The organism is Devosia subaequoris, assembly GCF_014197055.1.
GTDB lineage: Bacteria > Pseudomonadota > Alphaproteobacteria > Rhizobiales > Devosiaceae > Devosia > Devosia subaequoris.
In genome coordinates this window covers 57,035-114,126 of record NZ_JACIEW010000009.1, presented here as the reverse complement: position 1 = coordinate 114,126, position 57,092 = coordinate 57,035, and the positions used below count along the sequence as shown (strand labels likewise).

At 60.9% G+C, this 57,092-nt stretch carries 55 protein-coding genes and 3 pseudogenes (1 of these 58 cut by a window edge); 24 read left to right on the top strand and 34 right to left on the bottom strand.

Going from position 1 to position 57,092, the window contains the following annotated elements; all coding sequences use genetic code 11:
• The 5 genes in view from GGR20_RS16180 to GGR20_RS16160 are tightly spaced (at most 22 nt apart) and all read left to right on the top strand, a layout consistent with a single transcriptional unit that may run on beyond the window.
• Positions 1-1,394, top strand: the 3' portion of a protein-coding gene (locus tag GGR20_RS16180; RefSeq protein WP_183312406.1) for a hypothetical protein. 79 nt of this gene lie to the left of the window's left edge; 1,394 of the gene's 1,473 nt are visible here — the last part of the coding sequence; the start codon falls outside the window, past its left edge; its stop codon occupies positions 1,392-1,394.
• The gene (locus GGR20_RS16175) at positions 1,394-2,323 is read left to right on the top strand and encodes an amidohydrolase family protein (RefSeq protein ID WP_183312405.1); all 930 of its coding nucleotides are present in this window, start codon (positions 1,394-1,396) and stop codon (positions 2,321-2,323) included. The genes GGR20_RS16180 and GGR20_RS16175 overlap by 1 nt, the downstream gene beginning before the upstream one ends.
• Positions 2,320-3,066: an SDR family NAD(P)-dependent oxidoreductase gene (locus GGR20_RS16170; protein ID WP_183312404.1), complete on the top strand. Its 747-nt coding sequence runs from the start codon at positions 2,320-2,322 to the stop codon at positions 3,064-3,066. The genes GGR20_RS16175 and GGR20_RS16170 overlap by 4 nt, the downstream gene beginning before the upstream one ends.
• A gap of 22 nt (positions 3,067-3,088) precedes the next feature.
• Positions 3,089-4,144, top strand: a complete 1,056-nt coding sequence (locus GGR20_RS16165; protein ID WP_183312403.1) for an ABC transporter ATP-binding protein — start codon at positions 3,089-3,091, stop codon at positions 4,142-4,144.
• Between the two features lie 7 nt (positions 4,145-4,151).
• Entirely contained in the window at positions 4,152-4,502 is a 351-nt protein-coding gene (locus GGR20_RS16160) for a RidA family protein (RefSeq protein ID WP_183312402.1), read from the top strand.
• Between the two features lie 568 nt (positions 4,503-5,070).
• Here GGR20_RS16160 and GGR20_RS16155 read toward each other — a convergent pair.
• The 6 genes from GGR20_RS16155 to GGR20_RS16130 are packed head-to-tail and all read right to left on the bottom strand — an operon-like array spanning position 5,071 to position 11,640.
• Positions 5,071-5,808: an ATP-binding cassette domain-containing protein gene (locus tag GGR20_RS16155; protein WP_183312401.1), complete on the bottom strand. Its 738-nt coding sequence runs from the start codon at positions 5,806-5,808 to the stop codon at positions 5,071-5,073.
• A gap of 11 nt (positions 5,809-5,819) precedes the next feature.
• A complete protein-coding gene (locus GGR20_RS16150; protein ID WP_183312400.1) occupies positions 5,820-7,019 on the bottom strand; it encodes an alanine racemase in 1,200 nt (399 codons plus the stop codon).
• 10 nt (positions 7,020-7,029) lie between these two features.
• The gene (locus GGR20_RS16145) at positions 7,030-8,022 is read right to left on the bottom strand and encodes an ABC transporter permease (RefSeq protein WP_183312399.1); all 993 of its coding nucleotides are present in this window, start codon (positions 8,020-8,022) and stop codon (positions 7,030-7,032) included.
• 60 nt (positions 8,023-8,082) lie between these two features.
• Positions 8,083-9,141 (bottom strand): substrate-binding domain-containing protein, encoded by a 1,059-nt coding sequence (locus GGR20_RS16140; protein WP_183312398.1) that lies wholly within the window; start codon positions 9,139-9,141, stop codon positions 8,083-8,085.
• A gap of 28 nt (positions 9,142-9,169) precedes the next feature.
• Entirely contained in the window at positions 9,170-10,429 is a 1,260-nt protein-coding gene (locus GGR20_RS16135) for a M20 family metallopeptidase (RefSeq protein ID WP_183312397.1), read from the bottom strand.
• A complete protein-coding gene (locus GGR20_RS16130) occupies positions 10,426-11,640 on the bottom strand; it encodes an ROK family protein (RefSeq protein WP_183312396.1) in 1,215 nt (404 codons plus the stop codon). The genes GGR20_RS16135 and GGR20_RS16130 overlap by 4 nt, the downstream gene beginning before the upstream one ends.
• A 559-nt stretch (positions 11,641-12,199) precedes the next feature.
• On the opposite strand from GGR20_RS16130, the pseudogene GGR20_RS19295 reads away from it, so the two are divergent.
• Positions 12,200-12,502 (top strand): annotated as a pseudogene (locus GGR20_RS19295) (transposase); the annotation flags it as partial.
• Between the two features lie 40 nt (positions 12,503-12,542).
• On the opposite strand, the gene GGR20_RS16120 reads toward GGR20_RS19295, so the two are convergent.
• From GGR20_RS16120 to GGR20_RS16060, 13 genes are all read right to left on the bottom strand, one after another.
• Complete coding sequence (locus tag GGR20_RS16120) at positions 12,543-14,246, bottom strand: ABC transporter permease subunit (RefSeq protein ID WP_183312395.1); 1,704 nt, start codon at positions 14,244-14,246, stop codon at positions 12,543-12,545.
• Complete coding sequence (locus tag GGR20_RS16115) at positions 14,243-15,379, bottom strand: ABC transporter ATP-binding protein (RefSeq protein WP_183312394.1); 1,137 nt, start codon at positions 15,377-15,379, stop codon at positions 14,243-14,245. Before GGR20_RS16115 ends, GGR20_RS16120 begins: the two co-directional genes overlap by 4 nt.
• Entirely contained in the window at positions 15,379-16,386 is a 1,008-nt protein-coding gene (locus GGR20_RS16110) for a hypothetical protein (protein WP_183312393.1), read from the bottom strand. Before GGR20_RS16110 ends, GGR20_RS16115 begins: the two co-directional genes overlap by 1 nt.
• A 63-nt stretch (positions 16,387-16,449) precedes the next feature.
• Complete coding sequence (locus GGR20_RS16105) at positions 16,450-17,415, bottom strand: extracellular solute-binding protein (RefSeq protein ID WP_183312392.1); 966 nt, start codon at positions 17,413-17,415, stop codon at positions 16,450-16,452.
• A gap of 382 nt (positions 17,416-17,797) precedes the next feature.
• Positions 17,798-18,859: an ABC transporter ATP-binding protein gene (locus tag GGR20_RS16100; RefSeq protein WP_183312391.1), complete on the bottom strand. Its 1,062-nt coding sequence runs from the start codon at positions 18,857-18,859 to the stop codon at positions 17,798-17,800.
• Positions 18,860-18,866: 7 nt separating this feature from the next.
• Positions 18,867-20,060 (bottom strand): hypothetical protein, encoded by a 1,194-nt coding sequence (locus GGR20_RS16095; RefSeq protein ID WP_183312390.1) that lies wholly within the window; start codon positions 20,058-20,060, stop codon positions 18,867-18,869.
• Positions 20,057-20,890, bottom strand: coding sequence for a carbohydrate ABC transporter permease (locus GGR20_RS16090; RefSeq protein WP_183312389.1), 834 nt, complete (start codon positions 20,888-20,890; stop codon positions 20,057-20,059). The genes GGR20_RS16095 and GGR20_RS16090 overlap by 4 nt, the downstream gene beginning before the upstream one ends.
• Positions 20,887-21,777, bottom strand: a complete 891-nt coding sequence (locus tag GGR20_RS16085; RefSeq protein WP_116590619.1) for a carbohydrate ABC transporter permease — start codon at positions 21,775-21,777, stop codon at positions 20,887-20,889. The genes GGR20_RS16090 and GGR20_RS16085 overlap by 4 nt, the downstream gene beginning before the upstream one ends.
• 98 nt (positions 21,778-21,875) lie before the next feature.
• A complete protein-coding gene (locus GGR20_RS16080) occupies positions 21,876-23,165 on the bottom strand; it encodes an ABC transporter substrate-binding protein (RefSeq protein ID WP_183312388.1) in 1,290 nt (429 codons plus the stop codon).
• Entirely contained in the window at positions 23,158-24,444 is a 1,287-nt protein-coding gene (locus GGR20_RS16075; protein ID WP_183312387.1) for an alkaline ceramidase, read from the bottom strand. Before GGR20_RS16075 ends, GGR20_RS16080 begins: the two co-directional genes overlap by 8 nt.
• Complete coding sequence (locus tag GGR20_RS16070; protein ID WP_183312386.1) at positions 24,441-25,607, bottom strand: N-acetylglucosamine-6-phosphate deacetylase; 1,167 nt, start codon at positions 25,605-25,607, stop codon at positions 24,441-24,443. The genes GGR20_RS16075 and GGR20_RS16070 overlap by 4 nt, the downstream gene beginning before the upstream one ends.
• Complete coding sequence (locus GGR20_RS16065; protein ID WP_253560343.1) at positions 25,604-26,347, bottom strand: sugar isomerase domain-containing protein; 744 nt, start codon at positions 26,345-26,347, stop codon at positions 25,604-25,606. Before GGR20_RS16065 ends, GGR20_RS16070 begins: the two co-directional genes overlap by 4 nt.
• 244 nt (positions 26,348-26,591) lie before the next feature.
• Complete coding sequence (locus GGR20_RS16060) at positions 26,592-27,608, bottom strand: substrate-binding domain-containing protein (RefSeq protein ID WP_253560345.1); 1,017 nt, start codon at positions 27,606-27,608, stop codon at positions 26,592-26,594.
• 189 nt (positions 27,609-27,797) lie between these two features.
• Here GGR20_RS16060 and GGR20_RS16055 point away from each other — a divergent pair, with 189 nt between their 5' ends.
• A complete protein-coding gene (locus GGR20_RS16055) occupies positions 27,798-28,547 on the top strand; it encodes a glucosamine-6-phosphate deaminase (RefSeq protein WP_338084935.1) in 750 nt (249 codons plus the stop codon).
• 704 nt (positions 28,548-29,251) lie between these two features.
• Here GGR20_RS16055 and GGR20_RS16050 read toward each other — a convergent pair.
• A complete protein-coding gene (locus GGR20_RS16050) occupies positions 29,252-30,661 on the bottom strand; it encodes a multicopper oxidase domain-containing protein (protein ID WP_183312385.1) in 1,410 nt (469 codons plus the stop codon).
• Positions 30,662-30,786: 125 nt separating this feature from the next.
• A complete protein-coding gene (locus GGR20_RS16045; protein ID WP_183312384.1) occupies positions 30,787-31,158 on the bottom strand; it encodes an SHOCT domain-containing protein in 372 nt (123 codons plus the stop codon).
• 241 nt (positions 31,159-31,399) lie between these two features.
• On the opposite strand from GGR20_RS16045, the gene GGR20_RS16040 reads away from it, so the two are divergent.
• From GGR20_RS16040 to GGR20_RS16020, 5 genes are all read left to right on the top strand, one after another.
• Positions 31,400-31,786, top strand: a complete 387-nt coding sequence (locus tag GGR20_RS16040) for a DUF302 domain-containing protein (protein WP_183312383.1) — start codon at positions 31,400-31,402, stop codon at positions 31,784-31,786.
• A 1-nt stretch (position 31,787) separates the two neighbouring features.
• On the top strand, positions 31,788-32,462 hold the full coding sequence (locus GGR20_RS16035) for a TVP38/TMEM64 family protein (protein WP_183312382.1): 675 nt from the start codon (positions 31,788-31,790) through the stop codon (positions 32,460-32,462).
• Positions 32,459-33,769 carry an APC family permease gene (locus GGR20_RS16030; RefSeq protein WP_183312381.1) on the top strand — a complete coding sequence of 437 codons (1,311 nt, stop codon included), beginning with the start codon at positions 32,459-32,461 and terminating at the stop codon, positions 33,767-33,769. The genes GGR20_RS16035 and GGR20_RS16030 overlap by 4 nt, the downstream gene beginning before the upstream one ends.
• Before the next feature lie 67 nt (positions 33,770-33,836).
• Positions 33,837-36,170, top strand: coding sequence for a heavy metal translocating P-type ATPase (locus GGR20_RS16025; protein ID WP_183312380.1), 2,334 nt, complete (start codon positions 33,837-33,839; stop codon positions 36,168-36,170).
• Between the two features lie 38 nt (positions 36,171-36,208).
• Complete coding sequence (locus GGR20_RS16020) at positions 36,209-36,688, top strand: DUF411 domain-containing protein (protein WP_183312379.1); 480 nt, start codon at positions 36,209-36,211, stop codon at positions 36,686-36,688.
• A gap of 195 nt (positions 36,689-36,883) precedes the next feature.
• Here GGR20_RS16020 and GGR20_RS16015 read toward each other — a convergent pair whose 3' ends face one another.
• Positions 36,884-37,030: a hypothetical protein gene (locus GGR20_RS16015; protein WP_183312445.1), complete on the bottom strand. Its 147-nt coding sequence runs from the start codon at positions 37,028-37,030 to the stop codon at positions 36,884-36,886.
• Positions 37,031-37,149: 119 nt separating this feature from the next.
• Between GGR20_RS16015 and GGR20_RS19290 the strand changes: the two are divergent.
• Positions 37,150-37,341 (top strand): annotated as a pseudogene (locus tag GGR20_RS19290) (type I restriction enzyme subunit R domain-containing protein); the annotation flags it as partial.
• Between the two features lie 126 nt (positions 37,342-37,467).
• On the opposite strand, the gene GGR20_RS18490 reads toward GGR20_RS19290, so the two are convergent.
• Complete coding sequence (locus GGR20_RS18490; RefSeq protein ID WP_210283224.1) at positions 37,468-37,617, bottom strand: hypothetical protein; 150 nt, start codon at positions 37,615-37,617, stop codon at positions 37,468-37,470.
• A gap of 44 nt (positions 37,618-37,661) precedes the next feature.
• On the opposite strand from GGR20_RS18490, the gene GGR20_RS19285 reads away from it, so the two are divergent.
• Entirely contained in the window at positions 37,662-37,967 is a 306-nt protein-coding gene (locus GGR20_RS19285) for a DUF4357 domain-containing protein (RefSeq protein WP_210283223.1), read from the top strand.
• Between the two features lie 270 nt (positions 37,968-38,237).
• On the opposite strand, the gene GGR20_RS16005 is transcribed toward GGR20_RS19285, so the two are convergent.
• Together GGR20_RS16005 and GGR20_RS16000 are read right to left on the bottom strand one after the other, a co-directional pair.
• Positions 38,238-39,824, bottom strand: a complete 1,587-nt coding sequence (locus GGR20_RS16005; protein ID WP_183312378.1) for a recombinase family protein — start codon at positions 39,822-39,824, stop codon at positions 38,238-38,240.
• Positions 39,821-40,429, bottom strand: coding sequence for a DUF2924 domain-containing protein (locus GGR20_RS16000; RefSeq protein WP_246349681.1), 609 nt, complete (start codon positions 40,427-40,429; stop codon positions 39,821-39,823). Before GGR20_RS16000 ends, GGR20_RS16005 begins: the two co-directional genes overlap by 4 nt.
• Before the next feature lie 760 nt (positions 40,430-41,189).
• Here GGR20_RS16000 and GGR20_RS15995 point away from each other — a divergent pair.
• Genes GGR20_RS15995 through terL form a run of 3 tightly spaced genes read left to right on the top strand, consistent with a single transcriptional unit; the run spans position 41,190 to position 44,456 of the window.
• Positions 41,190-42,539 (top strand): site-specific DNA-methyltransferase, encoded by a 1,350-nt coding sequence (locus GGR20_RS15995; RefSeq protein WP_183312377.1) that lies wholly within the window; start codon positions 41,190-41,192, stop codon positions 42,537-42,539.
• A gap of 11 nt (positions 42,540-42,550) precedes the next feature.
• The gene (locus GGR20_RS15990; RefSeq protein ID WP_183312376.1) at positions 42,551-42,982 is read left to right on the top strand and encodes a DUF5681 domain-containing protein; all 432 of its coding nucleotides are present in this window, start codon (positions 42,551-42,553) and stop codon (positions 42,980-42,982) included.
• Positions 42,975-44,456, top strand: a complete 1,482-nt coding sequence (gene terL / locus GGR20_RS15985; protein WP_183312375.1) for a phage terminase large subunit — start codon at positions 42,975-42,977, stop codon at positions 44,454-44,456. The genes GGR20_RS15990 and terL overlap by 8 nt, the downstream gene beginning before the upstream one ends.
• A 133-nt stretch (positions 44,457-44,589) precedes the next feature.
• Here the strand turns inward: terL and GGR20_RS15980 are convergent, their stop codons facing one another.
• The gene (locus GGR20_RS15980; RefSeq protein ID WP_183312374.1) at positions 44,590-44,892 is read right to left on the bottom strand and encodes a hypothetical protein; all 303 of its coding nucleotides are present in this window, start codon (positions 44,890-44,892) and stop codon (positions 44,590-44,592) included.
• Between the two features lie 559 nt (positions 44,893-45,451).
• Here GGR20_RS15980 and GGR20_RS19280 point away from each other — a divergent pair.
• The 3 genes and pseudogenes from GGR20_RS19280 to tnpC all read left to right on the top strand — a co-directional run.
• The gene (locus GGR20_RS19280) at positions 45,452-45,763 is read left to right on the top strand and encodes a transposase (RefSeq protein WP_420827455.1); all 312 of its coding nucleotides are present in this window, start codon (positions 45,452-45,454) and stop codon (positions 45,761-45,763) included.
• Positions 45,760-46,113, top strand: coding sequence for an IS66 family insertion sequence element accessory protein TnpB (tnpB, locus tag GGR20_RS15970; protein WP_183312373.1), 354 nt, complete (start codon positions 45,760-45,762; stop codon positions 46,111-46,113). The genes GGR20_RS19280 and tnpB overlap by 4 nt, the downstream gene beginning before the upstream one ends.
• Before the next feature lie 69 nt (positions 46,114-46,182).
• A pseudogene (gene tnpC / locus GGR20_RS15965) lies at positions 46,183-47,415 on the top strand (IS66 family transposase); the annotation flags it as partial.
• Between the two features lie 723 nt (positions 47,416-48,138).
• Here the strand turns inward: tnpC and GGR20_RS15960 are convergent.
• A complete protein-coding gene (locus GGR20_RS15960; RefSeq protein WP_183312372.1) occupies positions 48,139-48,582 on the bottom strand; it encodes a DUF305 domain-containing protein in 444 nt (147 codons plus the stop codon).
• A 142-nt stretch (positions 48,583-48,724) separates the two neighbouring features.
• Here GGR20_RS15960 and GGR20_RS15955 point away from each other — a divergent pair, with 142 nt between their 5' ends.
• Together GGR20_RS15955 and GGR20_RS15950 are read left to right on the top strand one after the other, a co-directional pair.
• Entirely contained in the window at positions 48,725-49,885 is a 1,161-nt protein-coding gene (locus GGR20_RS15955) for a hypothetical protein (protein ID WP_253560356.1), read from the top strand.
• A gap of 55 nt (positions 49,886-49,940) precedes the next feature.
• Complete coding sequence (locus GGR20_RS15950; RefSeq protein ID WP_183312371.1) at positions 49,941-50,546, top strand: RrF2 family transcriptional regulator; 606 nt, start codon at positions 49,941-49,943, stop codon at positions 50,544-50,546.
• Here the strand turns inward: GGR20_RS15950 and GGR20_RS15945 are convergent.
• The 7 genes from GGR20_RS15945 to rnk form a co-directional block, all read right to left on the bottom strand.
• The gene (locus GGR20_RS15945; RefSeq protein ID WP_183312370.1) at positions 50,484-51,176 is read right to left on the bottom strand and encodes an MgtC/SapB family protein; all 693 of its coding nucleotides are present in this window, start codon (positions 51,174-51,176) and stop codon (positions 50,484-50,486) included. The two genes, GGR20_RS15950 and GGR20_RS15945, sit on opposite strands and share 63 nt — an antisense overlap.
• 151 nt (positions 51,177-51,327) lie before the next feature.
• Entirely contained in the window at positions 51,328-51,654 is a 327-nt protein-coding gene (locus GGR20_RS18825) for a hypothetical protein (RefSeq protein WP_246349680.1), read from the bottom strand.
• Between the two features lie 148 nt (positions 51,655-51,802).
• Entirely contained in the window at positions 51,803-53,002 is a 1,200-nt protein-coding gene (locus GGR20_RS15935) for an MFS transporter (RefSeq protein ID WP_210283222.1), read from the bottom strand.
• A gap of 159 nt (positions 53,003-53,161) precedes the next feature.
• Positions 53,162-53,587 carry a GreA/GreB family elongation factor gene (locus tag GGR20_RS15930; RefSeq protein ID WP_183312368.1) on the bottom strand — a complete coding sequence of 142 codons (426 nt, stop codon included), beginning with the start codon at positions 53,585-53,587 and terminating at the stop codon, positions 53,162-53,164.
• A 122-nt stretch (positions 53,588-53,709) separates the two neighbouring features.
• Positions 53,710-54,087, bottom strand: coding sequence for a GreA/GreB family elongation factor (locus tag GGR20_RS15925; protein WP_183312367.1), 378 nt, complete (start codon positions 54,085-54,087; stop codon positions 53,710-53,712).
• A 65-nt stretch (positions 54,088-54,152) separates the two neighbouring features.
• The gene (locus GGR20_RS15920; protein ID WP_183312366.1) at positions 54,153-54,677 is read right to left on the bottom strand and encodes a GreA/GreB family elongation factor; all 525 of its coding nucleotides are present in this window, start codon (positions 54,675-54,677) and stop codon (positions 54,153-54,155) included.
• Between the two features lie 124 nt (positions 54,678-54,801).
• On the bottom strand, positions 54,802-55,218 hold the full coding sequence (gene rnk, locus GGR20_RS15915; RefSeq protein WP_183312365.1) for a nucleoside diphosphate kinase regulator: 417 nt from the start codon (positions 55,216-55,218) through the stop codon (positions 54,802-54,804).
• A gap of 859 nt (positions 55,219-56,077) precedes the next feature.
• Between rnk and GGR20_RS15910 the strand changes: the two genes are divergently transcribed.
• Together GGR20_RS15910 and GGR20_RS15905 are read left to right on the top strand one after the other, a co-directional pair.
• Positions 56,078-56,578, top strand: a complete 501-nt coding sequence (locus GGR20_RS15910) for a GreA/GreB family elongation factor (protein WP_183312364.1) — start codon at positions 56,078-56,080, stop codon at positions 56,576-56,578.
• Positions 56,579-56,587: 9 nt separating this feature from the next.
• The gene (locus GGR20_RS15905; protein WP_183312363.1) at positions 56,588-56,911 is read left to right on the top strand and encodes a hypothetical protein; all 324 of its coding nucleotides are present in this window, start codon (positions 56,588-56,590) and stop codon (positions 56,909-56,911) included.
• Positions 56,912-57,092 lie beyond the last annotated feature (181 nt).

The window sequence follows — 57,092 nt, the reverse complement described above, 5'->3', positions numbered from 1 at the left end:
TCGCTCACAGCGCTAGTGACCGCCTTCTGGCTCGCCTTGCAGATGCCCCGATCGCGGGTGCGCCAGGCATGAAATATCGGTCATTCTGGACCTGGGACCATTCCACCAATTGGGAGTTATCCCAGATAGGTCATCAGGAAATCGGCGTCTTCAATCCTTATCAGAAGCCGCCCGGCGGCTTTCTAGCCGACTATCAGCGCCTGATCGACTTCTGCTCCAGGAACCGCATTGGCGGCATTATCATCTATGGCTTTCTGCGCGACAGTCATGGCGGGGTTGAGGCTGCCCAGCAGCTTTGTCGCTATGCCAATGAGCGGGGTGTGCGCATCATTCCCGGCATTGCCATCGGCGCATATGGCGGCGTCTACTGGGAGGGCAAGCACCGCTACAATCTGTCGACCTGGTTGAAGGAAAATCCGCAGCATGCCGCCAAGATGAACCGAGATGTCGGATTCCAGATCGCCGATCTCGCCTTCCCGCTGAACTTCCCCCATTCGGACTACACCATGAGCGCATGCCCCAGCGCGCCCGAAACCATGGACTGGATGGAAGAGGCTGTCGCATGGCTGGCCGAGACGTTCGAAATTGGCGGCATCAATATTGAGAGCGGCGATTATGGCGTCTGTGATTGCGACCGCTGCCGAGCCCGCCGAGACAATGACGCCGAGGCGCAAAGGCGCGAAGATGTTCACGGCGACTCCTGGTCACACACCGACATGGCGATCAATTTTCCCCGCCTCTATGCGGCTGCAATAGCGAAGCGGCCCGACCTCTGGATCTATTGCGAAATGCAATGGGACAATCTGCTCGATCCGGTGGCAACGTCTGCGCAATCGGCGCTGCCTCAGGGAGCCATCTACCAGCACACTGCCAATCGCAGTTATTGGAAGCGGCTGCGCAACGAACTCGAACCGGGCTATGTGGCGTCGCTGCCTACCCAGCCAAACGTCCTTCGCTGCCAGTTTGCGAGCCAGTGGAATGGCGACAATCGGACCGAACGATATGCCTTCAATGGCGGCGATTTCGCCGACATGGCCAGACGCGGCGCGCAATTGGGCATGCAGGGGCTGACCGTCTGGGGAGAGGCTTCCGACTACAGCGCCACCGTGGAACTGAGCTATCTGGCTTTTGCCCGTTTCACCTGGAATCCGGCGCTGAAATGGTCTGAATTCGTCACGCGCGACTTGGCCCCCCGCCTGGGTGGTGAGGCGGCAGCGGAACGCTTTCTTGCCATAGCGTCTGAACTGGACGGGTCGGCCGGACTGCCTGTGGAGCGCCTCTCCCAGTTGCAGGCCGAGGCGCTTGCCACGGCCATGTCATGGAACGGCGCAGTGGCGCGCCGCTGGCTGACGCTAGCCGAGCAGATCGCCCGCCGCGTTCATATGGGGCGTTAATGAGCCCGTTGCGTGACAGTGCAGGGCTCTATTGCGGCCCGATCGTGGACGCCCACCACCATTTCTGGGATTTGGCGATTGACCGTCATCCGTGGTTGCGCGGACAACAGGACGCGGTCCTTACGCGCAATTGCCTACCGCAGGACTATCTGCGCGACACACGCGGATACGACGTCATTGCCAGCGTTCATGTGGAGGCCAATTGGGACGCGACCAATCCGTTGGGCGAAATCGCCTGGCTCGATAGCCTTGAGCGCCCCTCGGGCATTGCAGGGCGCTACGTCGGATTTGCCGATCTGCGCGCGCCCGATGTGGAAGACACCCTGGCCGCAATGGCCGCAAATGGCCGGGTAACCGGGATACGCCAGATTGTCAGCTGGCATCCCGACCCCGCGCGCTCTGCTGTGGCCGACAAGCATCTGGTGGCCGACCCGCAATGGCGTCGCGGCCTCGCCGCACTCGGCCGCTATGGCCTGTCTTTTGATCTTCTGATATCGCCCTGGCAGGTTGCGGAGGTGCTCGACCTGCTGGCGGCGTTTCCCGAGGTTGCTTTTGCCCTCAATCATTGTGGCTCCCCATTCGACCGGACGGTCGAGGGCATGGCCAACTGGGCATCGGGACTATCCAGCCTCGCCCGTGTGCCAAACCTGGTGCTCAAGATTTCCGACATGGTGGCCTACGATCCGGACTGGACCGAAGCGAGCCTGCGCGACGTGGCCATGACCTGCCTTGACGCCTTTGGGCCACATAGATGCCTTTTGGCCAGCGACCATCCGGTGGTTACCCAGCATGCCAGCTTTGCTCAGACCTATGAGAGCTTCCGGCGCATCTTCGCTGATCTGAGCGATGATGAGCTGCTGGCCATATTTGCCGGCAATGCAGCGCGCTTCTACAATTTCACCGACATCCAGTTGGACCGATATCCATGAATTCTTACGATCTTCACAACCAGACCGCCATTGTCACCGGCGGAGGACAGGGGATTGGCCTGGCCATCGCCTCTCGTCTCGTGGCCTCGGGTGCCCGCGTCAGCCTCTGGGATATTGACGCAGGTGTTCTGGCATCTGCTCAGGCCCGACTGGGTGAAGCCGCATCCACCGTGATCGTGGATATTGCCGATTGTGACGCCGTGGCGGCCGCAGCCGCATCGGTCGCTCAAGGCACTGGCGGCATAGACATCCTCGTTCACTCGGCTGGTATCGCTGGGAAGAATGCCCCGCTCGACGAGTACGATCCTATCGAATGGCGCCGGGTGGTCGATATCGACCTTAATGGAGCCTTCTACGTCAATCGCGCCGTTGTGCCCTACATGAAGGCCGCCAATTATGGGCGTATCGTCAACATCGCCTCGATCGCCGGCAAGGAAGGCAATCCGTTGGCCTCTGCCTATGCGGCGGCCAAGGGTGGCGTCATTGCGATGACCAAGGCGCTTGGCAAGGAATTGGCGCGGTATGACATTGCCGTCAATGCCATCACGCCAGCCACCGCCAAGACGCGCATCCTCGATGAGCTCAAGCCTGAATTCATCGAATACATGCTCAGCCGCATCCCCCGTGGCCGTTTCCTAGAAGTGGAAGAAGCCGCCAGCATGGTTGGCTGGCTCGTCAGCCGGGAAAACAGCTTCACAACGGCGTCCGTTTTCGATCTTTCCGGTGGCCGGGCCACATATTAGTCAATCCGCTGGAGGCACCATTATGGGTACAGTCACGATTCGCGACGTGCGCAAAATCTACAATAAGTTGGAAGTCCTCAAGGGTGTCTCGGTCGACATCCGGGACGGCGAATTCCTAGTTCTGGTCGGCCCGTCCGGCTGTGGCAAGTCCACCCTGCTGCGCATGATCGCGGGCCTTGAGGAGATCAGCAGCGGCGATATTTCGATTGGTGGACAGATCATCAACGACTTGGCACCCAAGGATCGCGACATTGCCATGGTGTTCCAGTCCTATGCGCTTTATCCTCATATGACCGTCGAGCAGAATATGACCTTTGCACTCCGCCTCAAGGGGATGTCCCCCGCCGAGCGCAAGGAGAGGGTTGCGAGAGCAGCCGGTATTCTCGGCCTGACGCCCTATCTCGAACGCTTACCCAAGGAATTGTCTGGTGGCCAACGCCAGCGTGTGGCCATGGGCCGCGCCATCGTGCGCAGTCCAGCTGTCTTCCTCTTCGACGAGCCCTTGTCCAACCTCGATGCCAAGCTGCGCGTGCAGATGCGCAGCGAGATCAAGCAAAACCATGCCCGTCTCAAGACCACGACCGTCTATGTCACCCACGACCAGATAGAAGCCATGACCATGGCCGACCGCATCGTCGTCATGCATGATGGTCTCATCGAGCAGATTGGCACTCCCCTGGAGCTCTACGATCGGCCTGCCAATGTCTTCGTTGCCGGCTTCATCGGCTCGCCGGCGATGAACATGCTGCCCGGCACGGTCCGCGCCGGGCGTTTCATTGCCGAGGACGGCACCGAAATCGCTTTGGACACCACTCCTGACAGAGTCGACGGTCAGGCAATTATGCTTGGCATCCGTCCCGAACATTTGGTCGTGTCCGATGGCGGCACGCCAGCCGAGATCGTCACCGTGGAGCCAACCGGCGCCGAAACCCAGGTCGTCAGCCGCCTCGCCGGCACCGAAGTTATGGTGGCGCTGCGCGAACGCCTGCAGATGGGTCCTGGAGATCATTTTAGCTTGGCCCCTATGCCCGGCACCGTTCACCTCTTCGACGCCGCTTCCGGCTTGCGCATCAATTGAGGACCTTATGACGATCAAGCGAATTGAGAATGGCCAGCGCTTTGCCGCGGCCGTGGTGCACAACCACACCGTCTATATTGCGGGCCAGATCGCCGACAGTATCGGTGCCCCGATTGAAGTACAGACGCGCGAAGTGCTCGCCAAGATAGATGACCTCTTGAAAAGGTCGGGAACTAGCCGCGCGAAGCTCCTGTCGGTCAATATCTACCTGCCCCATATCAGCGATTTCAACGCCATGAATGCGGTGTGGGACGAGTGGCTGGACAAGGCCAACTTGCCCGCACGCGCAACAGTCGAAGCCCGCCTTGCCATTCCCGGTCTGCGCGTCGAAATGACCGCCATCGCGGCTCTGGACTAGGTTGGAGAGCTGTCAGTCGCAAGTGTGGGGACGCCGCCGTTCTTGTCTTGGCGGGATGACGGGGATCGCTCCAGCATCAAGAAGGGTGTCGTGGAAGTGCTCGGCGTCAGAGGCGCGGTCAGCGATGACGTGGCGAGACTTAAGGCCGTCCAGTAGATCCTTGCCATGGATCAGGTAACCGCGATGGCACGGCGCAAGCACAACGCGCGCCGGCGCGCCGGGCGCACAACGACATGATCTTGGTGCCTAGCCCGCCGCGAGAGCGGCCAAGATCTTGGGTGTCCGTCCCCCTTTTGCCATGCACCGGCGGCTTGTGGCTGGACACGGATGGAAGTGGAATCGACGCCACCCAATCGAGGTTACCTTTCCTGGCCAGTGCCTCGAACAGCTTTTCGAGCACGCCCATCTCAATTCAGCGGTAATACCGGCGCTTGGCGGTTTGATGGTGGTCCGACTGCAACCTTAGCCGCTCAAAGGCCTAAACGATGCCGCTGAACATCCCGCGCAGCGGGCTTGTACTTGGGACGCGTTGCTGAGGGCCGTATATTGCAACGGCCCCTTGGACCTACTACGCGCTCAGACCCGTGATCATCGAGACGATCTCGTTCTTGTCGGTGTCAGCTGTGTTGCGAATGCCGATCTGCTTCCCGCGTCGCAGTACACAGATCCGGTCCGATAAACGGAACACCTGATCCAAGCTATGGCTGATGATCAGCACCCCGATATTGCGCGCCTTGAGCCCGGCCACGATCTTTTCCACCTTGGCCGTTTCCGCGACGCCCAGCGCTGCCGTGGGTTCATCGAGCAGGATCAGCTTCTTGGCCCAGCGCGTGGCGCGGGCAATGGCGATACCCTGCCTCTGCCCACCCGACAGATCGCGGATAGTGGCGTGCGGTGAGGGAATGCGCACATCCAATTCATCCACCAGGCGCTGGGTCTCGGCGATCATGGTCTTGCGATCAAGCTGTCCGAACGGTCCCTTGGTCACCTCGCGCCCGAGGAACAGATTCATATAGACCGATTGCTGATCGGCCAGCGCCAGATCCTGGTAAACGACCTCGATGCCGTGCTCCCGGGCCTTGGTCGCACTTGACATGGCGACGCTTTCTCCTTCGATGACGATGCTGCCGGCGGTTGGCGCATGCACGCCGGAGACGATCTTGATCAGCGTCGACTTGCCCGCGCCATTGTCACCGACCAGTGCGACGATCTCGCCCGGCTCGATGGTGAGGCTGAAATCCTCAATGGCAACGACGCCGCCAAAGCTCTTGCGGATATTGTTGAGGGCCAGAACAGGTTGGGTCATGTCGTGCGCTCCTATACCGGCCATGCCGCTGTGCGGCCAAAGCTGTCTTCAATGGTTTCGACCTTGGGGTTGCCCGTCGAAACGCCGGAAACCCCCACGACATAGGCGCGCGTGACAAAAGCCTGCCCGCGGAACCCGAACACCGCCGTATCGCCGGGTCGCGGTGCGGAGGCGCCATCGGCATCGATCATCGCGTAATAGTCGATGGCCGAAGGGGGCGGAATTTCCACATCGCGCAGCGCGCCTGCAGCCGTCGTCGGCTCGCGCGACACGATGGCCTTGACCGGATAATCAGGGAAGATCGGATCGATATAGAACCCGCCGCCCAGGCAATAGGCCTTGCCGCCCGACAGATGCGACACTTCGGTAAGGTAGAGTACCGCCGGCAATTCGGGCAGATCCTCCATCACATGCAGCGCCGTCGTGCCATGCAGCCCATTGCCCGGCTCGCACTGCGTTGCCCCGGCTTCGGCTAGTCCCTGCAACAACACTGACGATGTGGTTCCGGGTGCATTGATCTCGACATCCCGCCGGCCCGCCTTGCGCAGCGCTTCAGCCGCACGCGACAGGGTCGCCAGGTTCGGCGTCGGCCTCACCTTGCGCGTCTCGTGGTCGAACAGCAGCGCCGGGAAAGTCGTGATCCCGGCAAAGCGCCCACCTTCGACCCGGTCCAGCCCCTCGGCCACGCTCACGATGTCGGCTGCCTCGAACCCGCCTTCATGGCCACGATAGAACGTATCGCCCTCCGCCTTGATCCGCGCGAGCAGGTTCTGCTTGTAACCCGCCTTGTGCGCCGCCTGCCCCGCCTCATGTGCCTTTTCGGCGTTGAAAACGGTCCAGTAGTCCGGACGGAAAGTTGCTGCAGCCGCATCGGCCTCGGCCCGCGCCACTTGCTGCAAATGCCCCAGATGGCCCACCGGCATACCAGCATTGTGGGTCGCCCGCGCACAGGCCATATCGACGGCCACCGACTTTTCGATACCGCCACGCTGCACCGCCTGGCAGAAGCTGGACGAACGCCCCACCTGCTTGGTCATGGCAAAGATCTTGAGGCCGTACTTGTCCGCCTCGGACTTGAGCACTCGGGCGTTGGCTTCGACCGCATCGAGATCGAGCACGTAGGCATTGGCCGGTACCTGCCCTGATTGATGCAGCGCCATGGCGGCTTCGACAAAGGCAGGGTTGCGGCGGCGCAGAACGTCGAGAAACATGGTTGAACTCCTAGCGGGAGGTTTCGCGCAGCGAGACCGCAACGGCGATGAGGATGATGAGACCGCGTACGATCATCTGGTCGGAGACGGAGAGCCCCATCAGGATCAGCCCATTATTGAGCATGCCCATCATCAGCGAGCCCACCAGCGCCCCGATGATAGAGCCCTTTCCACCATGGAGCAGCGTGCCGCCGACAATCACCGCGGCAATCACCGTCATCAGATCGGTTTCGCCCAACGTATATTTCGCCGCCTGCAGCCGCCCCGAATAGAGCAGCCCGGCCAGGCCGGCCATGGCGCCGCTGATCAGGAACACCGAGAGCCGGACGCGCGGCACCTTGATGCCGGTGACCATGGCCGCCCGCGCATTGTCACCCGTCGCCAGCACGTGCGCGCCATATTTGGTTTGCCGGAAGATGAAGTGGCCGATGGCAACCGCCGCGATTGTCCAAATGACCAGTGATGGAATGCCGAACAGATTTCCCGAACCGAACAGGCCCGTAAACACGGGGTCGGTGACCGGTATCGAGCGCAATTGCGTCAGCGAGCGCGCCACGCCGGCAAACAGTCCCATGGTGGCCAGCGTCACGAGGAACGAGGGCAACCGCAGATAGGCGACCAGCGCCCCATTGACCAGCCCGACCAGTAGCCCCATGCCCAGCCCGGCGCCAATCCCGGCGAGCAGCGCCGCCTGCGGAAATGCCGCCATCGCCATCGCCCCGCCAAGCGCCGAAACGGCAACAGTTGAGCCGATCGAAAGGTCGATCTCGCCGGCCGACAGGGCAAAGACCAGCCCGATAGCCATGATCGTCACCGGCGCGGTCTGCAGGATGATGTTGATCAGGTTTCTCTGGGTCAGGAAGCCGCTGTCGCGCAGCACCACCGCAAAGAACAGGAAAATGGCCAGAAAACCGACATAGACGACATATTGCTGCAGATTGGCGCCGGACAGGCGAGCCAAGAGCGAAGTTGTCGTAGGAGCGGCGGACTGGGGCGCGGTCATAGCGGCCTCGTGAAGATCAGGGTTGAGGCGGGAGCACCATTGCCCCCGCCCCGGGAGGGATTACTGTGCGGCCAAAACCGAAGCCGGTGCGTCACGGTGCAACGACTGCTGCCAGCCTTCAGCGACATTGTCCGCCGTGACGGTCAGCGCGGGCGCCACCACAAAAGCCGGAGTTTCCTGGCCCAGCAGCGCCTTGAGACCCACCGCAGCCATGGCGCGGCCCAGCTCATAGGCCTCATCAGCCACGATACCAGCGACATTGCCACCGCGCACCATGTCGAGCGCAATAGGCTCGGAAAGATCGAGCGTGACGACCTTGGTTTCGCTATTGCCGGCACCGCGCAGCGCGGCCAGTACCCCATCGGCCGGTTCGGCCCAGGTCACATAGATGCCATCGAGCTCGGGGTTCTGCAGCAGCATGGCGCTGGCCAGTTCCTCGGCACGCGCCGGATCGGAAATGCCCTGCTCGGCGACAATCGAAATATCGGGATAGTCGGTCTCGATCGTCGTCTTGAACGCCTGATCGCGCTGGTTGGTCACGTAATAGCTGGCATCGTGGAAGATATAGCCCACCTCGCCTTCGCCCCCAATGGCCTCGGCCAGCACGTCGGCCGCCTGTTTGCCCATCTGGAACAGATCGTCGGTGACGATGGCGGCATAGTCCGTGCCATGCACATAGTCGGCCGGCAGGTTGGAGAGGAACACCAGTTCCACATCCGTCTCGACCGCTTCCCTGAAGGCAGCAGCCGAAGTCACGGGATCAAGCGGCAGCGACAGGATGACATTGGGGCCGGCCGATAGGGCCGTCTCGATGTCCGAGCGCTGCTTGGCGGCGTCGAAACCGGCATCGGTGGTCACGACCACGTCGACACCCGCACGCGCAAATTCATCATTGGCGCCGGCTGAGACCGCATTGATGAAATCCGACGAGGTGTGCCAGAGCAGTGCCGCCTTGTAGCCCTGCCCCGCAAGGGCCGCGATGTCCTCATCGCTAAGGACAACGTCGGAGGACGGAGTGGCACTTTCGCCATTCGGCCCCACGGTCTGGGCAAAGCCAGCAACCGGATGGAGCAGCGTTGCGGCCAGCAGGGCCGTCGCCAGTTTTGTCGTGGTTTTCATCTTCATATCTCCCTTGATTGAAAATTCCCTAGTTTTCGTCTTCCACCCCGCAATAGCGGGCGATGAAACCGGCAAAGGCCACGACCCCGGCGAGATATTCCTCGACGCTGACGCGCTCCTCGAATGTGTGGCAATTGCGAATATCCCCCGGCGCGCAATAGACGGCGGGAATGCCCAGCCCGTTCACGAAGAACGGAGTCTCCGACCAGAACGGCGCCCCCTCGGCACCCCCTCGTCCGGGCATGGCCTGCCCGACGCTCTCTTGCAGCATTGCAAGGGCCGAATGATCCAGATCGATCTCTGCTGCGGTGCCGCCCAGGGCGTGATCGCGCCCGGCCGGATAGGCGATTTCGACGGCAATATCAGGGTCGGTCACCGCACCACGAATGACCTCTTCCAGTTCCCGGGCCGCCGCATCCAGGCTCTCGCCTGGCAGCAGCTTGCGGATCAGAGACAGCGTGCAGCGCTCGGGAACGGCAATGAAACCACCACCATTGAGTGTGGTGATGAGCAGGAAGCCCTTGCCTACCAGGGCATGCTCCGCACGCGCAGACACTTCTTCCGAATGCGCCCAGAGCGCACTCATCACCTTGTGGCTCGCCTTGAGCGCATCACGTCCCAGTTCGGGCACGCCGAAATAGGCCGACTTGCCGGTAATGGTGATGTCGGCGATGAAAAAGCCGATTTGCGCTGGATAGACTGCCAGCCGCGTGGGCTCTGTATAGACCACGAAGTCCGGGCGCGGCAGTCTGCCCGCCGCGATACGTGCCACATGCGCCTTGACCCCCGCGGACACCCCACTGCCCGGCTCGCCGCTTTCCTCGTCGCCGACAAAAGCGAAATCCACATCGCCCTTGAGCCGGATGCCGGCCCGGTCGAGCAGGCTTATCGCCGCCAGGCTCGCGCAGATGCCGGCCTTGAGGTCACCCGCACCGCGCCCCCAGATTTCACCATCAATGATTGGGGCGCCGAACGGATCCTCGCGTTCATCACCCGCCCAGTGCTCGCGCCAGCCCTCGACATGCACCGTATCGGTGTGACCGATAAATTGCAGGCGCCTGCCGCCACCCGAACCCTTGCGGCGTCCCCAGATATTAGGCCGCCCGGGGAGGAATTCTGCGATCTCGACATCCTCAAGGCCGCGGCTGCGCATCTGCCGATCGAGATAGGCCACCATGGTGACCTCATCGCCGGTAACGCTGTTGCAGCCAATGGCACCGCGCAACAGGCCAATGGCCTCGTCTCGATCCAGTGCGGCCAGCAGCCGATTGTGCAGGGTTTCACTCATTTGAGCACCTCGCGCATCAACGCAGCGTTGGCGGGCGGCAGCGAGATGCGGGCTTCCGGCGTTTCCGTGCCGAACAGCGTATTGTGCAGATGGCTCAGCCCGATGGCCGCAGCGCCAACCAGGGCCGCGTGATTGCCCAGAACGCTCGCCTCGACCTCGACGGGATAGGGAAAGCAGAGCGGCAATACGTGGCGGATCCGCTCGACCAGTTCAGGCCGCGACCCAATGGAGCCCCCCAGAATGACCTTTTGCGGATTGGCCATGGCGGCCATGGCGCCGATACCCCGCGCAAGATAGCGCGCCGTATCATCGAGCACCTTGATCGCGTCAGCATCACCGGCATTGGCCTTTTCGAAAATCGCCGGGACGGTGGCGTCGTGCCCCACGGCATCGCGGTAGCGCCCGATGATGCCATGGGAGGCAACGACACGCTCGAACGCGCCCGCCCGCAGTGATTCCGCTTCATACGGATCGGCACCGAAAGGCAGAAAGCCCAGCTCACCAGCAGCATTGCCGGCGCCCCGCACCAATTGTCCGTTCAACATCAAGCCGCTGCCAACGCCAGTGCCCAGGGCAATGAAGGCCAGATCGTCGACACCCTGACCGACGCCCAGCCAGCTCTCGCCAAGCACTGCCAGATTGACGTCGTTTTCAAGCATGGCCTCGAATCCGAGGGCAGATTCCAGTGCCCCGGCAACGTCCATCTGATCGAAACCGGCAATATTGGGCGCCAGCAGCACGCGCCCCGTCTCTGGCTGCGGGGCCCCGGGAGCGCCCACGACCGCAATGCGCAGCTTGTCGCGCGGCACCCCGCCTTTATCCGCCGCCTGCCAGCAAAGCTGAGCAATCTGCTCGACCACGGCCAGCCCACCAGCCGCACGGGTCGGCTCGGTCACTTCCGCCAGCACGTGGCTGGACAGATCGCAAATGGCAACCCGCACCTTAGTGCCACCCAGATCAACCGCTGCGATATAGGCGGCCGAGGGCACCAATTCATATGTGACCGCCGTGCGCCCAACATGTCCGCTGGTGCGGCCGGTCTCCTGCACCCAGCCTTCGTCTTGGAGCTGGCGCATGATTTCCGAAATGGTTTGCTTGGACAGGCCCGTCTGCTTGGACAGCGAAGCACGCGACACCGAGCCGCCCTGCACGATCGCCTCCATGACAGAGCGAAGGGAAAACTGTCGCGAGATACGAATGGCCTGGCTCACATCGGCGCCTTATTTAGTTCGGTCACTAACCGAACTAATCATTAAACGTTGGATTGAGTCAAGCGGTCCATAAATGGCGGGTTCGCGCCAGACATTCGGGAGCTACCTCCGCGTCCTGCTGATCCTGCAGAGCACTCGGAGAAAGGGTGAGAGTATGTATGGCAGGGCCGTTGCTCCGAAATTGCCTCCATCGACTTCCGGGACGTACCTGGCGGAGCGCACCGTACGAGCCCCTTTTGGGAGCTAGGCAAGGGCGACGCTTGAGCAAAGAAGAAGGGCAACTTTCGGGACGTCTTCAGGTCTAACCGGATGACCGTTTCGGGGCGCCATGCCGCTCGACTGATTTTGGCCTCCTGCCTTTAATGCGACTTCTAGGAAACAAGTGTTCTGGCCAATTGCGGCAATTCCGGTGTCTGCCACCATCTGGAGATGGGTCAAATCTCGGTGGAAATATCCCAACCTGCTGGGTCACTTCTTAATGGCTTATCGCCTTCGATGGGATCACAGTAAACTATTGATACAAGGAATACAGCCGTGCGGCCTCGCTCGTAAGCAGGTCATGACCGCCGACGAGTTCATCCGCCGCTTCCTGATCCACGTACTGCCGCGTGGGTTCCACCGTATCCGGCACATTGTCCGACTCGCCAGCTCCGCCCGCAAGGACTGCCGCACCCTATTCCCGCGTCATGCTGGGGGTGGCGCCGACGACAACCGAACCGCCGACCACCGAGAATTCAGACGCGCACCCGTCTTGTCCTGATGCGGCGGCACAATTGTCATCATCGAGACCCTAGCTGCTTGGTGCCAGCCTCGGGCGCCGCCGACTTGGCAAGGCGCACGCAAGAGCTGCGACCTAGACTGATGCACTGTCCGCAAACTACGGCCAGAATCGCCGACTACGCTCAAGAGAAGAGTTCTGACATGGACTTTCCGATTATCCGCGTGGCAGCAAGCACCAGGATCAGCGTGACCAAGATGGTGATCGAGCCGATGGCGGCGGCGGCCGAGATCTCCTGACTTTCCAGACGTTCATAGATAGCGATTGAGATAGTCTTCCATCGCGCGGAGTAGAGCATCACCGTGGTGCTCATTTCCGAAATGAGCGTGGTGAAAACGATGATCGCACCGGCAAGAATCCCGGGGGCGATCAGGGGAATGGTAACTTTTCGCATCGTAGTGCCCCAAGTCGCACCGGCAACGGTGGAGGCTTCCTCCATCTTGAGGTCGATCTGGGTCACTGCCGCCACTACCGAGCGGTAGATATAGGCGATCCGGCGCACGAAATAGCCGATCACGATGATCAGGGCGGTGCCTGTCAGTGCGATCGGACCGCTGTTGTATGTAACCAGCAGCGCCACCCCGGTGACAATGCCCGGCAGGATGAAAGGCAACATGATGGTGAGGTCCAGCGCCCATTTGCCGAAGAACGTCTTGCGCTCGGCGACATAGCCGGTGAGCGTTCCGAAGACGACGCAGGCCACGGTCGCCACCGCCGCAAGGATCAGGCTATTCTGAAGCGGTTCGACGACGCGGGTGAACACATACTGATAGTTGCCCCAGCCATACTGGGTGGGCCAAAGAGTGCCCGGCCACTTCTCGGCAAACGAGGTGAACACCACCACCAGTTGAGGCAGCAGGGCTAGTGCCAGCAATCCCCATACATAACAGTTGGCAATTATGCGGATGCCTCGGCCGGTCTGCAGCGCCGCCCTGCGCGTGGTGCTGCCGACCGTCACGAAGCGGCGCTTCTTGTTGACCCGGATCAGGAACAGGATGGCCGCGAGGGTGATCAGCACGTTGACTAGTGCAATGGCCGACGCCGCATTGAGATTAAAGAAGCCGTGTATCTGGAAATACATCAGCGTAGAGAGCACATACATTTCCCCGCCCAGCACCGCCGGCGCGCCGAACTCGCCGAGAGCCTCGATGAGAACGATCATGGCCCCGGCCAGCATCGGCGGGATGGCCAGCGGCAGAACCACCGTGCGCAGCACGCGCCAGCGCGACGCGCCCATTACACGGGCGCTCTCCTCCAGATGCGGATCGACCGCTGTCAGCGCCCCCTGCACGAATAGGAAAACATAGGTGAAGTTCGACAGAACCATGGACAGGATAACGCCGAAATACCCGTAAACCGGCGGCATTTGGATACCAAACCACTGGTTCAGGTATTGCGAAACGATGCCGCTGCGGCCGAACAGCACCACCCAGGAATAAGCGCCGATGAAGGGTGGCGAGATGAGTGGAATGATCGACAGCGACAGGATCAGCGGCTTGAACGGTATCTGCACCCTCGCAACGAAATAGGCGGCGGGCACGGCCACTGCCGTTGCGAGCACGGTCACCATCCCGCCGATGAAGATCGTGTTCAACAGGGCCTGCTGGTACATGGACGAGCTAAAGAAGCGTGAGAAGTTCTCAAGGGTCGCATTGAGCACGTTGAATGCTTCGCCCGCAGGCGCGAAGCTGTTCAGCATCGTGGTGCCGATGGGGTACAGAAGGAACGCGACCAGCACAAAGATGGTTACTCCCCCGGCCACATAAGGTGCGATGTTCAAGCGCCGCCGGGCGGCTGGCGCCATGGCTGTTGCTATAAGCTCGCTCACCGGCTGCCCTCCTCAAACACGAGGCCCGGGCCGACCAGCCCGAACCGGACCTCATCACCCTCGGACACGCCTTCGGCGAACGCCGGCAGGTCGACAATGACCTCGCCACGTGCCTGGCTGCTCTCGACCAGATAACGCACAAAACTGCCCAGGAACTGAATGCGTAGCGCGCGTCCGGCGAAGGCCGGCTTGTCGAGCTGCTGGCCCGCTGAGGAGAGCCACATCTGCTCAGGCCGGCTCATCATCAACGCCGCTTGCGGCTTGACGAACCAGTCACCCTCATCGCTTGCCGCCGTCACCGTCTTGACTCCGGCAAAGCGGCTGCCGCCAAGCGCCACCACGGCCGTCCGGCCGTTGTCGCGGGATTCAATATCGACGGGGAAAAAGTTGGCCTTGCCAATGAAATCAGCCACGAACAGCGAGATCGGCGCGGAATAGATGTCATAGGGCGCGCCCAGCTGCATCAGCCGCCCCTTGGAGAACACCCCGATGACATCGGAGATTGCCATGGCCTCTTCCTGGTCGTGGGTCACATAGAGCGCCATCACGTTCAGTGCCTTCTGCAGGCGGCGAATTTCGTCGCGCATGTCGACGCGCAGCTTGGCATCGAGATTAGCCAGCGGTTCGTCAAGCAGCAGCATGCCGGGATGGTAGACCAGGGCACGACCGATCGAGACGCGCTGCTGCTGGCCGCCCGACAAATCCGCGGGGTAGCGCTGGGCCAGTCCGTCTAGGCGGAGCATGGCCAGCGTTTCGTGTACCCGCTTCGTCATCGTCGCTTCGTTGACTCCGCGCAACCTGAGCCCATACGCTGCGTTTTCGAAAACCGTCATGTGTGGAAACAGCGCGTAGGACTGGAACACCATGCCGATATTGCGCTCGAAGGCGCTCTTGCGGCGGAAGTCCTCGCCATTGAACAGGATCTGACCGCTCGTAATGGACTCGAGGCCCGCGATCATGCGCAGCGTCGTGGTCTTCCCGCAGCCCGATGGCCCGAGCATGGTGAAGAACGTGTTCGGCGCGATGTCGAAGCTGACGTCCTTAACCGCCGTCGCCGGTCCATCGGGAGTGTCGAAGATTTTTGTCAGCTCGCGCACTGAAAGCCGGGCGGGTGCCGGCGAAGAAGAGGCCATCAGTTGATTCCTGCGGATATGAAGAGGATGCTGCGGTCATCTCCGAAATTCTTGCCCACGCGACCCTTGGTGCTCGCATGAGGGCCGACGCGGTCCGGGTCGGTTCGGTCGGCCTCGGCGAGCGCGGCTTCCCACGCTGCAATGCCGGTAGCATCGGGAAGGGCCGGATAGCCGTCGGTGGCAAGTTCGAGCGTATTAATCTCGGACCGCGGCAGGTCGAGCACGCGGACCGAACTGCTGGTGTCGCTCACCCCATCGAGTGCAGACGCATGAAACGTCTCCGGATTGGCACGAATGCCTTCGAGTCCAGCCGCAAGGATCTTGTCGACCAGGGCGAGGTCATTGCCGCAAGCTTCAAGCACGGGGCCGTCGCGGCGGACCGCGGCGACAATGGCGGCGAGGTCGACCGCGGTGAGGGGCTGGGGCACCGGGGTGGCGGACGTTGGCCCCTGGACGATGAGCTGCCGGGCGATAGGGCGGATGTCAGCCACACTCAACCCCTTTTCCAGCAACATGGTCCAGGCCACTGCACGCGCCTTGGACAGAACCGTGTCACCGGGAAAATGATGGTCAAGCACTACCTTGCCGTTGACGCGGATAGTGCAGTCGCCAAGCGCCACGAGGCGAACCATGTCGCCGACTGCGAAAGCGGCCGAGAAGGCAGCGCGGAAGCGCGCCAGTCCCGACCGTATGTCCGACCCGGCGATCCTAAGCCTCTGATAGGTAGCGGCGATGGCGGTATTGAGATCGATGACGAGCGCGGTCGGATCAGGGAGGCGGGTCAGCGGGCCGGCGGCCGCGGTCGCGAGTACCTCGGCGACGGCCTGGGCCGCAAGGTACCCGCCGGTGGCGCCCTGCCCCAACCGATCGTCATAGCGCAGGCCGCTGATATCGGTCGCACCGTCGATCACCGCATAAAGGCGATTGGGAATGGCCACGATGCGGTCTTCGTTGGTTTCAGGCGCGTCAGGGTCTTTGGCCTGGGTGAATCCCTGGAAATGGTACAAGCGGCGCTCTCCCCGGTTTGGTGGTGAAGCCCGGGGGTTCCGCGCTTCACCGATCTGGGTCAGTTACTGTGCGAACAGCTCGTCGAACTTGGCGAGGTTCTCGTCGCGGTTCGAGGCTGCGAGGTCGGCGTCATATGGGAAGGTCGGGACCTCGCTGGTTGGCATCAGTCCTTCCGGCGGCGCCACGTCCTTGCGCACCGAGCGACGGTTGGTGGACACGATAAGTTCGTGCGCTTCCTTGGAGTTGGCGTAGTCGAGGAACAGCTTGGCATTCTCCGGGTTCGGCCCCCCGGCGATGATCGCCGAAGCATCGAAGCGCAAGCCGGTGCCGTCTTCCGGATAGATCGCCGTCACCGGGTAGCCTTCGTCCATCATGGTCTTGATGTTGACTTCGCCCGTCACTCCGACCTCGGTTTCGCCGCGTCCAACGTCCTGAAACACGTTCTGCGAGGAGGTGGTGAAGCGCGCGTTGTTCATGACCTTCTCGGCCACATCCCAACCATAGAGCTGCAGAATCTGGGCCAGCTGTGCGTAAGCGGAACCCGAAAGCGAGGGGTTGGCCAGCACGAGCTTGCCTTCAAGTTCCGGGGCAGCCAGGTCGGCCCAGGTCCGCGGGTACTGGTCTTCGCTCATCAGGTTGGTGTTTACGATAAACGCCTGCAGCGGCATGGAGCATCCATAAAAGGAATGGTCAGCCGCCACGACATCGGACTCGAAATTGGGCAGCTCGGGACTTTCATGGGGCGCGAATAGGTCAGGATTGGCCAGGAACGCTTCGCTCGACGCACACAGGACGACGTCGCCCTGCGGGTTTTCCTTTTCGGCCGCCATACGGGTGAACAGTTCGCCCACGCCGGCATTGATCGCCGAGATGGAGATCCCCGGGAACTTCTCCCGGAACCCGTCGATGATCAGTTCACCGGCGTCCCCGGCGGGATTGTACACGACCAGCCCACCCTCCTGGGCGATAGCGGTCTGGCTCATCAAGGTGCCGACGGCAGCAATAAGAGCTAGTGACTTCAGATTCATTGGATCCTCCTCCTTTCGGCAATGCCGATGTGCAACTGTTCTACACTCGCTGCCCTTTTGCAACCGGTTGCGTAACTGATCGAAGTCAATGATCTTGGCGACGAGTATGCAAACGTTGCAGGGTTTAAGCCGGCCAGATCAAAGCGGCGGTCGTGGCGACCGGTCCCAGCTAGTTCGAGGTGCTTGAGCACCCAGGGCGGACCCCGACTGCTCCGTCCTTCTTCTCGATGAGTATATGGGGATTTCACACGAGCATCTTACAAGCTTCCGCCGCTACCTGCGGAAGCGGTTCGCCAAAAAAACCGGCCGCATCTTGGCGAGATCATCTACGTTGATGGCGACGCCGCCGACCGTGGTGAGGTTGATCGCGTCAGCGCGCATGTCAGAGACCTTCGCTGTTCATGGGAAGCGTATCTCCGGACTCCGCGTCAAACAGGTGAATAAGTTCTGGCCTCACGGCAACAGGAAGCAGATCGCCTGCCCGAACCGCTGCCCGAGTCCGCAGCAGCACGGTAGCTGGAACGCCACCCAGTTGCCCCTGCACTAGGGTTTCCGAGCCAGTCGGGTCCACGTTTTCGACAGCAAGCACGGCACCGCCTTCACCGATGGTGAAATGTTCGGGGCGGATTCCCATTTGCACCGCGCCTGCCAGGTCCGCAGGGGCAGCGCACCAGTCGGTTCCGGCAAATTGCACCTGCCCCCCCGAAACGTCGGCGGCAAAGATATTCATCGAAGGCGATCCGACAAAACGGGCTACAAAGGTATTGGCAGGCTGATCATAGAGGTCCAACGGCGCGCCCGCCTGCATGACATAGCCATCCTTCATCACCACGATCCGGTCGGCCATGGTCATGGCTTCAACCTGGTCATGCGTCACATAGATGGTTGTGACCTTGAGACGATTGTGGATCGCCTTGAGCTCGGCGCGCATCTGCACTCGCAATTGCGCGTCAAGATTGGACAGGGGCTCGTCAAACAGGAAAACCTGCGGCTGACGGACAATGGCGCGCCCCATGGCGACGCGCTGCCTTTGTCCGCCGGAAAGTTGCTTGGGGTACCGCCCCAGATAAGGCGTCAAGCCAAGGATTTCTGCCGCGGAGCCCACTTCACGCCGGATTTCCTCCTTGCTCTTCTTGAGAAGCCGCATGGAAAAGCCCATGTTTTCGGCCACGGTCATGTGCGGATAAAGCGCATAATTCTGGAAAACCATAGCGATGTCGCGGTGCTTTGGTTCGACCTCATTGATGACGCGGCCACCGATTGAAATGGTGCCTGCGGTGACCTCTTCAAGTCCGGCAAGCAATCTCAGGATAGTCGACTTGCCGCAACCGGACGGACCTACGAGAGCGACGAATTCGCCATCCGGGACGTCAATGGTAACGCCATGAATGGTCTCTATGGGACCGAAGCTCTTGCGAAGGTCGCGAATTTCTACTGAAGCCATTGTGTCCTCACGCGGTCTGGGCGGCAAGCAGGGAAAGCCCGGTATGGTAGCCGGGATCGAGATCAGGTGTGGCCGGAACGTAGTCGACCGGCCCTCCGGGCGTCCGCCCCTGATAGGCAAAGCCTAGGGAGCCGCGCCAGTAATTGCGGAAAAAGGCGCTGTCTGCAGCGGTCTGAATTCGCTCCAGATCAGCAACCTGCGGCGCGCCATAGGCGCGAGCGAGGGCGGCCGCCCGAATGGTTTCCGGCAGCGGCCACCAAGGGAACCAGGGTTCGAGCAGCTCGCCCGAAGCCGCCGATACTGCCAGTGGCACACCCGGTTCACGGAAGGCGTGGTCGAAAAGCCGGATCAACACGCGTGACAGATGTACTTTGAGCGCGGAGTCCCCCGCCGGACCAAGGTGGTCGAAGGCAAAGCCAACAAACTCGATGCCGTGACCAGCATTGAGCACATCCATGCCGGGCACATTGCGCAGCAATCCGGTGGCATCCAGCCAATGCGCCAGCACCTCTTCAATCATCTCGTCCGCCCAGCGTGCCTGCTCAGCGAGCCCCACGCGTTTGAGCATCCCGGCCGCCCCCAGCAGGATCATGCGGGGCCCGTGATCGTCGGGCTCGGCGGCGATAGCCTCGCGCGAGATCTCGACCTGCTCCCCCATCTGGAAGCGTTTGTCCGCAATCGCAGCACGAATCTGATGAAAGAAATCGATATGCCGAGGCAGGTCCGCAGGCGCAAATCGCGCCGCCGCCGCAATCAGTCCCTTGGCGAAAAAAATATCGGAATAGCTGTATAAGTCGGCGTTCATGGACTGCGGGACCGCCCCACCCATATTGTCCTTGCGAACGGGTCTGAGGTCTCGGTCGTAAAGGAAGTAGCCGTGCCCATGCTTAGCCTGTAGGTCACAAAGAGCCGCGTACAGCGGCATTGCAAAAGCATCGAGCCGAAGTGTCAGCTCCGGCGCAATCTGCTCATAATGGGCAGCAAAAGTCACAAGGGCTTCCAGGCCCCTGCCCTGTATCCAGCCACAGATCCAGTCTGGACCGCGCAGGCCGTCAACCGCGGTATAGTCTTGTCCGGTGACTGGATTGACCCGCGTGTTGATGAACACGCCCATCACCGGTGGCCGCTCCAACAGCCAATTGAGGGTTATCCGGTTGGCCGCATCATAGCGTTGCGCGGCATCCGCGAGAACTCGGGTCATTCCTTCATCCCTGTGGACGCTACGCCCTGTACGAAATTGCGGCGCAGGATGACGAAGGCCACCACCGACGGAACAAGTACGCAGGCTGACGCCGCCGACAATTTGCCAAGGTCGACGGTGTAGCCCGTCGAAAACAGGGCGAGACCCACCTCGATCGTGTAAGCCGCTCGTCGCGTGGCGACGATCATTGGCCAGGCAAAGCTGGTCCATGCCTGGAAAAAGGCAAGGACAGCCAGCGCCGCCAGCGGCCCGCGCAGCAGGGGCAGCACGATATGCCAATAGATCCAAAGCTCTCCGGCGCCGTCGATCCGTGCGGCCTCGATCAACTCATCGGGAATGGAGGCAAGGACATTCTGGCGGATTAGGAAGATACCAAAGCTCATCACTAGATAGCCAATCAGCAACCCTTGATTGGTGTTGAGCATGCCCAGGTCCTTCACCTGGAAATACAGCGGGATCATGTAGACTTCGAACGGCACGATTGCCGTGGCGAGGAATAGCGCGAAGACCACGTTGATGGACCGAAAAGGAAACTTGGCGATCACATAGCCCGCGATCGACGACGTAAGGACGATGGCAATCGTCGACATGATCGCAAAGCTAAGCGAGTTCCAGATCCAGAGCAGGAGCGGGGTTTCGCCCAGCACTGATCGAAAATTGTCCAGCGTGGGATTGGCAGGAATGAAGGTTGGCGGCCAAGCTACCATTTCAGCAGGAGACTTGAATGCGTTGGCCACCAGCATCAGCAGCGGCGCCAGCATCAAAAGGCCGAACAGGACCAGACCAACATCGATCATGAAGTCGGTAGCTTTTCTCTGGTTGCGGGTCATTTGCTGTTACCTTTCTCGCGCAACAGTGCGAACTGGGCGCCCGTCAGTATCAGCACGATGAGCAGCAGAACCATGGCTTCTGCCGCGGCATAGCCTACGCGATAGTTGCGGAAAGCATTCTCGAGCATGTCGAGGACAAGGACGCGCACCTGCCGGCCCGGCGCGCCCTGACTATCGGAGGCCAAGACGAAAGCTTGCGCATAAACGTTGAATCCCGAAACCAACGTCACCACGGACACGTAGAGCGTTATCGGCTTCAGCAGGGGAATAGAGAGGAAGCGGAAAGCCTGGATGCCACTCGCACCGTCCAGTCGCGCTGCCTCGTAGACCGATGTCGGCAAATTTCGAAAACCGACAAGATAGATCAACACTGCGTAACCCAGGGCCTGCCAGCTACAAAGCACAATAATGGAAAACAGTGCCAGGTTCGGGTCAAAGAGCCAGGACTGGGGGCTGCCGCCAAGACTGACAATCAAGGCATTTAGCGGCCCGAGCTTGGCGTCAAATATCCACTTCCAAGCCATAGCCGCCGGCACCAGCGAAACCACATGCGGAATGAAAACCGACGTCTCGTAAAAGCCTGCAAACCGCGACCTTGTTCGATAGTGGATGAGTCCGGCGAGAACCATCGCCGTCGGGATGGTCAGCAGCATCACGCCAAATGCAATGATGGCAGTGTTGACCAGCGCTGTCAGGAAGAGCGAATCCCCAAACAGTTCGACAAAATTGGCCAGTCCGATGAAGGGTCGATTGGTGCCGATGAGATCCCAGTCGCGGACCGACAGGTTCATGGTTTGCACAATTGGCCCCATTCGCACCCACGCAAATATCGCAAAGGTAGGAAGCAGTGCGAGGATGGCGAAACGGAAGCGGCGGCGTCTGAGCATGGGCGCGGGCCTTCGGTGACAGCTTGGGAGGCTTGTGGGACCTGAGATCGGAACCGGGGGCGGACTGGCCGCGCCCGGCTCCAATCGTATAGGTAGGACTACTCAGCCAGAAGACCTTCGCGCTTGAGGATCGCGTTGGTTTCTTCGGCGGCCGATTCCAGGAAGGCCATGATGGCCGCGTCGTCGCCCTGCATGGCAGGGTTGGCGAAGGCTTCGGTCAACTTGGCAGCCAGACGTGTCTGGAGATCCTCAATCACCGCAATCGAGGGCACGGTAAAGAAAGTGTAGTCTTCCGGATAGTCGACGAAAGCACTGAAGGCCTCGATTTCGTCGGTCACGCTCGAGAAGTCCACACCCGTCCGGTTGGGGAGCCAGCCAACATTTTCTAGCAACCAGACTAGGTTTTCCGGCTCGTTGGCGGCCTTGGCGAAGTCCCAGGCAGCTTGCATGTCCTCGGTGCTGCCATCGCCGGCAACGTAGAGATTGACGGGCAAGGCGATCGAACCGACGGGCAACGGCGCTGTAGCATATTCAAGGTCGGGTGCCTTTGCCGCAATGTCACCGATCACCCAACTTTCGCGGATGAACATTGCGGTCTGCTCGCGTTCAAACGCCTCAGCATCCGACGGCATTTCGATCGTTACAGTCTTCTTGTCGTAGATATTGTCGAGATACTGGCCGAGCGCTTTTACGCCGGCCTCGTTGGCATAGCCTGCGCGCCATTTGCCCGGGCTGACCTCGTCGATCAGTGTGCCACCATGGTTGAACAGGATCAGCCACCATTTTTCGGCAATGCCCTGGCTGCCGCCCGACAGACGCAGCGACCAGCCCGAAACCACCGGATTGCCGTTCTCATCACGCTGCGTCAGCTTTTCCGCATAATCAGTATACTCATCCATTGTCTTGGGCGCACCTTCGAGGCCCGCCTCGGCAAACATGCGCGTATTGTAGAATAGGGCACCCTGGCCGCGGAATAGTGGCACACCGTATACGGTGTCATCATAGCTGGCGGCATCAACGAAGAACTGGCCGAAATTGGCCGGATCAGAGACAAATTCGGAAATGTCAGCTGGGGCTGCCGGCATGAGGCCAGCCTGGACATAACGACCCGCTGTAGAGGTCGAAAGCTCAATGACTGACGCCCCTTCCAGACCAGAGCTGAGGCCCAGGGCAACACGGCGTTCATGCTCGCGCAGCGTGATCGGCTCGACGTTGACCGTGAGATTGGGATAATCGCCCTTCATGCTTTCGGCGACGCGTTCATAGAAGGGCGTCATTTCGGGGTAGCCCGAAAGGATAGAAATTTCTTGAGCCACGGTCGGCAGCGTGAACGCGGCAAGTGCAGTGGCACCGCAGAGCGCCGAGCGAAGTGAGGCAAGCTTAGTCATGGCAGTCTCCCTTTGTTATGTCGTCGTGATGTTGTCCGCCTGCCGCATGGAAAACGGCTTTGGCCAGCCTCTCGGCCGAGCGGGGCGCCAAGCCAGCCGGAAGCCCATAAAACCTGTGGGCCTCCGTGACCTCGTAGCCGCCGAAGGCGAATTCGCTTTCGGGCGGAATGTAGCCAGGATTGTCGTCGGCATAGCCCAGGATGAAAAGCGGTCCCGGACCATCAGCAGCCACGGCCCGACGCAGGGACAGGGCCGTTTCCGCAAAGATTTCTCCCGGCATGGCCAGTATGCGGGCCCCACCCCAGGAGGCGGTGGTTACGCGCTCCGCGATGGGCGCCGGAGCCTGCTGTGCCCTTCGGTCTGCCCAGTCGCTCCAGATATCGAGCAACCTTGCCCGGTTTGGTGGTGCGCTTTGACGCTCGGTTTTCCAGGCCGCCAAAAGTGCCGGCACGTCTTCGTCGTCCGCAAATTCCAGCAGAACATCGGACTGCGCGGCCTTGATTGTCTCTCCCAGGCTCCGCAGGGGAGCCGCGAGCGCGGCATCGGCAATTGCCTGGCCAATGCGCTCGGCTTCGGCAAAGCTTCTGGCAGGATTGCTAACCGGATCGAGGGAGGCGGCGGCGGAGTGCCCCGTATTGACGTCGCCTGCGCAGCCGGTGGCAAAGAGCGCAACGGCACCGGGCAGAGCCGCTTCCAGGCAGATCCTGACATAATGCGGATAGTCTGCTGTCCACAGCAGGTTGTCTGACGACAGGACTACGGGATGGCAGGCATAGGAGATCAGAACAGCCATGGCTGATCCATCAGCGCGGTTAAGCCGCAGGACCGGCACGCCGGTATCGACTGGGCCATTTGGGTGGCGACGATTGCGGGCAATTCCGGGCTCCGGCCCGACCCCACCCTGCAGCGTTACCGGCTCTGCGGTGCTGGCGGCGCTGCGCAAGGCAGTCACAAACGCTTCTTCCAGGCCGGCCAAGAAGGATGGGTCCGTTTCCCCCGAAAGGCGGCCCGGCATGCTGAGCGGTCCACCATGGGTGTGGGTCGCCGCCAAAGTCACCCGCTCCGGGGGTAGGCCACTGGCCTGACGCACCCGATTAGACAAGGCCGCGTCAATGCCGATGACGTCGGCCACGGCGATGGCGGTGTCACCAATAACCAGCGCCCGGACGGTCAGTGGATCATGCGCGCCTGTAGCGGGGGGAATTCGCGCGGCAAAACCGCACATCTCCAACCCCGCAGGCGGCGTAATGTCCACAACCGACACACCGGCCCGGATCATGCGCCCCCTCCCCCGGCATCGAACACAATCTCTCCGGCTAGCACGGTCTGGCGCAAGGCAAGGCCGTCATCGCCCTCTGCCCAGTCGAACAGGATAAGGTCGGCGCGGGCACCGGGCTCGAGACCACCGGAGAGGCCAATCGCCTCGGCGGCGCGCGTACTGGCCATGGCGAGGCACTCGGACAATGGAAACCCGGACATCTTAGCCGCACGTGCCACGCAGGTGCGCAGGGCATCGCCGGAGCCTGCCAGAAACGACGTGCCCGCCAGGGCTATCCGGCCCGACGGCAAGATTTCTACATCGCCACCGACGGGCGTGTGGTACTTTCCGGGCGGCAATCCAGCGAGGGCCACGGCATCGGAAACCAGGATCGATCTCGCGGCCCCCTTTGCCCTGAGCATAGCTTTCGCTGTGTCAGCGGGCAGGTGATGGCCGTCAGTGATGAATGAGGCGGTCAGGCGGTCGTCCGCCAGTTGCGCCCACACCATGTTCGGGTGTCGGGGCAACTGGCCGGCACTGCCATTGCCCAGATGGGTCGACAGCTTGGCGCCGGCGTCCGCCGCCTGATGAATTTGTTCTGCCGATGCAGAACTATGGCCCAGCGAAACACGGATGCCAGCCGCCACAATGGCCTCAGTGGCCGCGATCGCCCCGGGCACTTCCGGGGCGAGTGTAACGATACGGATCAGGCCGTTGGCGGCGGCCTGCCAACGCATGACCTCTGCGGCGTCGGCATCGCGAATGCACGCCAGCCGATGTGCGCCGCGCGGCCCATCCTGCGGCGAGAGAAATGGACCTTCCACATGAATTCCGGCCACCATTCGGGCCGCGAGTGGGCTGTCTGCAACCGCTGCAGCAATAGCCTCAACGGCGGCCAGGATTTCTTGCTCGGAAGCGGTAATGACCGTGGGCAGGAAACGCGTCACGCCCTCTGCTGCCAATCGGCTGCACAGGGCAGTGACAGTGGCAGGCTCAAGAGCGCCATCATTGAGATCTAGGCCGCCGAATCCATTGACCTGCAAATCCACGAGGCCCGGGGCAAGCCAAGCCATGCCCGGCTGGACCGGAACGGACATGACATCCCGAACGATTCCGTCCTGGACACTCACGCGCAACGCATTCCCAGTAACTGGATCGCGCCCGGAAAAGGTGAGAACGCTCATAGCCAGCGCACCCTGCCCCGGAACTGCGCGATAAAACGGGCGTTAGCTTCGTCTCCACCGGGGGCATTGCCTGATCGCCAGACCGGGGGCTCAATGCCCTGTTCGGCCAAAAGACCGACAGTGTGGATGACCAGGGCGTTGAGCGCAAAGGCGTTGGCGAAGGTGGAGATCGCCGCAATGTTCTGGGTCACGCCGGGCACCTTGACCACCGCATCTCCGATCGGGACCTTGGTGTCGACGGCGTAATCCACAATGTCGAGCAGGTTCTGCTTGGTGGGGTGGCGGGCAGGATGATCGGATGATGTGCCTTGAGCATGCGCGCGGGACGAAAATCCGATCACCGTGGCGTCGCGTGCCTTCGCTTCCAGCGCTGCGTCGATCAGCGCCGCATTGATCCCGTAGGCATTGACCAGAATGAGAACGTCGTCGGAGCCCAGATCCTGATCGCGTATGACGATCCGACCGATACCGGGCGTGCGCTCAATCGCCATGGAGCGCAGGGCGCCATTAGACAGCAATGTGCCTTCATCAAGGATGGCAGACACATGCATCAGACCCCCGGCGCGGAAAAATAGTTCCTGACTGGCAAGGTTGGAGTGGCCACCTGGGCCATAAACATGCACTAGGCGATCTGCGCCTACCTGCTGAGCAATCACGGCTGCTGCCGCCTCGATCGCGGGCGTTTCCTCGGCCTCAATCCGCTCCATGATCGCGGTGGCCGCGGCCAGATAGCCGCTCACCAGCTCGCGCCTTCCCCTCGATGCCCCCCCTGCCATCACATCACCCTCCGTCGCATAACAAGGTGTCCCAGCCAGCAACCAATCGGGCTCCTGGGGGTGGTGGCGTGCCGGCCCCTACTCCTGCACGCCTCCGCCAATTTGCCTCATAAGGAGTACATGCAATCGGTTGCATGTCAACACAGCTTGGTGGTGGTATCTTTGACCGAGGAAACTTGCCGGTCGAGTTTTGCTGTCGAAGAGGGTGCTAGGAGACGATGCGCGGGCTTTTGTCTGGCGCTGGTCCGGTTGTACTACGGAGAACCAGATCGGAGGTCAGGAAATGACGTTCGGGAACGCTGTCAGGTGCTGTAATGCGTTCGACCATTAGCCGGAAGGCCGCCGCACCGGTTTCCTCGGCCCGGGTGGTGATGGACGTCAGCGCCGGGTGGGTCATGTCGCCCAGAATGTCGTCGCATCCGATGAGTGAATACTGGCGAGGGACCTCCACCCCGCGGGCATGGAGTCCAGCCAGGATGCCTTGGGCGAGGATGTCGTCAAAGGCGATTGCAGCCGTGGTATCAGAGCTGACGATTTCGTCCGTCATGTTTAGTCCGGCATGGAAACTGGCTTTGCCGGCAGGTAGCAGCACAAGTTCAGCGCCTGCGGTGTTCACCGCCTCCCGCACGGCTTCAAGTCGGACGGTATTGGACCAACTGCTTTCGGGCCCCCCCACATAAGCGATCCGACGATGTCCGAGGCCGGTCAGGTGTCGGACGGCCTCGCCGAAACCGCGAGTATAGTCGACCAGCACCCGGGGTAGTCCTTCGAGGTCGCGATTGACGAGGATTACCGGCCCCATACGGGCAAAGTCCTCAACTCTGTCCGAGTCAAGGCGCGAGGCAACGAGAATGGTCCCCTCAACCTGACTGACAAACCGCGACAACAACCGCTCTTCGTCACGCGGGTTTTCGTCTGCATTACCGATGAAAATGCAATAGCCGGCGCGATCGGCCTCCCGCTGAACCCCCATGATCAGGCGTGGAATGAAAGGGTTGGTGAGGTCGTGCACAACTAATGCCAAATTGGCTGCACGTCCTGTCGAGAGCGCTCTGGCAAGCCGGTTGGGCGAATAGCCCATCCGCTCGGCGACAGCCAGAACGTGTTCTGTTGTTTCCGGGCGGATCATCTGCGGCCGAGTAAATGCCCGGGACACAGTCGAGCGATCGACCCCTGCCGCTTCCGCCACCTCTCGGATGGTTACGCGACCGCGCTTGTTGTCCACCAGCCTGCCCCCTATCCAAGCCTTCCCGTAACATTGCCGGCGGAATTGTCAACGGCGACACCTTCTGGGGTACCCAAAGCATGGTCACCTACAAATCAGACAAACATTCATTTGCATCTTCGCTATGCAACCGGTTGCGTAACTCTACAAACATGCTTACGTTTATCAAAATCTTTGGGGAGAGACATTGTGCGGATCCACATTCATGACAGCACCGAAAGCATGGCTCAATCCGCGGCAGCGGAGGGAATCGCGACTATTCAGGCCGCTTTGGCAGAAAGGGGCGAAGCAAACGTGATTCTGGCCACCGGGGCCAGCCAGTTTGGCGTGCTCGAAGTGCTGGTGAAGTCGGATATCGACTTCAGCAAAATCAGAGCCTTCCATCTGGATGAGTATATCGGTCTGCCGTTGAGCCACCCAGCCAGCTTCCGTCGCTATCTGACTGAGCGGGTCATCGCCAAGGTGCCGGCTTTCAAAGAATTTACGCTAATTGACGGCGAAGCCGCCGATATCGATGCCGAAATAGCGCGCGTCTCGGCGCTTATTGCGCAAAGCCCAATTGATGTCTGCTTCGCGGGTATCGGCGAAAACGGTCACCTGGCCTTCAACGATCCTCCAGCCGACTTCGAGACGGAAGCGCCCTACATCAATGTCGAGCTGGATGCGGCCTGTCGCCAGCAGCAGTACGGCGAAGGTTGGTTCGAAAGCCTGGATGCGGTGCCGCGCCGCGCCGTATCGATGTCGGTGCGGCAAATCCTGAAGTCCAAATCCATTATCTTGACGGTGCCCGACGCGCGCAAGGCGGAGGCCGTCGCGCGTTGCCTGGAAGGCCCCGTCGACATCATGGCCCCAGCGTCTATCGTTCAAACCCACGCTTCCACGTCTGTGCATTTGGACAAAGCGGCCGCGTCAAAGCTCAAAAATACCGCTCCAACGTGACATGAGATAAGGCTTCAATGAGGCCGGCTGGAACAGAGCGTGCCCGCTCGGCGGACGGATTCCCTGACCATGCCGCCACATTCACGAGGCGATCACTGCCGATCTTCAATCGGAGGAGTGACTGCGACACCTTCGAGAAGATCTTCCGCCAATTGATCGAGCTCGCCAGCAGCCTCGATGAAAGCAGAAGGTTGCGACGAAGATGGGCTCAATGAGGGTGTTATCAGCGGTCTCAGTCCGCGTACCACGCTTACACTCTCATTGCCTCGCGGCACTCAGCCAGCGCACCCATTGGCTACGCCTCCTGCATGTTCGGTCTCTGTTTCGCTCGATAGCGATGGAACCAAGGCTCGCAGTTTTTGGCGGCGTCGAGAGTCAGACCATTGGAAAGGCGAGGAAAATTTCAACCGAACCGGATTCGGCGCGGTTCGCCCGACCAGAGACGAGAGGCCACTCAGAGACGGAAATCGCTCTGCGTCCGCGTCTCAGCGGTTCGCCCCACCCGGCGAACCCCTTTGAAAACGGGAGAAATATCGGCTCGGACGGGCGGCCTAAACGAGTTCGAAAGGGTGATAGTGGCGGAGGGGATGGGCCTGACGTCGAACCTTCTCCACACTAACTTATTGAAATATAATAAATCTCAACTCATCTTCCGAACAAAGCCGCTGCATCGGTCGACCACGACTGCTGATGCGGAGCAGGCGTCAGGTGACAGTGAACTGCCCCATCATGCCCGCATCCTCATGTTCGAGGATGTGGCAGTGAAACATGAACGGTGTCTCGCGGCTGGCGGGCTGGTCGAACCGGGCGAGGATCTCGGCCTCGCCAGGTACCAGCACAGTGTCTTTCCAGCCGGTGTTCTCGGGCCGCGGGGGGCCGCCGTTCTCGGTAATCACCCGAAAGCGGACGCCGTGGACGTGGAACGGATGCGCGACCATGGTGCTGCGGATCTGCCAGCGTTCGACCGATCCGAGCGCGACTTCGAAATCGATCCGCCGCATGTCAAAGGGACGCCCGTTGATGGCAAAGCCACCGCCGCCCATCATCATGCCCCCCATGCCCATGTCGAGCGAGACCTGCCGCGTCACGGCTTCGGCTCCGGACAAGTCCTCGGGCGCACCGTCCAACTGGTCTGGCAGGTGGGTTATCCGTGCGGACAGCGTGGAGTCGGTGGCGAACTGAAGGACGCCATAGGCCTGGCCCGGATCGCTCATCAGCACCGGCGCGCCACCCGACGAGAAATCGACAAGCACTTCGGCCCGTTCTCCGGGTGAAAGACGCAGCGCATCCAGGGCAACTGGAGCAGGCAGAAAGCCGCCGTCCGTCGCCACCAGGTGCATGGGCCGCGTGTCGTCCATGAACAGCGTGTAGATCCGTGCATTCGAGCCGTTGAGCAGGCGCAGGCGGACAATCCCCTCAGGCACGACCGCAGTCGCGCCGGCCTGACCATTGATAAGCATCCGGTTTCCGGCAAACCCATGCATGATGTCCATCATGGATGGGTCATAGATCATGCGTCCGGAGCGATCGAACCGACGATCCTGCAAAACAAGCGTCAGATCATCGATCCCATATGTTGAAGGCAGGCCACGGGCGTCATCCTGCCCGTCGGTCAGATGGATGACTCCGGCCAGCCCGAAATAGACCTGTTCGGGAATTCGTCCGTGCATGTGCGTATGATACCAGACGGTTGCCGGGTCCTGCGCGATGGTCAGGTCCGGGGTCCATGACGCACCTGGTTCTATCGCTTGTTGTGGTCCGCCATCATGCTCTCCGGGCACCAGAAGGCCATGCCAATGCGTTGTGATGGCTTCATCAAGGTTATTCTGAACTTCGGCGGCCAGATCGCCGTTTTGCATCACAACGGTCGGCCCCAGATAGCCCTGATTATATCCGGCGGTGGGTGTGCTGGCGCCACCGCCAAAGGCGGTGCTCCCCGGCGTTGCCGTCAGCGCCACTCGCCCCGTCTCCCGCGTATCGAGAAGCGGTGGCATGGCAAGGCGCGTTCGCGGTGTCTGTCCCTGCGCGAAGGCATGCCGGACGGACGATTGGGAAAGGACGCCAGCGGTCAGGATCGCTGCGGAGGTCGAAGTCAGGAAGTGGCGTCTTTTCATTTTATTCTTTCGGGGTCTTGGCTGGCAAACCCATTTGTGGCGGCCGAGGGTTCCTTGGCGCGCCAAGTTGCATCAGGAGGCCGAGGACCGTGGGCCGTGATTGCCTGCGCTCGACGCGCCTCAGATTACTCTTCCAGCAGCTTTTTGCGTTCAGTGAACTCGGTCGAGTCGATTTCGCCCTTGGCGTAGCGCTCTTTCAAAAGCGTCATGGCACGATCATGTGTGGCATGGCCGCCGACGGCGGGCCCGGCTGCGCCGAACAGGCGCAGGAGATAGATGATCCCAGCAACGATCCCGACCACGATCAGGATCATGAAGATCGGTCCAAGTACCATTCCAAAGCCCCCCCATTGGCTGCCACCCCACATCATGTCATGACCATAATATAAGCGGCCGTCGCGCCCGGGGATTTCTCCCACCTGTGCCATCACTGACGTTGCGGCAAAGCAGAGTGCACTTGCCGTAGTCGGGGCAATTGCCCAATTCCGGAGTTTCATCTCGTCACACCTCTCGCATGGCAGTGGATTCCGCCATCTCTGGACAACTATAAATCTGGAAAGCGGTGCGCAGACCATGATCCATGACAAGACGGCAGCGCAAAAACATTCTAGCATGCAACGAAGCTGCGCGCGAGTTGACGGTAGAACGAATGCTCTGATTTTGCTTCGCAAGGCCGATTTCCGTGCCAATTTGCCAAGTCAGCAGCTTCGAACCCCAAAATACAAGGATTGCAGTTCAATGGCTTACACGATCAATCGAATGATCTCTGGCTCGGGGATCGACGATGTCGACGCTCGGGCGCGAAAGGCGCTGGCCGATCACGGCTTCGGCGTTCTGACCGAGATCGACGTCAAGGCGACGATGAAGAAGAAGCTAGATGTCGAGATGCCCGCCTACCGCATCCTCGGCGCCTGCAACCCGAAGATGGCGCATCAGGCGATCGGGATCGAACCGCGTGTGGGCGCGATGCTGCCCTGCAACGTCATCCTGCGCGAGGTCGACGGTGGCGTGGAAGTCAGCGCCATCGATCCTGTGGCGTCGATGCAGGCGATTGAGAACGCCGAACTGACGGCCGTGGCGGGCGAGGTGCGCGACCTCTTGGCGAAGGCCGTCGCGGCGGTCTGAGATGAGCCTGCGCGTCACCATTCTCGCGGGCCTTGCGATCCTCGGCATCGGACTGCTCGCTGTCTGGCAGTTCGCGCCTTCGGTGTTCGCCGAGGCGCGCAGCCTCCTGGAGCCCGAGCGTCTGGAAACGCTGGTGGCGCGTGCGGGTCTCTGGGGGCCGGTCCTGATCGTCACGCTTATGACCATCGCGGTCGTGGCCAGCCCAATCCCGAGCGCGCCGATCGCACTGGCGGCCGGAGCGGCCTACGGACATCTCTGGGGAACCGTGCAGGTTGTCATCGGCGCCGAGCTCGGGGCGCTGATCGCCTTCGGTCTCGCACGGGTTCTGGGGCATGATGTCTTGCGGCGGGTGTTCGGTGATCGCGTCGATGCCGGGCTTCTCGGCTCGCAGACCGCGTTGACAGCGACGGTTTTTGCCAGCCGCCTGATGCCCTTCGTGTCCTTCGACATGATCAGCTACGCGGCCGGACTGAGCCGATTGCACGCCTGGCGTTTCGCCTTGGCAACTCTGGCGGGGATCATACCGGCAAGCTTCCTGCTGGCCCATTTCGGCGGTGAGGCGGTTAGCGGAGACCTCGGCCGCGCGACATGGGCGGTGCTGGGACTCGGGCTTGTGACGGGGCTGCCGCTGCTCTGGGTGGCGCTGCGGCAAAAGCCTGAAAAGGAAAATCCATGACGAAAAGCGATTACGATAAGAACAGCATTACTCTCCCGGGTGCTGTGGCCATGGGAACCGGCGTAATGATCGGCGCGGGCATCTTCGCCTTGACCGGCCAGATCGCCGAGCTTGCCGGGCCGCTCTTCCCGCTCTCGTTCATCGTGGGCGCCATCGTGACCGCGTTCAGCGCCTACACCTATATCAAGATGTCGAACGCATACCCGTCTGCGGGCGGCATCGGGATGATCCTGAAGAAAGCCTACGGACCGACGACGGTCGCGGCGGGCGCAGCTCTCCTGATGGCGCTGTCGATGGTCATCAACGAAAGCCTCGTCGCTCGCACCTTCGGAACCTACACCCTGCGAGCCTTCGGCGGCGATCCGGACAGCATTCTCGTGCCGGTCCTCGGCGTGGGGCTGATCGTCTTCGCCTATCTCGTGAACGTCTCTGGCAACCGGTCAGTCGGGCTGCTGTCTATTATCATGGCCATTCTCAAGGTGGGCGGCATTGCGCTGTTCGGGGCGGCCGGTCTGTGGGCCAGCGGCATCTCGTTCGAAGCGTCGGGCGGAGATTTTCGTGCGGGTGGGTTCGTGGCATCGGTCGCGCTGTCCATTCTCGCCTTCAAGGGGTTCACGACCATCACCAACAGCGGCGCCGAGGTGACCAATCCGCATCGGAACGTGGGCCGGGCCATAGTCCTGTCCATCGCCATCTGCGTCGTCGTCTACCTGCTGGTCGCATTCGCGGTCGGCTCCAGCCTGCCGCTCGATCGCATCGTGGCGGCGAAGGACTACGCGCTGGCTGAAGCGGCCCAACCAGCCCTCGGGCAAACCGGCTTCTACCTGACGGTGGCGCTGGCGCTGGTGGCAACTGCCTCGGGCCTGATCGCCAGCGTGTTTGCCGTCTCGCGGATGCTGGCGATGCTGACGGACATGAAGATGATCCCGCACAGCCATTTCGGGATGCCAGGCACGATCAAGGACCACACACTCGTCTACACCGTCGTGATCGCAGGCTTCCTGACGGTCTTCTTCGACCTCAGCCGCATCGCCTCGCTCGGGGCCTTCTTCTATCTGGTGATGGACATGATCATCCACTTCGGCGTGTTCCGGCATCTGCGCGAAGAAATCGGCGCTCGGGGCTGGGTGTTGCTGACGGCAATCGCACTTGATGCCGTGGTGCTGGCCGCCTTCGCCGCGATGAAATGGCAGTCCGACCCCTTGATCGTCGTCCTGGGTGCGATCGGCATGGCGCTGGTGTTCCTGTTCGTCGGAATCTTCCTCGCACGGAATCCCGCCCTGGAAGGCGCTCACGACCACCATTGAAAAGAGCTTGAGCTTCCAACGGCTGGAAGCGGCAAGCTGAAACAAGAGATCGAAAGGCTGGCAGACTATGGAGCACGATCACCATCACGCGGCGCCCGACATTCCGGCGGGGGCGAATACCGCAAAGGACCCGGTCTGCGGGATGACGGTCGCGGTCAAGCCGGACGGGCGTCACGCCGAGTTCCAGGGCGAGACCTTTCATTTCTGCTCGGAGAAGTGCCAGACGAAGTTCAATGCCGATCCCTGGTTCTACGCCTCGGGCCGGGCGGCCGGGCAGAAGAAGGCTGCTCCGGCCAACGTCCAGTACACCTGCCCGATGCATCCCGAAATCGTTCGCGATGCACCGGGGTCCTGCCCGATCTGCGGCATGGCACTGGAGCCGATGGTGCCCTCGGATGAGCCGAGCGAGGAGCTGACCGACTTCACGCGTCGGATGTGGATTTCGGCGGCGGCGGCGGTGCCGCTCATCATCCTGACGATGGGTGAACTGGTCGCGCTGCCAGTGCGCGAGTGGATCGGGCATCAGACCGCAAGTTATCTCGAGTTCGTGCTGGCAACGCCGATCATCCTTTGGGCCGCCTTGCCTTTCTTCCGACGCGGCTGGGACTCCATTGTGAACCGCAGCCCAAACATGTGGACGCTGATCAGCATCGGCGTGGCGGCGGCCTACCTTTACTCGCTCGTCGCGACGTTCCTGCCGGGGGTGTTTCCGGAACAGTACCGGATGGGCCACGGCGTCGGCACCTATTTCGAGGCGGCGGTGGTGATCGTCGCGTTGGTCTTCGTGGGCCAGGTGCTGGAACTCCGAGCGCGAGAACGCACCGGGGATGCGATCCGCGCGCTTCTGGATCTGGCGCCGAAGACCGCGCGGCGCATCCTGCCGGACGGCACTGAATACGATGCGCCGCTGGAGAACATCATGGAGGGCGACCGGCTGCGGGTCCGTCCCGGCGACGCCGTTCCGGTCGACGGCACGGTGATCGAGGGCCGCTCGTCGCTGGACGAAAGCATGCTGACCGGCGAGTCAATGCCGGTGGAAAAGGGACCGGGGGATGAGGTGACCGGCGCCACGATCAACAAGAACGGCTCTCTGGTCATGGAGGCAGGCAAGGTCGGGTCCGATACCGTGCTGGCGCAGATCGTGGCGATGGTGTCGAACGCGCGGCGGTCCCGCGCGCCGATCCAGGGGCTGGCCGACCGGGTGTCGGCGGTATTCGTGCCGACGGTGGTGGTCATCGCCATCGTCGCCTTCGTGGTCTGGATGATCTTCGGCCCGGAGCCCGCGCTGGTCTTCGCAATCGCCTCGGCCGTGTCGGTCCTCATCATCGCCTGCCCCTGCGCGCTGGGGCTGGCGACACCGATCTCCATCACCACGGCGGCGGGGCGCGGCGCACAGGCGGGCGTGCTGATCAAGGACGCCGAGGCGCTGGAGCGAATGGCAGGAGTCGATACGCTCATCGTCGACAAGACCGGCACGCTGACCATGGGCAAGCCGAAGCTGACCGATACGGTTGCGCTCGGGGACGTCACCGAGACCGACCTGTTGTCGCTGGCCGCAGCGCTGGAGCGTGGCTCGGAACACCCGCTGGCTGAGGCGATTGTCGAGGGAGCCGAGGCGCAGGGTGCGCCGCGTCAGGAGGCCACGGACTTCGACGCCGTCACTGGCAAGGGCGTACAGGGCCGGGTCGGTGGGCGCGCGGTGGCGCTAGGCAACGCGGCGATGATGCGGGAGATGGGGCTCGACACCGCGCAGGCCGAGTCAAAGGCCGACACCCTGCGCGCCGAGGGCAAGACGGCGATGTTCGTCGCGCTTGACGGCGCGCTCGTCGGCATCGTGGCGGTCGCCGACCCGATCAAGGAGAGTACCGCGCAGGCCATTCGGGAACTTCATGCCCAAGGGCTAAGGGTGATCATGGCGACCGGCGACAACGAACGCACGGCGCAGGCGGTGGCGGGCAAGCTCGGCATCGACGAGGTACGCGCAGGCATCCTGCCCGAGGCCAAGAAGGACCTGATCGACCAGTTGCGCCGCGACGGCCACAAGATCGCCATGGCGGGCGACGGGGTAAACGACGCGCCCGCGCTGGCCGCCGCCGATGTCGGCATCGCCATGGGCACCGGGGCCGATGTTGCGATGGAAAGCGCTGGCATTACTTTGTTAGGCGGCGACTTGATGGGCATCGTGCGGGCGCGCAAGCTGGCCCGCGCCACCCTGCGCAACATCAAGCAGAACCTGTTCTTCGCCTTCGCCTACAACGCCCTTGGCGTCCCCATCGCGGCCGGGCTGCTCTACCCCGTCACCGGCCTGCTGCTCTCGCCGATGATCGCCGCGGCGGCGATGAGCCTGTCGTCGGTCTCTGTAATCACCAATGCCCTACGGCTCAGGCGGGTCGATCTCTGACCTGTCAGTCCGCCCATCAATCTCGAAAGGAAGATGAGATGAACCAAGACACTTTTTCCCGCCGCACGCTTCTGGTCGGCGCAGCTGCGCTGGTGGCTGCGTCGCCCTTGAGGGCTCTGGCGCAAGGCGCCGGACCGGCGATCCACGTGATGAAGGACCCCAACTGCGGCTGCTGCTCGGCCTGGATCGATATCCTCGAAAACGATGGCTTCGTCGTCACGACGGAGGCGAGCGCCGGAACGCTTCTGATGCGCTACAAGTTCGACAGCGGCATCCCGCAGGAGATGGCTTCCTGCCATACGGGTCGCGTGGATGGCTACATGATCGAGGGCCACGTGCCTGTTGCCGACATTCGCCGTCTGCTGGAGGAACACCCTGACGCTATTGGCCTCGCAGTGCCGGGCATGCCCTATGGTTCGCCCGGGATGGGGCCGGAAAGCGAGCGCGAAGCCTACGACGTGTTCCTCATCCGAGGCGATGGATCGACCGAAGTCTTCACCAGCTACGCTGCCGCGTGACTTTGAAGCTGGACATGCACCCGCTCTGATCAGGGACGAGAATACAGGCGCGCCTGCTCCCGCATCACGGCGTAGTCGCTCAGCATCTCGCCAATGACCGAACCATGCGGCAGCAGGGCCAGTTCCTCGGCCGCCCGAGCTTGGAACTCACGGCTATACTCGGGGACCGGCGGACACGCCCGGAGGCCGCCAAGGTCAGAAGCGCCCGTCGCGCAGCCGCTCAGCCAGATCGTCGCGAGAACGAGGGCGGCGCGCCGCCGCCTCCAGCATCCGCCTTTGTGCGTCATCGGTTTTCTCCATGGTCTCAAGGCGTTCGGCGAGGCGACGTGGCGTTCCTCTCAACGGCGCTGCCCTATCTGGGCACGATTAAGGCTCTCGAGTTCGCGGCGCTCATATCTGTGGACCACAACGACCTGCCACATCTGAAGGCCTGAGGCAGTGTTTCGGAGACGAAGCAGCGCATCGAACGCTTCAAGAAGCCACTGTCCCAGGACGCGCTCGCGATCCTGGTGGTGAAAAGCAAGCTGCTCACCGGCTTTGACGCCAAGGTCGAACAGGCGATGTATCTCGACCGGGCCATTTCGGGCGCCGAGCTACTGCAAGCCATCGCTCGCACCAACCGGACGGCGGGAGAGGCCAAGCGCTTCGGTATCGTCGTCGACTACTACGGTGTCGGAAAGAACCTCGCGGACGCTTTGGCGATCTACGACGCGGAAGACCAAAGCGATCTGACTGGCGGCATCGGAAACACGCGCACGCCGTCCGACGACGCGGGCAAGCTACCACTCCCCGACCGCGCAGCCATGGACGAGTTCGTGGATCAGACAAAAACGCTGGTTGGAGCCCTCGGCTGGGATCTCTTTCGAGAAGTCCGCGGTCGTGCGCCGGAGCAGATCGCAGGGCGAGAACTGCCAGAGGCTGAAATCCATGAAAGCCCCCGGTTCTTCTTCGAGGCGAGGGCTTCGCAGCAGAGATGGAGATTGGGCCCTCCGGGGATTTCGTCGTCACAGCAGGTTCGAAGGCAAGGGTCCGGACGACGCGAACGATACCGAGAGGGACGGTCACGCTCCGGAACACCCTTGTCGAGAAGGACGTCCTCCGCGAGGAAGGCGATTTTCTTGTCTTCACAAGCGCCTACAGCTTCACGTCTGCCTCTGCCGCCGCTGCGGCCGTCATTGGTGCGAGCGCCAATGGCCGGATCCTCTGGAAGCTCCCGGACGGACGCAATTACGCCGACTGGGAAGCCTCTCAAGGCATGTCAGACTGTGACTCCGAGTGAGGCCGCTCAAAGGCGGTAGCAAGTTGGATTTCTGTTCCATCTCGCTAATGCCACTCACGTCGAACCGCTTAGCGAACGCTCTCAAAAAGTCCAGAGAATATCGGCCCTGAGAGACCGCTTCCGGGCCTCCCGGCGCGGGGGCCAGTGCTCAGCCCCTCCCGCATAACCCTCGAAAACAACGGAAAAATCCGGCCGCAGCCGGATCGGGAGAACACTTTCGCTGGGGCAAGTGGCGGAGAGGAAGGGATTCGAACTCTCTGTACCAGAACCTCAGCGTTGGGGGCTCCAGCTACATCGAAGAAGCTCTGACTGCTCGTCCCAGTCCATCTCAGCTTCCGTGAGCTGGGTCACGGTCATGCCATTCGAGATGCTGCCATCGACCACCGCCTTCACGACCTCGGGCGACAGGAATGCAAGATTGAGCGTCATCCGAGCGGACCGTTCGCTGCACCCCTCACGCTCGGCAATCTCATGCGTCCCTTTGACCCGTCCGGCGAGGACCTCGTCCAGCCAGCTTCGAGCCTTGGCCATACCTGCAAGCATGCGAGCCCGCGTTTCGGCACGAATTGGCCTGTTCGACCTTTGATCGCCACTCCTGCCGACCACCTGCTGACGTGCTTTCCGCTTGGTTGAGGTCCATGGCCAGCTCATGGCTACCTCCTCTCCAGTGGAAGCAATATAGTGCACCTCCAGGCTGTCTCGCCTAACGATCACCCTGGCGATTGCGGGAGTGAGCTCAGCTGGGTCCTCTGTCACTTCTTCAGGGTTTTGGCTGGCGCTGCTCAAGTGCTCTCGCACTAGCTCCAGCACTGCCTGCTCGATCGCTGGCGCGGATACTCGTGGAACCGACCCGGCCTCCTCTCGCCGACCCTGCTGCAGTGCGAAAGACGTGTAGTAGCGATAGCGCACCCCAACCTTGTTGGCGGTCGTCGGTGTCATGCGGAAGCCTCTGTCGTCAAACAGCTTACCCGCAAGCAGCGCATTTGTGTTGATGCGCATCGTGCTGCTGGGCGCAGCTTCGCTCAGCGCTGTCTGAACTGCCTCGAACTGCTCCAGAGCAATGATCGGCGGGTGATGACCCGAATAGTGCTGACCCTTGTGGCAGACGTCGCCAATGTAAACGCGGTTGCGCAGAAGATAGGCCAGAGGCCCCTTGCTGAACGGCACCCCACCTCTTTGGGTGCCGTCCCGCAGCTTGCTGATCTTGGTGGTGAGCCCCCGCTCCCGCAGTTCTCTCAGGAGCCCGGTCAGGCTCCTGAGCTCGAGATAGCGGCGGAAGATGAAGCGGATTGTCTCTACTTCCGCCGGGTTGATCACCAGCTTCTTGTCTTCTGTGTCATAGCCAAGCGGCACCGGGCCACCCATGCGCAGCCCCTTCTTCTTGCTGGCAGCGATCTTGTCCCGGATGCGCTCACCGGTGACCTCTCGCTCAAACTGAGCAAAGGACAACAGCACATTGAGGGTGAGCCGTCCCATCGAGGAAGTGGTGTTGAAACTCTGGGTCACCGACACGAAGGAGACCTGGCGAGCATCAAAGCGCTCCACCAGCTTGGCGAAGTCTGCGAGAGATCGCGTCAGCCGATCCACCTTGTAGACCACCACAATGTCGACTTCCCCCGCATCAATCGCAGCAAGCAGCTGTTGCAGGGCCGGGCGATTCATCGAGCCCCCCGAAAAGCCACCATCATCAAAAGCGGTGGGCACCAGCGTCCAGCCCTCATGCTTCTGGCTGGTGATATACGCTTCACATGCTTCCCGCTGTGCAGCGAGCGAGTTGAACTCCTGCTCCAGACCATATTCGCTGGAGACACGCGTGTAGACGGCGCAGCGCAAAAGTTTTGCTAAAGCCGCGCTCATTTCCCTTCCCCTGCCGCGGCGTTGCTGGTGTCTTTTTCACGCAACCCGAAAAACCGCGGGCCATTCCAGCGGGTGCCAGTAATCCGCCGGGCGATGTCCGACAGGCTCTGATACTCAGCACCTTGCCAGAGGAACCCGGCCGTGGTGACGGTCACAGTGTGCACGTCATTGCCGAACTCCCGCACCAGCAGTGTCCCCGGCCCAAGCCGCCGCCGGAGCACGGGCGGTACAGTCGGCGGAGCCTTGGCCTTGCGAGTCCCTTCCTGCCGCTCGCGCATGGTCTCACGGTGGATGCGCTCGAGGTAGCGCTGAGTGGCCCGATCAAGATCCCCATGCACTTTTGCCTGCAGACGGTAGGCCAGCAGGCGCATCAACAGGGAGCGGGGCAAGTCTGGTGGTCCGGTGCGGAGCCGTTTCCGCCACAGTACCCGCAGCCCGTTGATGTCCAGCTCCGCGAGTTGCGCCAGGTCGTGTCTCAAACGTTCTTTCCGCTCGTCTTCAAGTGAGGAGGAGCCAGTATGCTCAGGTGGCGGGGAATGCGGCGGACCGGCTGCGATCTCCTCCGCACCTGCCTTAGACAGATAATCAGTTTGGATCAGATCCAAGGCGCGACCTCCAGGTTTTGACGACTGAGCCTGTCACCACCCAAACCCTGCTATGCTAGAAACCGGCGGGGTGATGCACCTCTTTGTGGCGCCACCAGTACCGCTCCAAGCTGGATACAAGTCCAGTCCGAAGAGCCGGGAAGACCGCCTGTGCAGGGCGCATTCATGGCGAATCCCATCTCTTGCCTTTGCGAACCGTTCTCCAAGTGCGCCGACCTCAGCCGACGGAAAGCAGACGAAATCACGGGGAGAACAGCAGCAGAAACCGGCCAAAATGGCTGTGCTAAGTTCGTCGGGGAGACCGGCTCACTCGAGCCCGGTAACCGCTAAGCCTTTTATTGTGGCTGCATTTCCCACATCACGCGAGAGCACGTGGTTGCGTAGGGAGTGGTTGGTGGTGCACGCATCCACATCTAAACCCGTCTCCGGTGCGGTTTCCTTGCCCTGAGGGAAATCTGCAGGGAAAACCGCAGTTCGTTGTTGTTCCCGTTGGGCTCGCATTTTGGGCGCCGGATCTAAGCAGTTGACAAATCTTCACGAACCTGCTGGTGTCCGTCTCGTCATTTCTTGATGACTTCACCACCTCGAGCAGCACCCCGTTGAGGGAGCAGCACAAGGAACTCTTCTCGTTTGTCGTGAGGCAGACGGGGCCATCGCCGTACATCCGGCTGTGGTTGTTTCTGGCTGCAAGGAGCGCTCGATGCGTAACGCCAAACAATCCCATACCAAGACTTCACTCGAAGCACTTTACAAGGACTGCTTGCCGATCATCGAGCAAGTCCCTGTGGCTACTCTTCGCCCCTATCAGAGGCAGTTGAAAAAGCACTCGCCACAACAAATCGAGCTGCTTGCGAATTCCGTCCGCACCTTCGGGCTGGTACAGCCTCTTGTGGCAGACGAGAACAACATCGTCATTGCGGGCGCTGGCTTGCTTCAGGCCGCGATCAAGGTCGGGTGTGAGCACGTCCCCGTCGTTCGCGTGAAGCATCTCGACGAAGCGTCGAAAAAGGCGCTGCGTATCGCTCTCAACAAGCTCGCCGAATTGTCTCAGTGGGACGACAGCCTGCTTGCGATCGAATTCAACGACATGCTGGAGTTGGAGCTCTCTGTCGAGGTCAACTTCGATTTCAGTATCACCGGCTTCACGTCTCCCGAAGTCGACCAGTTGATTTCCAACGCCGACAACTCGCAGGCGGATGACCCGGATGTTACGCTGTCGACGGGGGAGCGGGTGATCTCTGAGCTTGGGGACCTTTGGCTGCTTGGCGACCATCGCCTGATCTGCGGCAACTCGCTCGAGGAGGAAACCTACAAGTCCCTCCTTGGGAGCGAGCGCGCTCACATGGGCATCCACGATGCTCCGTATGACGTCAAGATCGAGGGCCACGTTTCGAGCTCAGGCCGGCACACTGAGTTCGTGATGGGCTCGGGCGAATTGGGTGACGAGTTCGTCCCGTTCTTGAGCCGCTTCTTGAAGGCCAGCAAAGACTTCAGTCTTCCCGGGGCCTACCAGTATTGCTTCATGGACTGGCGCCACATGATGGAGATGAGCACGGCCGGTCAGAACGCCGGGCTGGTGCTGAAGAATCTGTGCGTCTGGGATAAGGGCGTGGGGGGCATGGGCTCGCTCTATCGCTCCCAGCACGAACTTGTCTTTGTGTTTGCCGACCCCAAAGCGTCGGGCACTAACAATGTCCAGTTGGGCAAGTTTGGTCGTAACCGCACCAATGTCTGGTCTTATCCTGGTTCGTTCGCCATGCGCGACGAGCTGGCGCTCCACCCTACCCCCAAGAATGTGGCCATGATCGCAGATGCGATCCGCGACGTGTCTCCGCGGAATGGCATTGTTCTCGACGCCTTTTCTGGCTCGGGCACGACGATCATCGCCGCTGCCAAGACCGGTCGCCGGGCCTACGCCATCGAACTCGACCCCAAGTTTGTCGATGTGGGCGTGAAACGCTGGCAGGAATGGTCTGGTAAGACCGCGCATCACGCTCAGACTGGCCTGAGCTTCGCCAAGCTGTCCGAGCTGCGCCAGGAGAGCCGCGAGCAGACTGTCTCTTCTGCCTCCGCTCCCTCGCGCGTGCGCCGCCGCGTCCGCATCGGCTAAGGAGATGAGCCATGGCGGGCAAAAAGAGCAAAAACGGCTCCGGTGACTACACCGTCGGCCGCGGCAAGCCACCAGTGGCAAGCCGCTTCAAGCCGGGTCAGTCCGGCAACCCCGGGGGACGTAAAAAAGGCAGCCGGAATTACAAAACCATTTTGGCCGAGGTCATGGAGTCTGAGATCGCAATGACCGATAATGGTCGCAAGCGCACGGTCACTAGGTTCGAGGCACTGCTCCTGTGCGCAGTTCAAGAAGCCAAGCACGACCCAAAGGTTCGTAGTGACCTGTTTGACAGGTATGAGCGCTGCGATGACGGCGCCAGCCAGATCCAGGAAGAATTACCCGAGGAAGATCGGGAAATTATCGACCGCGGTCGTCAACGCGCTGGCGCCAAGATGGCTTCGAACGCCCTGAATGGCGATGAAGGCGCGCCGGACGATGACTAATCTGATTAAGCCGGAGCGCGAGCTACGTGCCTACCTCCGGCAGGATCTGAGCTGCTTTGTTGAAAAGGCCTTCAAGACCCTCGAGCCCAGCACGACCTACGCGCCCAACTGGCATATCGATCATCTCTGCTGGCACCTTTCCCGCGTGGCTGCCGGTCAGTGCACCCGGTTGATCATAAATGTGCCTCCACGGTCCATGAAATCGATCACGGCATCCATCGCCTTCCCCGCTTGGCTGCTCGGGCATGACCCATCCAAACGCATCATGTGCGTGTCCTTTTCAGATGACTTCGCCCGCAAGCTGTCAGTCGACACACGCACTCTGCTGCAGACGGATTGGTATCAACAGACGTTCCCTCGCATGCGTTTGGCATCAAAACGCCCCCGCAATACTGAACTCACCACGACCGAGCATGGCTATCGCTTCGCTGCGGGCAACGGTGGCTCAGTGCTCGGCCGGGGTGCAGACTTGATCATCGTCGACGACCCGATCAAACCCACCGCCACGCTGTCCAGCGCTGAGCGGCGCAGGGTGAACGAGTTCTACGACAACACCCTCTACACCCGGCTCAACAACAAGCAGACCGGCGCTATCGTTATCATCATGCAACGTCTTCACCAGGACGACTTGGTGGGTCACGTCCTCCCTAAGGATGACTGGGAGGTCGTTTCGATTCCTGCCATCGAGACTGAAACCCGCTCGTATCGCCTGGGCCCTGCCCCAGAGCATGTCTATCGGAGGCTCGCGGGCGAGGTGCTCCACGAGGCCCGCGAACCTCGTGAATCGCTTGAGCGGACTCGCCGCTCTCAAGGCTCGCTGACTTTCTCGGCCCAGTACCAGCAATCTCCCGTTCCCCCTGAGGGGAACATCGTCAAACTCGACTGGATCCAGCGCTACCATAAGCTCCCAGACGCATTCGACTTCAAGATCGCAAGCTGGGACACAGCATCCACTTTGTCCGAAAACGCAGACTATTCTGTTGGCACTGTCTGGGGTGCCAAAGGTCTGGATTTTTACCTGATCGATTTGGTCCGCGGTCGCTTTGAGGTTCCTGAGTTGCGCCGCCACGTGGTGAATCTGGAGCACCGCTGGGAGACGCATCAGACTGTTATCGAGGATACCGAATTGGGCCGGGCGATCGCGCAGGATTTGCGGCGCTCGGGAGAATGTCGGCCTATTCTGAAAAAACCCAGGTTTGACAAGGAGGCGAGGTTCCTGATGCAGTCCGCTCGCTTCGAATCTCACCAGGTTCACGTCCCTCAGGACGCTCCCTGGCTGGCCGACTGGTTGGACGAGCTGCTCGCCTTCCCAAACTGCAAACATGACGATCAGGTGGATTCCACCAGTCAGGCTCTGAGCCATTTGTCTAGCCGTGCATTTTCGCGCAACCGCAACCAGGCTCCGAAAATGTTGCGGCAAGAGGGGCAGAGGCCGATCGGCCATGATTTCTACCGGCGAGGCCGGGCGAAATAATCTAATCAGGTGGTGGGGCAACCAGAGCCCGGCGGATCGCCGCGGTCGGTGCACCGCCAATTAGGGAATGCCTTGCCTCTGCCGCTCACCAGCACAAGTGCGGCGACTAGGTTCGCAGTTCAGAGCTCCTGATCTATCGGGAATATTCCGGCAAGTTCTCAAGGCAGAAAGTTCCGCTGCTCACGACCGCGAAGGTGTCCAGCCGTTCGAAGATTGTGTTCGTCCAGCCATGCTGCATGCCGGGGACATATTCATTGATGTAGTAACCAGATACCTTGCACATGCCGCTATCGTAGACCACACCGCCGCGGATATGGACCGATTCACCGGGCTCATCGATCCCGGCCAATGGTTCACCGTCTCTTAGCGTCAGGCTATCCTCCCCGCCGAGCTCACATCCGACGTCTCCGCTATCGAACACGGCCCATATATACACAACTCGGCCATCCCCAGTGGGTGCGGATGAAGCCAGCCAATCATCGACAATGAGTTCAGGCTCCCAGTATGTAATGGGGACCTTGAATGGATGTTCGGCACAACTGGGAAGGTATTGTGCCTGTGCTGCAGAGACTAGCAATACCGAAATGGACGGCGCCATTAGGCGGGACGAAATACGCATAGTAAATCCTCCGATGATGACCAAGTTTACTTGGCAGGCAACACCATCGCTCTTCCACCGCCCCAGTCCAGTCAATTCCTCCCTAAGAATGTCTCACTCCCTCAGCATAGCCAAAGTAGGCCAAGAGATGGCTCCCGTCATAAGCGGGCCAGGACCTGCTCGTCTTCACTGCCACCACTGACATTCGATGGCCCTACAGACTCTTCAGCCGTAAGCGCTGTCCCACGCCCATCTTCTGCCATGCTGTGAGCCATGAGATTGCGCACTGATTGATGTCAGTGCGGGAGTTTCTCCATGGACGCTCCAATGGAGCTTCTCACAAGTGGCGGGAGGCGGCGTCGCAATCGGCAGTGGCCTGATGCGGTGAAGGCGCGGATTGTCGCCGAGACTTTGCGGCCGGGGGGCGACCGTCAGTGAAGTTGCGGAGCGGCATGGGCTGAAGGCCAACCATGTCTCCTCTTGGCGAACCCTTGCGCGGAACGGGAAACTGGTGCTGCCGGCACCAGAGGATGCTGTGGAATTTGCGACGCTGATGGTCGATCCCGTTGATGAGGCACTGGCGGCGGCGGAGCCGGCGGTATCGGCTGGGCCGGAGGTCGTTGTGGGTTCAGTGACCATCCGGCTGGAGCCAGGCGCTTCGGCGGCCCGGATTGCCTCGGTGGTCCATGCGCTGATGGCGGCCTCATGATCTTCCCCTCCAACCGAGTACGGGTAATGGTGGCGACCAAGCCGATCGACTTCCGCAAGGGCCATGACAGCCTGGCGGCGATGGTGAAGAACGAGCTGCACAAGGACCTGTTCACCGGCACGGTCTTTGTGTTCCGCGCCAGGAAGACCGACCGGCTGAAGCTGCTCTACTGGGATGGCACCGGGTTGGTCATGGCCTACAAGCGGCTCGAAGAGCATGAGTTCACCTGGCCTGCAGTGAAGGACGGGCTGATGACGCTTAGCCACGCGCAGTTCGAGGCCCTGTTCTCCGGGCTCGACTGGCGGCGGGTTCGGGCCGTGGAAGCGCGGGCTCCAGAAGCCGTGGAATGACTGCGGCAGGATGACTCAGGGCTTCTCTTTTTGCGGGTGTGGCGGCGCCTGATCTGGTAGATTCCGGTCATGCTCGATACCGCCGAACTCCCCGACGACATTGCCGCCCTCAAGGCGATGCTTGTCGCTGCGGCGTTACGCGATCAGCGCAAGGATGAGCGGATCGCCCAGTTGGAAAAGCTGGTTGCCGCGTTCAAGCAAGCGGCCTTCGGGCGCCGATCGGAAAAGAGCGATCCGGACCAGTTCGAACTGGCGCTGGAAGATCTGGAAACGGCCATCGCGGCCGTCCACGCCGAGGACGAAGCCGAGGATCGCGCCGCCCGGCGACCGGCCAAGCGGCGCAGCGCCAATCGTGGTTCGCTCCCCAAGCACTTACCGCGGATCGAGGAGATCATCGAACCCGAAAGCCTGGTCTGTGGCTGCGGCGGCGGTCTGCATTGCATTGGCGAGGACGTCTCTGAGCGGCTCGACGTGATCCCGGCCCAGTTCCGGGTGATCGTCACCCGCCGCCCCAAATATGCCTGCCGCTCATGCACCGACGGGGTGGTGCAGGCTCCCGCCCCTGCGCGGTTGATCCCGGGCGGGCTGCCGACCGAGGCCATGGTCGCCCATGTCCTGGTCAGCAAATATGCCGATCACCTCCCGCTCTATCGCCAGGCGCAAATCTACAGCCGTCAGGGTATTGATCTGGATAGATCAACGCTGGCCGATTGGGTCGGTCGGGCCGCATTCGAGCTGCGTCCGGTCTACGATGCCCTGATGGCGGACCTGAAACGGTCATCGAAGCTGTTCATGGACGAAACCCGCGCGCCGGTGCTCGATCCTGGGGCGCGAAAAACCAAGACCGGATACTTCTGGGCTTTGGCCCGCGATGATCGTCCCTGGAATGGCACCGCACCACCCGGTGTGGCCTTCACCTATGCCCCGGGCCGAGGTGGCCTTCATGCCGAACGGATATTGCAGGGCTTTGGCGGCATTCTGCAGGTCGACGGTTATGCCGGCTATAACCGACTGATCGCGCCCGACCGCGTCGGCCCGGGTATCCAGCTCGCCTATTGTTGGGCCCATGCTCGGCGCAAGCTGGTTGAGATCACACGCGCCGGCACTGCCCCGATTGCAGAAGAGGGTGTGCGGCTCATCGGCGAGCTCTATGCCATTGAAGCCGATATCCGAGGCCTGGGCCCGGATAACCGCCTCGCCGCTCGCCAGCAGCGATCAGCACCGGTCGCCGCACGAATAAGAGAATGGCTCGACTATCATCGCGCCCGCGTCTCCGCAAAAGCGCCGCTCGGGGAGGCACTGAAAACTCCTCTTCACACTGATCTAGGCCTAGAGGTAGGCGAAGATAGTAGCCTACTCGTTCAAATTCAGCACCCAGAGCGTTCGCATAGTCCTGCATCTTTGCCTGTGCGATCTCAGCCCCAAACTGCCTTGTGGCCTCCGCAGCAAGAACGTCAAACCGGTGACCGTATATCCTCTCCTTATAGGGGTTTCCTCCATCCTCTTGGTTGAACTGTTCAAGCCCACCATAAATCACCGCGCATACCACTATATTTTCAGCCACCGGTAGTCTCGGCGTCATATCGGCCGCGCATTCCGAAAGTATGGGCGGGAGGATGAGCATGAAAACTGCGACTACGACCGGATGGTGGATGTGCACTCTTTCCTCATCATCAGTTTCATTTGCGAACGTATTCGCGGCAATGTCCTGTTTGCCGAATTTACGCCGAAAAGTAGACAGTCAGCAAACCACCCCGTTTCGGCCAACGTCTGTGGCAAAGCGGACGGGCAGTTTGTGGGTCTACGCCAGGGCTCGCTGAACGTCTGAATTGGGGCGCATCGCTGCCCGGCGGGTTTGGATGCCTCTGCCCTACGTGCGAGCTTCCGAAAGGACGAAGTCGGGGCCGATGGCGGACTGTCCGGTTTTTCACGAAGGTCAAGAAAAGCGGCCAGATCGAAGCGTCTTGAAGAGTTGAATCTTCAGGCCTCGACTTCGTGTCCCAGAGCGCGCTGTCCGCTGTTCAATTATTGATGCCTTCGCGCTAGCCAGGCCTGCATTTCGGCGATCTCAACCTGTTGCGCGCTGATGATCTCCTGGGCGAACATCTGGATCCATGGGTCTGTCGCATAGGTCTGCGCGACTTGCGCCATTTCTACGGCGCCCTGGTGGTGCGGGATCATGGAACAGACAAAGGCGGTCTGAAAATCGGCTGCCGTCATGCCGCGCATCATGTCGGAATGCATCGGCTCCATCGTCTGGATCAGGGCCGCAATCTCCTCGCTTTGGCCCTCGGCCATGATGTCGAGATGCTCTTGCATGGAAACACCGCCATGATCCGAATGCACGTCGCCGCAGACGGACGGCAATGGTAGGGCAGCAACTTCGCTCGCCGGCTGGTCCCGTACCAGAAGCGCACCGGCGAAAGCGACTGCCAGCAGAGATGCCGTACCGAGCTTCAAGACATCCATCACTTAATCCTTCTCGCAAGCGTGTCGACCGGACATTGCCTCAACACGGAAATCTTCGACTTGATCGAGATCAAAGATGCAGCAGAAATGAATGTTTAGAAGGCTCCCATTTGCAGCACGCACAGATCAAACGGAGCTTGACGTGGCAGACAATAATGAACCCCGGAGCCGCACACCCATACGGACGGCTCTGGGCCTTTCCTTCACCGCCTTGATTGCGACCCTCATGGCCGCCGGCCCGGCCCATGCCCATGTGAAGTGGTTCGCGCCCTATGTGGTGGGCGCTGCACCCGCCCCCATTACCGACACCCTCGCCAATGGCTGGTTCTGGGCAGGGATTGCGCTGGTTCTGGTGTTTTTCGCCGCCACCGTTCTGGTGGAACGCAGCCCCTCTGCGACCCCGGTCAACGGTATGCTTGAACGCCTGACCCTGCCGCTTTGGCGGCGCGGCGACGATTTCATGCGGGCGGTCATCGGCGCCTTCTTCGTGGCCATCTTCGCGGTGGGCGGCGTTTATCTCACGCCCGATCTTCAGACCCCGAACGAATGGGTGTCGTGGCTGCAGCTCCTGATCGCGCTACTCGTGTTTTCGCGGCGCACCATGCCCCTGGCTGCGGCTGGCATTATCGGGCTCTGGGTGATTGCGCTGCGGGACTATGACTTCTTCCACCTGCTCGACTATCTGGCCCTTGGCGTTGGTATTGCGGGCTATCTTGCACTGGCTGCAGACCCCGAGAGCAAATGGTATCAGCATCGCTTCACCGTGTTGCGCTGGGGCGTTGCAATCGCGCTGATGTGGTCGAGCCTTGAAAAGTTCGCCTATGCCGAATGGTTCTACCCGCTGGTTGAAGAGCGGCCATTCCTGACCTTCGGCATGCCACGCGACATGTTCATTCCGATGGCCGGCGTTGCCGAGTTCACCATGGGATTTGGCCTGCTCTGGACCTCGCTCATTCGTCGGCTTTCGGCGGTCGCCCTGATCGTCATCTTCACCGCTGCGGTCTACCCCTTCGGTCGCATAGACCTGGTGGGGCACGCCCTGATCATGGGTACCCTGTTTCTGATTGCGGCCGATCCGACGCCATCGGGACTCAAACTGCCAAAACTGACCCCGGCTATCGGCAGCGTGCCCGCCGGCCTTCTGGCAGCAATGGTTCTCATAGCCGGGGCATACTGGGGATTGCATGGCACCTTCTACGACTATCAGGACCAGGGGCCAGCCGCGACTGCCGAAGGGCAGTTGCTAACCCATCGGCCTAACGCCGAGTACCCGCACGCAGAAAGCGCAACCACAACCCAATAGTGCTTACCGGCGGCAGCCTCCCAGTGCGCAGGCTGCCTTGCTATCAGGAGCAAGCATGCGTCTCACTCAGTTCTCCGACTATGCCTGGCGCCTTCTGATGCATGTGGCTGACCGAGACGGTCAGCGCACAACGATCGCCGAGGCTGCCAAGGCAAACGCCATATCACGCAGTCATCTGATGAAAGTCGCCCAGCGCCTTGCTCAGGAAGGGTTTCTCAAGCCCGGCAGAGGGCGCAATGGCGGCCTGATGCTGGGCAAGCCGCCCGAGGCTATCACCCTTGGCGACGTGTTGAGGGTCACGGAACCCGGCTTTGCCCTGGTCGGCTGCATGGCAGGAGAATGGTGCCTGTTTGCAGATCGCTGCCAAGTGCCTGCTACGCTGGACCGAGCGCTGCAGGCCTTTCTCGAGGTTGCAGATCAGCAAACGCTGGCTAACGCCACTTCCATCGAACAAGGCGGTCCAAGCGGACTGACCAAAGAATGTCGGGCTGACCGGCGCATTCTCCCAAGCGACACTGGAGCGAGCCTGACGTTGCCCCCAACTTTTGCCTGTGTTCTCGAAGACGGTTCGAATGTCTCACCAGATGCAAGTCCAACCTCACTCTCCAGTGGGCATGATCCGGTATTCGCTTACCTGTGGTCGCTCACGGAGCTTTTGTGACAATCCGTCTATGCTCCTGCTGCGACCACTGCGTATTGTGGTGCGATACTCGACCATCTGACCACTAGCCGAGAGTCGATGCGAAAGGTTCTGAGCGCTGAACCCTTCCTCAAGAACGAGGTCACGCAATTCTGCTTCTGACAATGCGGCTTCGCGGTCGAAACGAACAACCAGTTGAGCATGAAAGGTTCGTGGCAGGTGTGACTCAATCCATCGCAGCCCCGAAAGCACCAACAGGGTGGCAAACACACCGGCGCCGGCGGCAAAATAGAAACCAATGCCGATCAGAACTCCAATGGCTGAGGTGATCCAGATTGTCGCCGCAGTAGTCAAACCGCGCACAGTGGCACCCTCCTTGAATATCACGCCGGCCCCGAGGAAACCGATCCCGGTCATGATGCCTTGCGCCATTCGTGTCGGGTCAGTTCGAATGGTTTCGATGGCGACCTGCGTCATCCAGCTGTCCTGAAACACGGTGACCAGCATCAGGAGTGCAGAGGCCAGGCACACCAGTGCATGCGTCCTGAACCCTGCCGGACGCCCGTGAAAACCTCGCTCAAAACCAATAGCCGCACCGGCGATGAGAGACGCCAGGATACGAACGACCATTACGGTTAGTTCTTCAATCATTGGAACTCCAGATATGAACGTCAGAGCAAGCCGGTGGTGAACTGAACTGGGCGTCCAGCAAACCTGCTCGGACCGATTGAGTGTCGCCAGCGGGCCCGTCTGTTCGCGGTCTCAAAGGAACCAGCCATCTGACAGGCCCGTTGGCCCCTTGTCACAGACGCGCTTCAGCGAGCTTTTGCAGAACCATCTGGCGATCCTCGAGCGACTTGAGCCGCACGGTCATCGTCTCGGTTTTGATGGGGTTTGCGGCGGCAGGCTGAACTCCAGGCCAGGGGCGTGTTCGCGCGCCCAGGTCGTGAAACGCTGGATTTTGTGGCTTCCGGTTATCGGCAGCGTGACGCTGTATTTGAAGGTCATATTCTTTGTTCCATGCAGGTCCGGGGGGCGACAGCGCGCAGTTGCGCAGCGCCTCACGCCGGTGGTGGTGCTTGATGGGTGTTGTTGGTCGGAAGTCCTGATGCAGCCAGGCAATGGCCACGGATGCATCAGGTGGTTAGCTTTTGGGCAGGCCGACCTTTCGGTAGGGCTTGTGCAGGATCACGTGCGCAGAGCTGCGACGCGTGTCCGCCATCTTCGTTGCGGTCGTGTTCGCCAATACAGACGGCCCGGCGCCACCTGCAGACTACTCACACCGGCCTCCGCAAAGCCCAGAATGCCAGCGCTCCGAGAACACAAACCAGACCGAGAAAGACAAGGACCCCGGATAACCCAAAGCCGGTGTTGACGGGAGCAGACAGGGCCTGAAGCACGGCCGCTCCGGCGAAAAAGGCCAGGTTCACTGCTGCCAGGGCTTTGCCTGCATGCTGTGTACTCACCGCAGCGCGACCCAGGCTGAACAGCAGGGGTTGAACGGAGATCAGCGCCCCAAAGACGGCGATCAGCACCACATCGTAAAGTGCCGGCAAGTCAGCGACGCCAAATAGCCAAGCCACGAAGCCGCCATTGGCCCCGGCCGTAAGCAGCAACAATGCTGAACCCGCCAGAACGTGACCAATGGTGAGCATCCCATAAGGCCGATTAAAACGACGAGCGATCAGACCAACAACCATGGGCATCACAATCAGCATCAAGGTCAGTCCGAGCAGTGCGGTGCCGGCCTCGATCCTGGACAGGCCCTTTGCGTCCATCAGCCAGGCGCCGCCCCATAGTCCGCGCACACCGATCATCACCGCGAATGAAACAAATGCGAGGATCACCACTCCCCGCAAGGCTGGCGACAAGCCAATGGCAATGACCTGCTTGATTTCAGGCCAGATGTCAGCCGGCCGTTCCGTCGATGGCCGAAGTGGCTTGATGGCGAGTTGTACAGTGGTGAGCACGGTAATGCTCAGCAGCGCGGGTAGTCCGAACGCGAGGCGCCAGCCAAAATGCTCAATCACCCACGCCATCGGACTGGCAGAAAGGACCATCCCGCTATTGCCAACTGCAAGAACCACTGCAGACCACAGCGCAAACTGGGCGGGTTCGGTAGTGCGGGCAGCATAGGTGAGTGGGCACAACAACATTCCGCAACAGCCGATGCCCAGCAGCGCCTGGGTTATTGCAAAACCTGCCGGTCCTTGCACCAGGGCCGACAGGACAGAACCGAGCGCCACAATGCTCAACAAAACAGAGACCACCGATTTGACGCTATAGCGGTCGAGGGCCACCCCGATCGGAATCTGTCCGGCGGCAAATGCCAGATGATAGAACCCCGTCATGGCTGCAATGTCACCGGTCGAGACTGCCAGATCGCTGGCGACAACATCGCTGGAAACAGCAGGCAGTGTGCGCACCATGTTGGAAATGGTGTGCCCCAATGCCAGGACGATCAGAGGGAATGCCACCTGCCAAAGGGCACGGTGCGATTCCCTGGAGGTCGGTCGCGCAGGAAGTCTGGTACTAAAGGTCATAAGCAGGTACTTGCTGGTGATGGAAAACCGCTGTGGTAGGCCAATTCTGGCGGCGGCACTGAAAATACTGACGGAACTTTCCTCAAGCATTCGCTATAGATTGCACCCCCCCGGGCGAATGGTAGTTCCATCGGCCTCAGGCTGGAACAGGACCATTTCGAGCTCCAATACCTCGGGGCTCTCTCGGTTCATCGGCGCCAGCGTAATCTCTTCATCCTGCCACATACCCAGTAGGCCCAGGCCGCGTCGCGACTTGATGGAGAGCGCGTGCTGTTCTTTTCCGCGATCTGGCTGCAACACCAGTTTGTGCTCCAGCGCGCGGCCACCATTGACCCGATAGCGGACAAAAGATCCAATAGTGGCAAGCTCAGGCTCAACTTCGTCAACATCAATGATCAATGCGCTGCGCAGTTTCTCGGTGAGTTGCTGGTAGTATGCAGCAGAAACCAGGCCGTTCTGTTTGGCCAAGCCAGACAGAATTGCATGGTCTCGCTGGGTGAGCATGGGACGGTTGGACATTTATTGTACCCAGTTACAAATGAGATCCCCGAGCGGGACCTTGTCCACCAGGGGTGCCAGGGATGGAAAGCCAAGGGCCCGGCGGCTGGCGCGCTCGGGCGGGGATCACCGGAATTTCCAGTTCATGTAGATATCTGATCACTCACCGAGTGAACCTTGACAGTCCGCCTTTTCCCATTCCGCTCCGTCCAGCGCATGGTCTGACCCGCGCGCAGCCCCAGCAATGCTGTGCCGATGGGTGAGAAAATGGAAACAGCGTTCGCTGACGCTTCGCCCGGATAGGTCAAGCGTATGACTTGCGCCTCATTTTCATCAATGGTGGCCAGAACCGTCGAGCCCATTCTGACCACAAAGGGTGGCAGCAATCGGTCATCAACCACCTTAGCCCGCCCAAGCTCATAGAGCAGGTCATCGGCAGCATCCGCACTGTGCCCTGTTCCGCCCATCGCCAAAACCAACAGGTCGTGCCGATCGGCCTCACCGACGATGATCGTCGGCAATCTTGAACCAAACATGTCTACTCCTACCAGATCAGTAACAGCATCAATCGTCTAGCAGCGCACAATCAGGCTGCGCTGGGTCCAGGATCATCATCCCCGAAGAACACCGAAGTTCGCTCTGCGCTACGAACCGAATGCCGTGGAGTGGCGATGTCGACTGGCATCTGCTGGGACACAACCCTCAACTTGGGCAAGGCAAGATGCGCCTCCGGCTGATATGGCAATGCTTCGACATAAATCCGCTCCATCCAACCATCGGTTCGCAATGCCGTTACTGTCTGTCCGATACTCGCCCCGATAAGCGCCAGACCGCGCGGCGTCGTGAGCGGCAGCGTGCCATACGTCTCCTCGATTGGTCCGTGGATTAGTGCACGCTCATCGACCCGGCCATTGTTCACACTGAAGCGAACACGGCTGTTAAGGGTGACAACTTCAGCGCCGATATCTGCGGGAAACACCACGATTGCAGTTGCGAGCTTGCGCCGCACAACGCCAATGGCGCCAGGAAATGGTTCCGCGGGTTGTTCGGCAATAGCTTGAAGTAGGAAGAAATCCTCGCTGGTGAGGACGATTGGAAGCTGCTCGGACATCGAAAACTCCGGATAAAAAAGGTTGTCACTGGTCGACACCCCTGATCCGGAGGCACTGGCCTTAACGGATCAGGGGCGACGACCTGCCTTGGGTTTGCCGCATCGGCGAAAGGAGGTTAGTCAATCAGGCCTCCACAGGGTCTTGGCTGGGCTGAAACACGTCCAGAACAGTCAGGACATGCTTGCGTCCATCGCGAGATTGCCAAGTGATCGACTGGCCAGTTCTCAGGCCAATGAGCGCAGCTCCGATGGGGGTGAGGACCGAGACCTTGCCCTGCGAAATGTCGGCGTGAGCCGGAAACACCAAGGTAACGTCAACCAGATCGTCGCGATCGGTGCGATACTGGACGCGCGAACCCATGCGAACCACGTCGGGCTTGAGCCTGGCGTCAGGCACCACGCGGGCGCGCTCCATTTCCATCAGCAGCGCATCAGCCGCTGACGGCGTGTCTGCCGCACTGCCGGCAGCGGCGAGCGCGAGCAGTTGTGCATACTCTGAGTGAGCGATGGTAATTTGGGGTCTGAGGGTGTGTGAGCGCATAGCCAATTTCCGGTGAAAAGCGGCAAAGAACAAGCGGACCCGAAGTCCGGCTGCACGTGCCTGGTCGATGTTCTGTTAAAGTCCCTGACCCCTAAACCTCGGTGCAACAGCATGCCGGGTTTAGGGCAACTATCCTTCGACCGGCATGTTCCGGCGAGCAAACGCTTGGTGGATGTTCAAAATCGGGTTCATGCCCACAAGCTAGGGTAGATTAAAATAAAGTCAAGCATTACCCGCCTGTCGAGAGAGGAATGGTCCGACAAAGACTTTTCTGACGTCCATTGGAACTTCGAAGTTGAAAAAACCGCCACCAAAAAAAACTTCACGCTATAAATCAAAGTGACATTTTGCCTCCACTTTAGACCCACGCTCATCCTTGACTATAAATTTTTATAGACCATCTTGGATGCGCGCACTTCCGTGCCGCTCTCAGTATTTGCGAATTCCGCGATGCTCAAAAGTAAAGGAGATTTTGAAATGTCTGCGCTTAGGTTCTGTCGCTCTTGTGCGGGACCACGCCCACGCGCCGCTGTCCGATGCCCATGGTGCTTCCGGCACTACACTTCGCCGCGATGCGCCCCTGAGCATTTGTTCGGTGCTCCTTCTCTTGATACGCAACCGACTGGTAGCCGCGTCTTCGATGTCAGTTCGGCTCGCTAGCCGCTGACCCGACGCTGAAGGCTGCCAGTACGCCCAGACGTCGTCGAGCCCAAACCCCAGAAAAATGCCAGAGCGCGAGGCCGAACCGCGGTTTCGCCGATGGCGCGCGCCCGGCCAGCGTCGGATCCCGAAGGCAGGCTTGGCTTGCGCCAGCCGCGCCTAGAGCGGTGCGCCGCGTCTTTATGAAGGAGACCTTTCCGTGACCAACCATTCCCGCCCGATAATGACGACCGACGACCACGAACGCCTGCAGCGTTTGATGACGACACTGATCGGCAGCAGATCACCGCTCGCCGATATTGTGCGCCGCAAGGTTCATGCTGCAGCGATTGTTGACCCCCACCAAGTGTCGCCTGATCTGGTCACAAGCGGGCGTCGGGTGCGTTTCGCCGTCAATGACGGTGGCTCCGAAGAACACACTTTGACGTGGGCCAATGATCGGCGGAGCCACTCGTCAACGCTCTCCCTGCAGCAGCCATTGGGCATTGCCATGCTTGGTTTACGAGCCGGTCAATCCATTTCACTGGAGCTTAGTGAGCAGGAAACCACCACGCTTGTGGTCGAGGATGTCCTGGCCAGTCTGCGCGCCACGGCTCTGCGCAGAACTCTGTATCAGCCGAGTCTGGAATGTCTGTCGCGGTGGGAGGACGATGGCGGCCGACCCGCGGCAATGAATTGGCCTCTGGCAGTGCATGGGTAGGTGGCGACAATGAAGTTATTCAGGCTTTCGCTGCGTCGCCCCGGCGCGCACTGGGGGCATTCGCAAGACCATGGCGAGGTCATTGTTCGTGCCCAGTCCAGTGGTGAGGCCCGCTTCGTGGCCGCCTGTGCTGAGGCAGCATTGGCTCACCTGACGGGCGAACGCTGGTTTGAAATGGCCGCAATCGCCTTCCGAAATCCGCTGCTTTACCGGGTCATCAGGGACGCACCCGGGCGGTATGCACAAGCCTGCGCCGCCCAGGTGGTCAGCGGCTTGGCTCGCAAGGCGGCTGCAGCCAGACGATTCAGCATTGGCGAGACCGGCACCGGCTGACGCTTCCTCGAACCGGATGCGTTCAAATAACGCAACGGCACGACACGTCGATCTGCCGATCAGGCTTGGCGAGCTCAGCGCACTGTCGCGAAGCCAGGGCGCTGAGAGGCTTGCGCCCGACTTGGGAAGCCAAAACTGGCGCCTCTGGGTGCCGGTCATCCCGGCTATCGCGACAACATCA

What these genes read in the sequence shown, in the direction of transcription:
- GGR20_RS16175 (WP_183312405.1), top strand. Translation starts at nt 1,394, where the DNA reads ATGAGCCCGTTGCGTGACAGTGCAGGGCTCTATTGCGGCCCGATCGTG.
- GGR20_RS16170 (WP_183312404.1), top strand. Translation starts at nt 2,320, where the DNA reads ATGAATTCTTACGATCTTCACAACCAGACCGCCATTGTCACCGGCGGA.
- GGR20_RS16165 (WP_183312403.1), top strand. Translation starts at nt 3,089, where the DNA reads ATGGGTACAGTCACGATTCGCGACGTGCGCAAAATCTACAATAAGTTG.
- GGR20_RS16160 (WP_183312402.1), top strand. Translation starts at nt 4,152, where the DNA reads ATGACGATCAAGCGAATTGAGAATGGCCAGCGCTTTGCCGCGGCCGTG.
- GGR20_RS16155 (WP_183312401.1), bottom strand. Translation starts at nt 5,808, where the DNA reads ATGACCCAACCTGTTCTGGCCCTCAACAATATCCGCAAGAGCTTTGGC.
- GGR20_RS16150 (WP_183312400.1), bottom strand. Translation starts at nt 7,019, where the DNA reads ATGTTTCTCGACGTTCTGCGCCGCCGCAACCCTGCCTTTGTCGAAGCC.
- GGR20_RS16145 (WP_183312399.1), bottom strand. Translation starts at nt 8,022, where the DNA reads ATGACCGCGCCCCAGTCCGCCGCTCCTACGACAACTTCGCTCTTGGCT.
- GGR20_RS16140 (WP_183312398.1), bottom strand. Translation starts at nt 9,141, where the DNA reads ATGAAAACCACGACAAAACTGGCGACGGCCCTGCTGGCCGCAACGCTG.
- GGR20_RS16135 (WP_183312397.1), bottom strand. Translation starts at nt 10,429, where the DNA reads ATGAGTGAAACCCTGCACAATCGGCTGCTGGCCGCACTGGATCGAGAC.
- GGR20_RS16115 (WP_183312394.1), bottom strand. Translation starts at nt 15,379, where the DNA reads ATGGCCTCTTCTTCGCCGGCACCCGCCCGGCTTTCAGTGCGCGAGCTG.
- GGR20_RS16105 (WP_183312392.1), bottom strand. Translation starts at nt 17,415, where the DNA reads ATGAATCTGAAGTCACTAGCTCTTATTGCTGCCGTCGGCACCTTGATG.
- GGR20_RS16100 (WP_183312391.1), bottom strand. Translation starts at nt 18,859, where the DNA reads ATGGCTTCAGTAGAAATTCGCGACCTTCGCAAGAGCTTCGGTCCCATA.
- GGR20_RS16095 (WP_183312390.1), bottom strand. Translation starts at nt 20,060, where the DNA reads ATGACCCGAGTTCTCGCGGATGCCGCGCAACGCTATGATGCGGCCAAC.
- GGR20_RS16090 (WP_183312389.1), bottom strand. Translation starts at nt 20,890, where the DNA reads ATGACCCGCAACCAGAGAAAAGCTACCGACTTCATGATCGATGTTGGT.
- GGR20_RS16085 (WP_116590619.1), bottom strand. Translation starts at nt 21,777, where the DNA reads ATGCTCAGACGCCGCCGCTTCCGTTTCGCCATCCTCGCACTGCTTCCT.
- GGR20_RS16080 (WP_183312388.1), bottom strand. Translation starts at nt 23,165, where the DNA reads ATGACTAAGCTTGCCTCACTTCGCTCGGCGCTCTGCGGTGCCACTGCA.
- GGR20_RS16075 (WP_183312387.1), bottom strand. Translation starts at nt 24,444, where the DNA reads ATGATCCGGGCCGGTGTGTCGGTTGTGGACATTACGCCGCCTGCGGGG.
- GGR20_RS16070 (WP_183312386.1), bottom strand. Translation starts at nt 25,607, where the DNA reads ATGAGCGTTCTCACCTTTTCCGGGCGCGATCCAGTTACTGGGAATGCG.
- GGR20_RS16050 (WP_183312385.1), bottom strand. Translation starts at nt 30,661, where the DNA reads ATGAAAAGACGCCACTTCCTGACTTCGACCTCCGCAGCGATCCTGACC.
- GGR20_RS16045 (WP_183312384.1), bottom strand. Translation starts at nt 31,158, where the DNA reads ATGAAACTCCGGAATTGGGCAATTGCCCCGACTACGGCAAGTGCACTC.
- GGR20_RS16040 (WP_183312383.1), top strand. Translation starts at nt 31,400, where the DNA reads ATGGCTTACACGATCAATCGAATGATCTCTGGCTCGGGGATCGACGAT.
- GGR20_RS16035 (WP_183312382.1), top strand. Translation starts at nt 31,788, where the DNA reads ATGAGCCTGCGCGTCACCATTCTCGCGGGCCTTGCGATCCTCGGCATC.
- GGR20_RS16030 (WP_183312381.1), top strand. Translation starts at nt 32,459, where the DNA reads ATGACGAAAAGCGATTACGATAAGAACAGCATTACTCTCCCGGGTGCT.
- GGR20_RS16025 (WP_183312380.1), top strand. Translation starts at nt 33,837, where the DNA reads ATGGAGCACGATCACCATCACGCGGCGCCCGACATTCCGGCGGGGGCG.
- GGR20_RS16020 (WP_183312379.1), top strand. Translation starts at nt 36,209, where the DNA reads ATGAACCAAGACACTTTTTCCCGCCGCACGCTTCTGGTCGGCGCAGCT.
- GGR20_RS18490 (WP_210283224.1), bottom strand. Translation starts at nt 37,617, where the DNA reads ATGGATTTCAGCCTCTGGCAGTTCTCGCCCTGCGATCTGCTCCGGCGC.
- GGR20_RS19285 (WP_210283223.1), top strand. Translation starts at nt 37,662, where the DNA reads ATGGAGATTGGGCCCTCCGGGGATTTCGTCGTCACAGCAGGTTCGAAG.
- GGR20_RS16005 (WP_183312378.1), bottom strand. Translation starts at nt 39,824, where the DNA reads ATGAGCGCGGCTTTAGCAAAACTTTTGCGCTGCGCCGTCTACACGCGT.
- GGR20_RS15990 (WP_183312376.1), top strand. Translation starts at nt 42,551, where the DNA reads ATGGCGGGCAAAAAGAGCAAAAACGGCTCCGGTGACTACACCGTCGGC.
- terL (WP_183312375.1), top strand. Translation starts at nt 42,975, where the DNA reads ATGACTAATCTGATTAAGCCGGAGCGCGAGCTACGTGCCTACCTCCGG.
- tnpB (WP_183312373.1), top strand. Translation starts at nt 45,760, where the DNA reads ATGATCTTCCCCTCCAACCGAGTACGGGTAATGGTGGCGACCAAGCCG.
- GGR20_RS15960 (WP_183312372.1), bottom strand. Translation starts at nt 48,582, where the DNA reads ATGGATGTCTTGAAGCTCGGTACGGCATCTCTGCTGGCAGTCGCTTTC.
- GGR20_RS15950 (WP_183312371.1), top strand. Translation starts at nt 49,941, where the DNA reads ATGCGTCTCACTCAGTTCTCCGACTATGCCTGGCGCCTTCTGATGCAT.
- GGR20_RS15945 (WP_183312370.1), bottom strand. Translation starts at nt 51,176, where the DNA reads ATGATTGAAGAACTAACCGTAATGGTCGTTCGTATCCTGGCGTCTCTC.
- GGR20_RS15930 (WP_183312368.1), bottom strand. Translation starts at nt 53,587, where the DNA reads ATGTCCAACCGTCCCATGCTCACCCAGCGAGACCATGCAATTCTGTCT.
- GGR20_RS15920 (WP_183312366.1), bottom strand. Translation starts at nt 54,677, where the DNA reads ATGTCCGAGCAGCTTCCAATCGTCCTCACCAGCGAGGATTTCTTCCTA.
- rnk (WP_183312365.1), bottom strand. Translation starts at nt 55,218, where the DNA reads ATGCGCTCACACACCCTCAGACCCCAAATTACCATCGCTCACTCAGAG.
- GGR20_RS15905 (WP_183312363.1), top strand. Translation starts at nt 56,588, where the DNA reads ATGAAGTTATTCAGGCTTTCGCTGCGTCGCCCCGGCGCGCACTGGGGG.